At 71.2% G+C, this 57,671-nt stretch carries 48 protein-coding genes (1 of these 48 running past the window's edge); 27 read left to right on the plus strand and 21 right to left on the minus strand.

Annotated features, from left to right (window positions below; translation table 11 throughout):
* The 3 genes from kdpB to kdpF all read right to left on the minus strand — a co-directional run.
* On the minus strand, window positions 1-1,473 hold a 1,473-nt coding region (gene kdpB / locus Pph01_RS05650), incomplete at its 3' end, for a potassium-transporting ATPase subunit KdpB (protein WP_204071889.1).
* Window positions 1,474-3,135, minus strand: coding sequence for a potassium-transporting ATPase subunit KdpA (gene kdpA, locus Pph01_RS05655; RefSeq protein ID WP_204071890.1), 1,662 nt, complete (start codon window positions 3,133-3,135; stop codon window positions 1,474-1,476).
* Window positions 3,135-3,224 carry a K(+)-transporting ATPase subunit F gene (kdpF, locus tag Pph01_RS05660; protein ID WP_204071891.1) on the minus strand — a complete coding sequence of 30 codons (90 nt, stop codon included), beginning with the start codon at window positions 3,222-3,224 and terminating at the stop codon, window positions 3,135-3,137. The genes kdpA and kdpF overlap by 1 nt, the downstream gene beginning before the upstream one ends.
* Window positions 3,225-3,595: 371 nt before the next feature.
* Here kdpF and Pph01_RS05665 point away from each other — a divergent pair, with 371 nt between their 5' ends.
* Complete coding sequence (locus tag Pph01_RS05665) at window positions 3,596-5,527, plus strand: DUF2264 domain-containing protein (RefSeq protein ID WP_239116461.1); 1,932 nt, start codon at window positions 3,596-3,598, stop codon at window positions 5,525-5,527.
* A gap of 60 nt (window positions 5,528-5,587) precedes the next feature.
* Here the strand turns inward: Pph01_RS05665 and Pph01_RS05670 are convergent, their stop codons facing one another.
* Complete coding sequence (locus Pph01_RS05670; protein ID WP_239116462.1) at window positions 5,588-7,759, minus strand: discoidin domain-containing protein; 2,172 nt, start codon at window positions 7,757-7,759, stop codon at window positions 5,588-5,590.
* A 344-nt stretch (window positions 7,760-8,103) separates the two neighbouring features.
* Window positions 8,104-9,291, minus strand: coding sequence for an ROK family protein (locus tag Pph01_RS05675; protein WP_204071893.1), 1,188 nt, complete (start codon window positions 9,289-9,291; stop codon window positions 8,104-8,106).
* 231 nt (window positions 9,292-9,522) lie between these two features.
* Here Pph01_RS05675 and Pph01_RS05680 point away from each other — a divergent pair, with 231 nt between their 5' ends.
* From Pph01_RS05680 to Pph01_RS05695, 4 genes are read left to right on the plus strand one after another with little or no spacing between them, the layout of a single operon-like run.
* Window positions 9,523-10,737, plus strand: a complete 1,215-nt coding sequence (locus tag Pph01_RS05680; RefSeq protein ID WP_204071894.1) for an ABC transporter substrate-binding protein — start codon at window positions 9,523-9,525, stop codon at window positions 10,735-10,737.
* A gap of 21 nt (window positions 10,738-10,758) precedes the next feature.
* Window positions 10,759-11,724, plus strand: coding sequence for a carbohydrate ABC transporter permease (locus tag Pph01_RS05685; RefSeq protein WP_204071895.1), 966 nt, complete (start codon window positions 10,759-10,761; stop codon window positions 11,722-11,724).
* The gene (locus Pph01_RS05690; protein ID WP_204071896.1) at window positions 11,721-12,560 is read left to right on the plus strand and encodes a carbohydrate ABC transporter permease; all 840 of its coding nucleotides are present in this window, start codon (window positions 11,721-11,723) and stop codon (window positions 12,558-12,560) included. Before Pph01_RS05685 ends, Pph01_RS05690 begins: the two co-directional genes overlap by 4 nt.
* 42 nt (window positions 12,561-12,602) lie before the next feature.
* Window positions 12,603-14,675, plus strand: coding sequence for a beta-galactosidase (locus Pph01_RS05695; protein WP_204071897.1), 2,073 nt, complete (start codon window positions 12,603-12,605; stop codon window positions 14,673-14,675).
* Window positions 14,676-14,857: 182 nt separating this feature from the next.
* On the opposite strand, the gene Pph01_RS05700 is transcribed toward Pph01_RS05695, so the two are convergent.
* Window positions 14,858-15,271: a RidA family protein gene (locus Pph01_RS05700; RefSeq protein WP_204071898.1), complete on the minus strand. Its 414-nt coding sequence runs from the start codon at window positions 15,269-15,271 to the stop codon at window positions 14,858-14,860.
* Between the two features lie 72 nt (window positions 15,272-15,343).
* Between Pph01_RS05700 and Pph01_RS05705 the strand changes: the two genes are divergently transcribed.
* From Pph01_RS05705 to Pph01_RS05735, 7 genes are all read left to right on the plus strand, one after another.
* Complete coding sequence (locus tag Pph01_RS05705) at window positions 15,344-16,237, plus strand: LysR family transcriptional regulator (RefSeq protein ID WP_204071899.1); 894 nt, start codon at window positions 15,344-15,346, stop codon at window positions 16,235-16,237.
* A gap of 291 nt (window positions 16,238-16,528) precedes the next feature.
* The gene (locus Pph01_RS05710; RefSeq protein WP_204071900.1) at window positions 16,529-17,311 is read left to right on the plus strand and encodes a hypothetical protein; all 783 of its coding nucleotides are present in this window, start codon (window positions 16,529-16,531) and stop codon (window positions 17,309-17,311) included.
* Window positions 17,312-17,319: 8 nt separating this feature from the next.
* Complete coding sequence (locus Pph01_RS05715) at window positions 17,320-18,075, plus strand: hypothetical protein (RefSeq protein ID WP_204071901.1); 756 nt, start codon at window positions 17,320-17,322, stop codon at window positions 18,073-18,075.
* Between the two features lie 37 nt (window positions 18,076-18,112).
* Window positions 18,113-19,399 carry a hypothetical protein gene (locus Pph01_RS05720; RefSeq protein ID WP_204071902.1) on the plus strand — a complete coding sequence of 429 codons (1,287 nt, stop codon included), beginning with the start codon at window positions 18,113-18,115 and terminating at the stop codon, window positions 19,397-19,399.
* An 11-nt stretch (window positions 19,400-19,410) separates the two neighbouring features.
* Complete coding sequence (locus Pph01_RS05725; RefSeq protein WP_204071903.1) at window positions 19,411-19,986, plus strand: TerD family protein; 576 nt, start codon at window positions 19,411-19,413, stop codon at window positions 19,984-19,986.
* Window positions 19,983-21,167: a DUF475 domain-containing protein gene (locus Pph01_RS05730; RefSeq protein ID WP_204071904.1), complete on the plus strand. Its 1,185-nt coding sequence runs from the start codon at window positions 19,983-19,985 to the stop codon at window positions 21,165-21,167. The genes Pph01_RS05725 and Pph01_RS05730 overlap by 4 nt, the downstream gene beginning before the upstream one ends.
* Window positions 21,168-21,217: 50 nt before the next feature.
* A complete protein-coding gene (locus Pph01_RS05735; protein WP_204071905.1) occupies window positions 21,218-21,790 on the plus strand; it encodes a hypothetical protein in 573 nt (190 codons plus the stop codon).
* 86 nt (window positions 21,791-21,876) lie between these two features.
* Here the strand turns inward: Pph01_RS05735 and Pph01_RS05740 are convergent, their stop codons facing one another.
* From Pph01_RS05740 to Pph01_RS05755, 4 genes are read right to left on the minus strand one after another with little or no spacing between them, the layout of a single operon-like run.
* Window positions 21,877-23,289 (minus strand): hypothetical protein, encoded by a 1,413-nt coding sequence (locus tag Pph01_RS05740; protein ID WP_204071906.1) that lies wholly within the window; start codon window positions 23,287-23,289, stop codon window positions 21,877-21,879.
* On the minus strand, window positions 23,286-26,276 hold the full coding sequence (locus Pph01_RS05745) for a CHAT domain-containing protein (protein WP_204071907.1): 2,991 nt from the start codon (window positions 26,274-26,276) through the stop codon (window positions 23,286-23,288). The genes Pph01_RS05740 and Pph01_RS05745 overlap by 4 nt, the downstream gene beginning before the upstream one ends.
* 1 nt (window position 26,277) lies before the next feature.
* On the minus strand, window positions 26,278-26,874 hold the full coding sequence (locus tag Pph01_RS05750) for a hypothetical protein (RefSeq protein WP_204071908.1): 597 nt from the start codon (window positions 26,872-26,874) through the stop codon (window positions 26,278-26,280).
* 36 nt (window positions 26,875-26,910) lie between these two features.
* Window positions 26,911-27,687, minus strand: a complete 777-nt coding sequence (locus Pph01_RS05755) for a Crp/Fnr family transcriptional regulator (protein ID WP_204071909.1) — start codon at window positions 27,685-27,687, stop codon at window positions 26,911-26,913.
* 147 nt (window positions 27,688-27,834) lie between these two features.
* Between Pph01_RS05755 and Pph01_RS05760 the strand changes: the two genes are divergently transcribed.
* Both Pph01_RS05760 and cobF read left to right on the plus strand, forming a co-directional pair.
* Window positions 27,835-30,183 (plus strand): M48 family metalloprotease, encoded by a 2,349-nt coding sequence (locus tag Pph01_RS05760; RefSeq protein ID WP_204071910.1) that lies wholly within the window; start codon window positions 27,835-27,837, stop codon window positions 30,181-30,183.
* A gap of 114 nt (window positions 30,184-30,297) precedes the next feature.
* Complete coding sequence (gene cobF / locus Pph01_RS05765) at window positions 30,298-31,155, plus strand: precorrin-6A synthase (deacetylating) (RefSeq protein WP_204071911.1); 858 nt, start codon at window positions 30,298-30,300, stop codon at window positions 31,153-31,155.
* 55 nt (window positions 31,156-31,210) lie between these two features.
* On the opposite strand, the gene Pph01_RS05770 is transcribed toward cobF, so the two are convergent.
* The 7 genes from Pph01_RS05770 to Pph01_RS05800 form a co-directional block, all read right to left on the minus strand.
* Window positions 31,211-32,200, minus strand: a complete 990-nt coding sequence (locus tag Pph01_RS05770; RefSeq protein WP_204071912.1) for a helix-turn-helix domain-containing protein — start codon at window positions 32,198-32,200, stop codon at window positions 31,211-31,213.
* A gap of 197 nt (window positions 32,201-32,397) precedes the next feature.
* A complete protein-coding gene (locus tag Pph01_RS05775) occupies window positions 32,398-33,642 on the minus strand; it encodes an ABC transporter permease (RefSeq protein ID WP_204071913.1) in 1,245 nt (414 codons plus the stop codon).
* Window positions 33,636-34,367, minus strand: coding sequence for an ABC transporter ATP-binding protein (locus tag Pph01_RS05780; RefSeq protein WP_239116463.1), 732 nt, complete (start codon window positions 34,365-34,367; stop codon window positions 33,636-33,638). The genes Pph01_RS05775 and Pph01_RS05780 overlap by 7 nt, the downstream gene beginning before the upstream one ends.
* Window positions 34,364-35,497, minus strand: coding sequence for a peptidoglycan-binding protein (locus tag Pph01_RS05785; protein ID WP_204071914.1), 1,134 nt, complete (start codon window positions 35,495-35,497; stop codon window positions 34,364-34,366). The genes Pph01_RS05780 and Pph01_RS05785 overlap by 4 nt, the downstream gene beginning before the upstream one ends.
* A complete protein-coding gene (locus Pph01_RS05790; RefSeq protein ID WP_204071915.1) occupies window positions 35,494-36,027 on the minus strand; it encodes a hypothetical protein in 534 nt (177 codons plus the stop codon). The genes Pph01_RS05785 and Pph01_RS05790 overlap by 4 nt, the downstream gene beginning before the upstream one ends.
* Before the next feature lie 41 nt (window positions 36,028-36,068).
* Window positions 36,069-37,688 carry a sensor histidine kinase gene (locus tag Pph01_RS05795; RefSeq protein WP_204071916.1) on the minus strand — a complete coding sequence of 540 codons (1,620 nt, stop codon included), beginning with the start codon at window positions 37,686-37,688 and terminating at the stop codon, window positions 36,069-36,071.
* Window positions 37,685-38,377, minus strand: a complete 693-nt coding sequence (locus Pph01_RS05800) for a response regulator transcription factor (RefSeq protein WP_204071917.1) — start codon at window positions 38,375-38,377, stop codon at window positions 37,685-37,687. The genes Pph01_RS05795 and Pph01_RS05800 overlap by 4 nt, the downstream gene beginning before the upstream one ends.
* A 154-nt stretch (window positions 38,378-38,531) precedes the next feature.
* Between Pph01_RS05800 and Pph01_RS05805 the strand changes: the two genes are divergently transcribed.
* The 3 genes from Pph01_RS05805 to Pph01_RS05815 are packed head-to-tail and all read left to right on the plus strand — an operon-like array spanning window position 38,532 to window position 43,241.
* A complete protein-coding gene (locus tag Pph01_RS05805) occupies window positions 38,532-40,226 on the plus strand; it encodes an ABC transporter ATP-binding protein (RefSeq protein WP_204071918.1) in 1,695 nt (564 codons plus the stop codon).
* Window positions 40,227-40,270: 44 nt separating this feature from the next.
* A complete protein-coding gene (locus Pph01_RS05810; RefSeq protein ID WP_204072281.1) occupies window positions 40,271-42,163 on the plus strand; it encodes an ABC transporter ATP-binding protein in 1,893 nt (630 codons plus the stop codon).
* A 10-nt stretch (window positions 42,164-42,173) separates the two neighbouring features.
* Window positions 42,174-43,241, plus strand: a complete 1,068-nt coding sequence (locus tag Pph01_RS05815) for an iron-siderophore ABC transporter substrate-binding protein (protein ID WP_204071919.1) — start codon at window positions 42,174-42,176, stop codon at window positions 43,239-43,241.
* A 112-nt stretch (window positions 43,242-43,353) separates the two neighbouring features.
* Here the strand turns inward: Pph01_RS05815 and Pph01_RS05820 are convergent, their stop codons facing one another.
* Together Pph01_RS05820 and Pph01_RS05825 are read right to left on the minus strand one after the other, a co-directional pair.
* On the minus strand, window positions 43,354-43,518 hold the full coding sequence (locus tag Pph01_RS05820) for an MbtH family protein (RefSeq protein ID WP_373315635.1): 165 nt from the start codon (window positions 43,516-43,518) through the stop codon (window positions 43,354-43,356).
* Window positions 43,519-43,767: 249 nt separating this feature from the next.
* Complete coding sequence (locus Pph01_RS05825; protein WP_204071921.1) at window positions 43,768-43,995, minus strand: hypothetical protein; 228 nt, start codon at window positions 43,993-43,995, stop codon at window positions 43,768-43,770.
* Window positions 43,996-44,136: 141 nt separating this feature from the next.
* Here Pph01_RS05825 and Pph01_RS05830 point away from each other — a divergent pair, with 141 nt between their 5' ends.
* Genes Pph01_RS05830 through Pph01_RS05840 form a run of 3 tightly spaced genes read left to right on the plus strand, consistent with a single transcriptional unit; the run spans window position 44,137 to window position 47,115 of the window.
* On the plus strand, window positions 44,137-45,174 hold the full coding sequence (locus Pph01_RS05830) for a FecCD family ABC transporter permease (protein ID WP_239116464.1): 1,038 nt from the start codon (window positions 44,137-44,139) through the stop codon (window positions 45,172-45,174).
* Window positions 45,175-45,176: 2 nt separating this feature from the next.
* Window positions 45,177-46,259 (plus strand): FecCD family ABC transporter permease, encoded by a 1,083-nt coding sequence (locus tag Pph01_RS05835; RefSeq protein ID WP_239116465.1) that lies wholly within the window; start codon window positions 45,177-45,179, stop codon window positions 46,257-46,259.
* 4 nt (window positions 46,260-46,263) lie between these two features.
* Window positions 46,264-47,115: an ABC transporter ATP-binding protein gene (locus Pph01_RS05840; protein WP_204071923.1), complete on the plus strand. Its 852-nt coding sequence runs from the start codon at window positions 46,264-46,266 to the stop codon at window positions 47,113-47,115.
* Here the strand turns inward: Pph01_RS05840 and Pph01_RS05845 are convergent.
* Window positions 47,099-47,344, minus strand: coding sequence for a hypothetical protein (locus Pph01_RS05845; RefSeq protein WP_308441883.1), 246 nt, complete (start codon window positions 47,342-47,344; stop codon window positions 47,099-47,101). The genes Pph01_RS05840 and Pph01_RS05845 overlap by 17 nt on opposite strands.
* Window positions 47,345-47,412: 68 nt before the next feature.
* Between Pph01_RS05845 and Pph01_RS05850 the strand changes: the two genes are divergently transcribed.
* Entirely contained in the window at window positions 47,413-48,222 is an 810-nt protein-coding gene (locus Pph01_RS05850) for a SidA/IucD/PvdA family monooxygenase (RefSeq protein WP_239116466.1), read from the plus strand.
* Between the two features lie 275 nt (window positions 48,223-48,497).
* Here the strand turns inward: Pph01_RS05850 and Pph01_RS05855 are convergent, their stop codons facing one another.
* Window positions 48,498-49,160: a DUF4190 domain-containing protein gene (locus Pph01_RS05855; RefSeq protein WP_204071924.1), complete on the minus strand. Its 663-nt coding sequence runs from the start codon at window positions 49,158-49,160 to the stop codon at window positions 48,498-48,500.
* A 541-nt stretch (window positions 49,161-49,701) separates the two neighbouring features.
* Here Pph01_RS05855 and Pph01_RS05860 point away from each other — a divergent pair.
* The 6 genes from Pph01_RS05860 to pgi form a co-directional block, all read left to right on the plus strand.
* A complete protein-coding gene (locus tag Pph01_RS05860; RefSeq protein ID WP_204071925.1) occupies window positions 49,702-51,432 on the plus strand; it encodes an MFS transporter in 1,731 nt (576 codons plus the stop codon).
* Between the two features lie 179 nt (window positions 51,433-51,611).
* A complete protein-coding gene (locus Pph01_RS05865; protein ID WP_204071926.1) occupies window positions 51,612-52,091 on the plus strand; it encodes a MarR family winged helix-turn-helix transcriptional regulator in 480 nt (159 codons plus the stop codon).
* 52 nt (window positions 52,092-52,143) lie between these two features.
* Window positions 52,144-52,950, plus strand: coding sequence for a maleylpyruvate isomerase family mycothiol-dependent enzyme (locus tag Pph01_RS05870; RefSeq protein ID WP_204071927.1), 807 nt, complete (start codon window positions 52,144-52,146; stop codon window positions 52,948-52,950).
* Window positions 52,951-53,132: 182 nt separating this feature from the next.
* Window positions 53,133-54,524 (plus strand): glucose-6-phosphate dehydrogenase, encoded by a 1,392-nt coding sequence (gene zwf / locus Pph01_RS05875; protein ID WP_204071928.1) that lies wholly within the window; start codon window positions 53,133-53,135, stop codon window positions 54,522-54,524.
* Between the two features lie 103 nt (window positions 54,525-54,627).
* Window positions 54,628-56,700 carry a transketolase gene (gene tkt / locus Pph01_RS05880; RefSeq protein WP_204071929.1) on the plus strand — a complete coding sequence of 691 codons (2,073 nt, stop codon included), beginning with the start codon at window positions 54,628-54,630 and terminating at the stop codon, window positions 56,698-56,700.
* Between the two features lie 99 nt (window positions 56,701-56,799).
* A protein-coding gene (gene pgi / locus Pph01_RS05885) for a glucose-6-phosphate isomerase (protein ID WP_204071930.1) crosses the window boundary here: on the plus strand, window positions 56,800-57,671 show its 5' portion. The gene runs 754 nt beyond the window's last position; 872 of the gene's 1,626 nt are visible here — the first part of the coding sequence; it begins with the start codon at window positions 56,800-56,802; its stop codon lies beyond the right edge, outside the window.

The following is a 57,671-nucleotide window of genomic DNA, read 5'->3' on the forward strand; positions in this document are numbered from 1 at the left end:
GCGCATGCCCTGCTTGACGACGTCCTTGAGGTGGATGACGCCGAGCACGCGGGCCCTGCCGTTGGCCACCTCGCCCACGACCAGCGGAGTGCCGCCGGAGGCCGAGATGCCGTCGACCAGTGGGCCGACTTCTTCGGTCGGGTGACCGCCGTTGTCGCGGACCCACTTCATGACCGATGTGGCGGCGCCCTTGCGGACCTGCCGCCCGTCGACGTTCACGCCCGACATGCGGGTCTGCGCGGTGAACGCGACCCACTCGGCGTGGGCCAGCTCGCCGGGCTGCCGCTCCCGCAGGTTGTGGGCCTGCTTGGCGTGCACCACGACGGACCGGCCTTCGGGCGTCTCGTCGGCGAGGCTGGCGAGCTGCGCCGCCTCCGCGAGCTCCTGCACGCCGACGCCCGCGACCGGGACGAACTCCGACGCCTGCCGGTTGCCCAGCGTGATGGTGCCGGTCTTGTCCAGCAGGAGCGTGTTGACGTCTCCCGCCGCCTCGACCGCGCGGCCGCTCATCGCGAGCACGTTGCGCTGCACGAGCCGGTCCATCCCGGCGATGCCGATCGCGCTCAGGAGCGCGCCGATCGTCGTCGGGATGAGGCACACCAGCAGCGAGACGAGCACAACGCCCGTCACGCCGTCGGCGTTCAGCGCGAGAGAGTCGGCGATGCCGGGGTTCTCCAGCTTGGAGTAGATCGCGAGCGGCTGCATGGTGATGGTCGCGATCAGGAAGATGATCGTGAGCGCGGCCAGCAGGATGTTGAGGGCGATCTCGTTCGGCGTCTTCTGCCGATTCGCGCCCTCGACCAGGGCGATCATCCGGTCGATGAAGCTCTCACCGGGCTTCTGGGTGATCTTGACGATGATCTGGTCCGAGAGGACCTTGGTGCCGCCGGTGACGGCGGACCGGTCGCCTCCGGACTCCCGGATCACCGGCGCGGACTCGCCGGTGATGGCCGACTCGTCCACCGAGGCGATTCCCTCGACGACGTCGCCGTCACCGGGGATGATCTCTCCCGCCTCGACCACCACGTGGTCGCCCTGCTGGAGTTCGGGAGCGCCGACCACGTCCCACTGGGATACGGGCGCGCCGGGCTTCCAGCCCTTGAGACGCCGGGCGGTCGTGTCGCGCTTGGCCGCGCGCAGCGTCGCGGCCTGGGCCTTGCCCCGGCCCTCCGCCACCGCCTCCGCCAGGTTGGCGAACACGACGGTGAGCCAGAGCCACACCACGATCGCCCAGGCGAAGAACGACGGATCGGTGATCGCGAGGACGGTCGTGAAGACGGCGCCGACCTCGACGATGAACATGACCGGGTTACGCCAGAGCGTGACCGGGTTGAGCTTCTTGACGGCGTCGGGCAGCGAGGCGACGAGCTGCTTGGGGTCGAGCAGCCCGCCTCCGACCTTGTCGTCCTTCTTGTGCGGTGCGGGAGCGCGGCCCGGGCTTTCGAGCACGGGCGATGACACCTGGGTTGACATTTACGAAAGTCCTTCTGCGAGCGGACCCAGCGCCAGAGCGGGGAGGAAGGTGAGGGCGACCACGATGATCGTGACGCCGACCACCATGCCGACGAACTGCGGCCGGTAGGTGGGCAGCGTTCCCGCCGACACCGGTACGGGGGCCTGCTTGGCCAGCGAACCCGCCAGGCCGAGCACGAAGACGATGGGCAGGAACCGGCCGAACACCATGCACAGGCCGAGCGCCACGTCGTACCAGGGGGTGTTGACGGTGACGCCGCCGAACGCCGAGCCGTTGTTGTTCGACGCCGAGGTGAAGGCGTAGAGGATCTCCGAGAAGCCGTGGGGGCCGCTGTTCAGCATGGCGGCGAGCCCGGCCTCGTTGCCCATGGCCACGGCCGTGCCGATGAGCACGAGCGTGGGGGTGGTGAGGAAGTAGAGCGAGGCGAGCTTGATCTCGCGCGAACCGATCTTCTTGCCCAGGTATTCGGGCGTCCGGCCGACCATGAGCCCGGCCACGAAGACGGTGATCACGGCGAGGACGAGCATGCCGTACATACCGGCGCCGGCGCCTCCGGGCGCGACCTCGCCCAGCATCATGTTGAACATCGTCATCATGCCGCCGAGCGGGGTGAACGAGTCGTGGAACGAGTTCACGGCCCCGGTGGAGGTCAGCGTGGTGGCGGCCCCGAACGTCGCGGAGTTCGAGACCCCGAAACGGACGTCCTTACCCTCCATCGCCGCGCCGAGCGCCTGGGTGACGGTGGCGTGCCCGCCGATCTCGAAGATGTTGGTCAGGGCCACGCTGCCCAGGGCGAGGATGCCCATGACCGCGAGGATCGCGTACCCCTGCCGGTTCTGGCCGACGATCCGGCCGAAGGTGCGCGGCAGCGCGAACGGGATCAACAGGATGAAGAAGATCTCGAACCAGTTGGTCCAGCTCGTGGCGTTCTCGAAGGGGTGCGCCGAGTTGGTGTTGTAGAAGCCGCCGCCGTTGTTGCCGAGCTCCTTGATGACCTCCTGGCTGGCCACGGGGCCGCCGGTGATCGACTGGGTGCCGCCGGCGAGCGTCGTCACGTCGTGGGGCGACGCGAAGTTCTGGATGACGCCGCCCGCCACGAGGATCAGGGCGCCGACGATGGCGATGGGCAGCAGGATCCGCAGGGAGCCGCGGACCAGGTCGACCCAGAAGTTGCCGATCTTCTCGGTCCGGTTGCGGGCGAACCCGCGGACCAGGGCGATCGCCACCGCCATGCCGACGGCGGCGGAGACGAAGTTCTGCACCGCGAGGGCGGCCATCTGGACGAGGTGCCCCATGGTGGACTCGCCCGAGTACGCCTGCCAGTTCGTGTTGGTCACGAAGCTGATCGCGGTGTTCCACGCGACGTGGTCGGTCACGCCGGGGAAGCCGAGGCTCAGGAACAGCTTGTCCTGCAGCCGCTGCATGCCGTAGACGAAGAGGATCGAGATCACCGAGAAGGCCAGCAGGCTGCGCGCGTACGCGCCCCAGCGCTGGTCCTGGTCGGGACGCACTCCCATCAGACGGTAGATGCCGCGCTCGACCGCGTTGTGCCTGGCACTGCTGTACACGCGGTACATGTAGTCACCGAGCGGCTTGTAGGTGACGGCCAGCGCGACGACGAGGGAGACGATGAAAAGTATTCCGGCCGCGGTAGGGCTCATCAGAACCGCTCCGGGAACAGCAGGGCCGCGATCATGAAGATCACAAGTGCGGCCGACACCGCCAGGCCGATGGCATTGATGGCGCTCACAGGCGCTCCACCGCCTTGACGACCAGCCCGAAGATCACGAAAATCGCGATCGTCAGGGCGACGAAGATGACGTCCGCCATCCCCACTCCTCAGATCCGTAAGGATTGATCCGCACCACCAGGACAGGTGGCGCAGACAAAGCAAAGCCCTCCAAAAGGTGCCTTCCGCGATCCTTGACGGGTTCCATACGGGCGTTGCTCGCGTATTGACACGATCTCTACGGCGGTGATCCGACACACACCCCGGCGGACGGATCACTTCGGGCGGTGATACCGAGACGTTATGATTCCCGGGCATCAGCGGCCGAAATCAGCTGATTCGTGGCACTTGTTCATGCAGCCGCCGCCGTCTAGATCCCCGGAGAGAAGGCCGTGATCCCGTCACCGTCGGGCCTCCAGAATCCGACCGACCCCATACGCGACCGGGACGACCTGCGGCGGCTCGTACGCGAGCTCACGGAGCCGCTGGTCCCCCGCTTCAGCGACGGCCGGGCCCGCCTCAGGCTCGGGCCCAACACCGCGCACCACGACGACGCCGCCGCCGAGCTCGAGGCCTTCGCCCGTCCGCTGTGGGGCCTCGCCCCGCTCGCAGCGGGCGGCGGCGAGTTCGCCCACTGGGACCTGTGGCGCCGCGGGCTCGCCTCGGGCACCGACCCCGGGGACCCCGAATTCTGGGGTCCGGTGGGCGACACCGACCAGCGGCTGGTGGAGACCGCCGCTCTCGGCCTCGCCCTCGCACTCGCCCCCGAGGAGGTCTGGGATCCGCTGACCGGCCGTGAGCGGGACGCCCTCGCCGCCTGGCTGCTGGCCGCCCTCGACGCCCGGCCGGTGGACAACAACTGGCAGTTCTTCCCCGTGATGGTGGGGCTGGGCCTGGATCGGGTCGGCGTCGCCTTCGACCACGGGCCGAACGCCGTCCGCCTCGACCGGCTGGAGTCGTTCGATCTCGGCGGCGGCTGGTACAGCGACGGCCCGAACGACCAGCGGGACTACTACGTCCCGTTCGCGATGCACTACTACGGGCTGATCTACGCGCGGCTCGCCGGGGAGCGCGACCCCGGCCGCGCACGGCGCTTCCGGGAGCGGGCCGCCGCCTTCGCGCAGGACTTCCAGCACTGGTTCGCCTCGGACGGCTCCGCCGTGCCGTACGGCAGGAGCCTGACGTACCGGTTCGCGCAGGGCGCGTTCTGGGGAGCGCTCGCCTTCGCCGACGTGGAGGCGCTGCCCTGGCCGGTGGTCAAGGGCCATCTGCTGCGGCATCTGCGCTGGTGGCTCGACCGGCCGATCCGCGACGCGGACGGGCTGCTGACGGTCGGGTACGGCTACGCCCAGCCCATGCTGGCCGAGCAGTACAACGCGCCCGGCTCCCCCTACTGGTCGATGAAGGCCTTCCTGCCTCTCGCGCTGCCCGGCGGGCATCCCTTCTGGACGGCACCGGAGCACGACGCCCCCGCCCTCCCCGCGGTCAGCACCCAGCCGCAGGCCGGCGCGGCGCTGATGCGCGGCGGGGACGGGCGGCACGTGGTGCTGCTCAGCGCCAGGCAACACCACAACTGGGTACGGCACGGCGCCGCCAAGTACGCCAAGTTCGCCTACTCGACGCTCTTCGGCTTCAGCGTCCCGGCCGGATCGTGGGGACTCGAACAGGGTGCCTTCGACAGCACCCTGGCGCTCAGCGAGGACGGGGCGCACTGGCGGCCGTGCGAGGTCCCGACGAGCCCTTCGGCTTCGGACGGCGTGCTCCACGCCCGGTGGACGCCCTGGCCGGACGTCGAGGTCGAGACCTGGCTGCTCGCGCTCGCCCCCTGGCACGTCCGCGTGCACCGGGTGCGGACCGGCCGGGCCCTGACGACGGCCGAGGGGGCGTTCGCGGTGGACCGCGATCCCGCACCGCGCCGGACCGGAACGGGCCCGGGTCACGCGAGGATCGACTCCCCCGCCGGGCTGTGCGTGATCGAGGACCTGCTCGGCGGCCGGGCGGGCGATCTCGTCCGGGCGCTGCCCGGCACCAACGTCCTCGCCCGCCGCACGGTGATCCCCACGCTCACCGGCGACCTCGCGCCCGGTGAACACCTGCTGGCCTGCGCCGTCCTGGGCGCGGCCGGCGCTCCGGAGCCCGTCGGCGCCGGATCACGTCTCGGCGATCCCGGCTCGCCGGAGCCCTCGGGAACCGGCGCGTGGCATGAGCCCTCGGGTGCCGGCGCGTGGCCGGAGCCCCCGGCCTGGGAGACCGTCGCCGCCCTCCTGCGCGCCTTCGGCGATCGTGGGCACCCCGGTCTCCCCGAGGACGGCACGGCACGATGACGGTACGGCGGGCCCGCCGAGTGGGCCCGCCGTACCGGGTCGGTCACCGATGGGAGTGCGTCACGGGAAGTTCACCAGGTAGCTGGGAACCGTCGCCGTGCCCTGCGCCGGGCCTCCGGTGTTGTTGATGACGTGGGCGATCACGCCGTTGCCGCCCAGGGACACGGTGAGCAGGTTGTGGAACTTCACGCCCGAGGCGGTCGGCGCCTCGAAGCCGCGCGCGGCCACGATCGAGGGATCGACGTTGAAGTAGCAGTAGCTGCCGAGTCCCCAGGCCTCATGGGTGGTGACGTTGTTGGCCACCTTGTAGGCCGCGTAGCCGACGGTCGACCCGTTCATCCAGGAGCCCGCGTTCGGCGGATCGTAGGGCATCTCGTTCTGGAAGAAGATCGTCCGGCCGCCCTGGCCGTTCCAGATCACCTCGTATTTCTGGTAGTGCTCGACGAACAGGCCGTAGGCCGTGACGTTGTTGCCGTTGACGATCAGGCCGGTGTCGGCCGGGTTGGTGGTCCAGCCGACGCCCGCGCCGTGGTCGGCCCGCCACGCCCAGATGTGGTCGATGATCGCGTTGCTGCTGTTCACCACCAGGCTGGTCGTCGCCTTGCCGGGGCCGGCGCCGCCGATCCGGAAGAAGACGTCCTGGATGGAGCTGGGGTTGGCGGCGTGTGCGGCCGACGACCCGTCCTGCCCGAGGCGGAGCAGCACCGGCGAGTTGACCGTGCCCGCGTCGAAGAGCAGACCGGCGATCTTCACGCCGTCGACGTCGGCGACGCTCATCGGGACGACGCCGTTGTCGGGAATGATCGTGGCGTAGCCGAGCCCGAGGACCACGGTGTCGGCCCTGGTCACGTTGATCGTCTGGTTGACGTGGTAGATGCCGGGGGTGAACAGCAGGTTCAGTCCCTGGGCGAGGGCCGCGTTGATGGTCGCCGCGCTGTCGGACGGCTTGGCGACGAAGAACTGGGTGAGCGGGATGGACGTGCCGGGAGTGGCCCCGTTGGCCCAGCTGGCACCGCTCGAGTTCTGCCGCAGCGACGGGACGAACACCCGGTAGGCGCCACCCGCGTCGAGGTAGAGGTACGGCTTCTCCCGGGTCACCGGGCTCTGGGCGAGCGTCGTGTACGGCGGGTTCGGGAAGCTCTGCGCGGGAGCGCCGACCACGCCCGAGAACACCATGTTCCACACCGCGTTGGTCCATCCGCCGATGTTGCTGTTGCGGGTGAACCACTGCTGCTGGGAGTACGGTCCGACCGTGCCGTCGATCTTGCTGTCGGCGATGTAGCCGCCGCTGGCCCAGCCGTAGCCCGCCGGCGCCAGGTTGAGCCCGCCGCGGACGTGGACCCGCCGGAACGGCGCGGCCTGCGACACGGCCCACCGATCGGTTCCGTTCGACGGGACGATGGCCAGATTCTCGACGGAGCGCCAGAAGTTCTGGGTGGCGTTGCCGCCGAACCAGCCCGCGTCGACGGTGACGTCACCGTTGATCGTGACGTCGTCGGGCGACTGGCCGAGGCCTGCGATCGAGGTGTAGAAGCCGATCTGGGCGTTGAGGTTGCTGTAGGTGCCCGGCTTGAACATCAGCGCGTACCGCTGGGCGCCGAACTGGTTGGACTCCTGGGTGGCGAACACGCTGTTGAGCTGACTCTGGATGGTGGCCGCCGACTGGGACGGGTCGAAGACGATCACGTTGGGGCCGAGGGAGCCGCCGCCCTGGATGGGACCGCCGCCGCCCCCGCCGTTGATCGTGCCGTAGACCTGGAACTCCCACAGGGAGTAGCCGTAGCCCGTGTTTCGGACGGTTCCGTACATCCGCACGTAGCGGCCGGTCCCCGACACGGCCAGCGTCTGCGTGCCGCCGGCGCCGGTCGTCGTCGAGTAGACGTCCGTCCAGGCCGACCCGTCGTTCGAGACCTGAATCTTGAACGCCTTGCCGGACGCGGTCTCCCAGTTGAGCACGACGCTGCCGATGGTGGCGGCAGCGCCCAGGTCGACCTGGAGCCACTGCGGGTCGCTGAAGGCACTCGACCAGCGGGTGCCCGTGTTTCCGTCGACCGCCGCGGACGCCGGCGTCCCGCCGTTCTCGGTCGACGAGGCGGTGGCCGTCTTGCCCTGCGACAGCAGCGTGTCCGCGGCCGCGGCCGGACTGATCGTGAGGGACGACGCGACCAGGGCGAGGGCCGCGACGAGTGTGGCGAGAAGACCTAATCGGCCTGACCTGCGGGATCGATGCACTGCTTCTCCTCGGGGCGGGGGTGCCGTCGCATGCGCGGCGACGGGGCTGGGAGAGCGCTCTCTACGGAAGGAGCGTGCACTTGTGCGGTCAAGGCTGTCAATACTTAATTTAACCCTTCGGCAATAGGTTCGACGTATCCGCGAAACGTGCCGGAAGACCGGCGTGGCCAGGCAAGATCGCAGACTGCGGCGAACGGACAGGCGGCGTCCAGCGACGTCCGGGGACATCCGGGGACGTCAGCGCGCTTGACCAAGGGCAGTCGGGACTCTCATGATCGCGCTCTCACCGGCCGGCGGCGTGGATTCCGGTCGGCCGTGAGGGGGTTCGCGCCCCGTCGAGCGCCTCAGACGACCGCGGGGGTGCGCGCGGCTCCGCTGTCGCGCAGGAAGTCCTCGACCACCAGGGCCGCCGCTCCGAGCGCCACGGCGTCGGGGCCGAGGCTGCCGAGCACGATGGCGCCGGGCGGCAGCGGGTGGACGTGGCAGTTGTCCGCCACGACCGCCCTGATGTCGTCGAGCCGGTCCCGGCCGAGGATGAGCCCGGCCCAGCCGCCGATGACGACGCGCTCGGGATCGAACAGATGGATCAAGTTGGCCAGCCCGATGCCGAGGTAGGCGATGGTCTCGTCCACCACGGGCGAACCCTGCTCGACAAGGGCGGCCAGGGCCTTCTCCTCGTCGGCCGCGTCGACGCGGATCCCGGCGCGGTCGAGGATGCCCTCCGCGCCGGCGTACGCCTCCAGGCACCCGCTCCCGCCGCACCGGCAGGCCCGCCCGCCGATGGTGACCTTGACATGGCCCAGCTCGCCCGCGGCGCTGGCGGCGCCCCGGTAGGTGGTGCCGTCGGTGACGAGCGTGGCGCCGATGCCCGAGCCCATGAAGACGATCACCGCGTTGCCCGCGCCCCTGCCGGACCCGAACCACAGCTCGGCCTGGCCCATCGTCTTGGCCCCGTTGTCCACGAACAGCGGCAGCGAGGTGCCCTCGCGCAGCAGCGCCTTCAGCGGCACGCCCTCCCAGCCGAAGGTCTTGGCCTGGACGAGCCCCTCGGGACCGCTCTCCACGATGCCGGGCACGCCGACGCCGACCCCGAGCACCTGCCGGGCGGTCACGCCGCCCTCCGCGAGGACGACGTCGACGCCGGCGAGGATGTGCCGCACCACAAGTTCGACCTCGTGCCTGGCCGTGCGCAGGGCGTACTCGACCTTGGCGCGTTCCTTCATGTCGAGGTCGAACAGCTCGACGCGGACGTGGGTCTCCCCCACGTCGACTCCGACGGCGTAGCCGTACTCCGGGTTGACGCGCAGCAGCACACGGGGCCGCCCGCCGTCGGACTCCACCTGACCGGCCTCGACGATGACGTTCTCACCCAGGAGATCGCCCGTCATGTTGCTGACGGTCGCGGCGCTCAGGCCGGTGATGGCGCTCAGCTCGTTGCGGCTCGCCGGGCCGCCGAAGTACAACGCCCTCAGCAGCACCGCCCGGTTGCCCCGGCGAAGATCGCGGACGGTCCTGCGCACGGGCCTCGTCATGCTGTTCCCCTGCCTCCCCTATCTGCCCGGACATGTTAGTTCAGGGTCCGAAACCAGTCATCAGCGGACCATCCAGCTCTGGCCGAATTCGACCGGATTAAGCCGAATTTGCCGTAAAACAACGAGTGACAGCACGTCTCGCCCGCGTTACCGAAGCGTTTCCAAGTGAGGTCATGACTTTTTTTTACACTTACATTATCTTCTGATCACCCCCCAAATAGGAGAAGTGAGATGAGCCGAAGAGTCGCAGGAGCCGCTGCCGCCATAGCTCTGATCGCCGGGCTCACCGCATGCGGCGGTGGTTCCGACGCGGGTGACACCCCCACGCTGACCTTCTGGATGTACCAGCCGCGCACGCCGCAGGCCGGCCAGATATACGAGGACCTGCGCAAGGGCTTCGAAAAGGCGAACAACGTCAAGGTCAAATACGTCCAGATCGCCAAGGACGACTACAACACCAAGCTGAGCAGCGCCATCGCGAGCGGCACCGCTCCCGACGCGGGTGTCCTCGACCAGCCGCTGGTGTCCCGCTTCGCGTTGGACAAGACGATCGTGGCGGTCCCCGACGGGACCATCGAAGAAAGCGCCTACTACAAGGGCGCGCTCGACACCAACCTCTCCGAGGGCAAGCTGTTCGGCCTCCCTCTCGACCAGACGACGGTCGGCCTGTTCTACAACAAGAAGCTCGTGCCCACCCCGCCCAAGACCTGGGACGAGCTGAAGGCGACGGTCAACCAGATCCACCAGGCCGACTCCAAGATCGCCGGCATCGTGGTGCCGAAGGGCGACGGCTACGGCGCGTGGATGTGGCCCGGCTTCGTGGCCGGCGCGGGCGGCGCGCTGACCGACGACGCGAACAAGAAGGTCCTGTTCGACCAGCAGCCCGCGGTCGACACGCTGCAGATGTGGGTGGACCTGCTTCCCTCGTCGCCGCGGCAGATCACCGACTCCGACAACGCCTTCGCCAACGGCCTGGCCGCGATGATGATCTCCGGGCCGTGGGACGTCTCCACCATCAAGGACCAGTTCCCCGACCTCGACTTCAACGTCGCGCCCCTGCCGTACAAGACCGAGCCCGCCGGCAACATCGGCGGTGAGAACGGCGTGGTGTTCAGCACCAGCAAGAACGCCGCCCTGGCGTGGAAGTTCCTGCAGTACATCACCAGCGACGCGAACAACGCGAAGTTCGCCGACGCCTTCGGCGGCTACCCGACCAACGTCAAGGCCGCGGAGCAGACCGCCGCGACCATCGAGCCCCAGCAGGCGGCGTTCCTCGAGCAGCTCAAGGTCGCGCACGCCCGCCCCGCGGTCCCGCAGTGGATCCAGGTCAACGACGAGATCATCGCTCCCGCCCTGGAGAAGGCGCTCAGCGGCAAGGCCACCGCGCAGCAGGCGCTGACCGAGGCGGCCGACAAGACCCGCAGCCTGCTCGGCTGGAACAGCTGACCGAGAGCGCGAGGAATCTCCGTGGCAAATCCGGTGCTGGCCGACAGGTCCACCGCGACGCCTGACAAGCCCGGGCGGCGACCCCGCCCGGGCTTCGGGCGTCGCGACCACGTCGTCGGGTGGCTGCTGATCGCCCCCGCATTGGTCTACTTCGTCGGCTTCCTGCTCTATCCCGCCATCGCGGCCCTCTATTACAGCTTCACGGACTGGAACCTGCGCTCCAGCCCGAGCTGGGTGGGCCTGTCCAACTACACCGATCTGCTGTTCGACGACGTGAAGTACCCGCACTTCTGGAAGTCGGTACAGGTCTCGCTGCTGTACACCGTGGTGGCCGTGCCGCTCACTCTGGTGGCCGCGCTCGGCCAGGCGCTGCTCGTCAACGCGATCCGCAGGGGTTCCAACTTCTTCCGGCTGCTGCTGTTCCTGCCCGTCGTCACCGCCGAGGCGGCCGTCGGCGCCATCTGGCGCTGGCTGTACGACCCGCAGTACGGGCTGATCAACGTCATCCTCGGGTGGTTCGGCGTCCCCCCGCAGAACTGGCTCAACAACCCCGACCTGGTGATTCCGGCGCTGGCCTTCATCTCGGCCTGGCAGTGCGGCATCTCGATGATCATCTACCTCGCGGGCCTGAAGGGCATCCCCGTCTCGCTCAGGGAGGCGGCCATCATCGACGGCGCCGGGCCCGTGCAGCGGTTCCGCAGGGTCGTCATGCCGATGCTCCGGCCCACCACGTTCTACCTGCTGGTGACGGGCGTGATCGCGGCGCTGCAGGTGTTCGGCCTGGTGTACGTGATCTTCTCTGCCGCCAACAAGAGTGTGACGGGCGGACCCGAGCAGGCGGGCCTGACCTACGTCCTGCACCTGTACCTGTTCGCGTTCCGCTACGACGCGATGGGCGCCGCCTGCGCGATGTCGTTCATCCTGCTCGTCTTCATCATGATCATCACGGCGCTGCAGTTCAAGTTCGTCAAGCAGGAGGCGGCGTGAAGAAGGTCAGGCTCGCGCCCATCTACGTCGCCCTGATCGTCCTCGCGGCGATCTCGGTCGTGCCGTTCATCTGGATGCTCGCGACCTCGTTCAAGCACGGCCACGACGTCTACACGAAGGTGCCGAGCCTGCTGCCGCTCGACCGGAAGACCGGCGAGTGGGCGCCCACACTGGAGAACTACGAGTACGTCTTCGACCTGAGAGGGCTCGGCACGGCGTTCGTCAACAGCGTGTGGGTCTGCCTGATCCTGATCCCGGCCAAGCTGCTCATCGACGCACTCGCGGCCTACGCGTTCGCCCGCGTCCCGTTCCCGGGGCGCGACAAGCTGTTCGTGCTGATGCTCGGCGGCATGATGGTGCCGACGATCACGCTGCTGGTGCCGCGCGTGTTCGTGACCCAGGAGCTCGGGCTGTTCGACTCACAGTGGGGCCTGATCGTGCCCAACATCGCCTCGGTGCTGGACATCTTCCTGCTGCGGCAGTTCTTCATGTCGCTGCCGGGCGAGCTCGAGGAGGCGGCGCGGATCGACGGGGCCGGGCGGATGCAGATCTTCTGGCAGATCATCGTGCCGCTGTCCAAGCCGGTGTTGTCCGTCGTCACGATCACGAGCTTCATCTTCCACTGGAACGACCTCGTCTGGCCCCTGGTCGTCCTCAACGACCCGGAGAAATACACTCTGCCCCTGGCGTTGCAACAACTCGCCACCGCGGAGGCCGGGCGTTCCTACTACATCATGGCCGGTGCGGCGGTGGCGGTCGTCCCCGTGATCGCCATTCTGCTGATCTTCCAACGCCGCATCCTGCAGGGCATCGCGTTCAGCGGCCTCAAGAGCTGAACCTCGGCCGGGACACCAGAGAAAACGAATGGGAGTGTGAGCGTGACCATCGAGGTCCGCGACGGAGTCACCGTCATCGACGGGCGGCCCCGGGTGCTCGTCACCGCCGATTATCCGTACTACCGGGACGACCCCGCCGTGTGGGACGACCGTCTCCGGGCGATGCGCGACGAGCTGGGCATCGAGGTGATCACCAGCTACATCCCGTGGCGGCACCACCAGCCCGAGGCCGACTCGGCTCCGGACTTCACCGGCCGCACCCACCCGAGCCGGAACGTGGTGGGCTTCATCGAGTCGTGCCACCGGCTCGGGCTGAAGCTGATCGCCAAGCCGGGGCCGTTCATCCACGCCGAGGTCACCTACGGCGGGCTGCCCGACTGGGTCTGCCCGTCGTCGGACCCGTCGATCGAGCCGGTGCTCGACGCGGACGGCGCGCCCTCGTTGTGGTCCGACGGCGCGGGCCGGGCCGGCCGGCCGCTGCCCGCCCCCTTCGGCCCGGTGTTCTCGGCCAAGGTGACCGAATGGCTGTCCGCGGTGGGCAAGCTGGTGCTCGACGGCGCCACCCACCCGGACGGCCCGGTCATCCTGATGCAGATCGCCAACGAGGGCATCTACACCAACGGCGCCCGCGCCCTGTCGGCGTACGACTACAGCCCGTCGGGCCTTGCCTTCTTCCGCGACCGGCTCCGCGCCTGGTACGGCACGCTCGACGAGTACGACCGGGTGCACGCGACGACCACCGCGAGCTGGGACGAGATCGAGCCGCCGCGCTCGTGGACCGGCGCGGACGGCCCGGAGCAGATGCGGGCCTACGCCGACTGGGGCCGGTTCCACGCCGAGTACACGGCGGAGGTCTACCGCCGCTGGGCCGACGCGGTGGGCTGCCCCGTCCCCACGGTCGTCAACCTCAACCCGCCGACCGTCGAGGAGCTCGACGACTGGCTCGCCCGCGTGCGGCCGGAGATCTGGCAGGACGTCGCGTACGGGTTCACGAACTGGATGGGCGTGGTCTCGACCGACCCCGACTCCCAGGCGCGCTACGTCATCGCCGCCAAGCGGGCGCCCGGTCCCAACATGGAGGAGAACTGGGGCTTCTCCGTTCTCTACGACGAGGCGTACTCCGACGCGACGACCAGCTACCACCAGACGCTGCTCGCCCTCGCCGCCGGAGCCACCGGGTTCAACGTCTACACGGGAGCCGGAACCTCGGGCTGGCTGCCCGACCTGGACACCGCGCACACTCCGCCGTACCCGGACTGCTCCCCGATCTCGGCCGACGGGTCCGCGACGGAGAAGGCGCCGGTCGTGCGGGTCCTGGCGGACTTCCTCGCGCTCCACGGCGAGGAGTTCCTGGAGTGCCGCCCGGTCATCGCGGGGGCCTTCGGGATCTACGCGCCCTACGCGGGGATCGCCGCCTGGGCGGGCCCCGGCCGGGACGGGATCCCGCGGTGCGGCGGCGCGCTGCGGGACTTCCACGACCGCATGCGCGAGGCGGGTCTCGACTACGCCCTCCTCGACCTGGAGACGGTGACCGCGGAGCGGCTGGCCGCGCACACGTCGGTGACGGTCCCCGGCGGGCCGTTCCTCCACCGCCACGTGCAGGACCTGCTGGCGGGATACGCCGCGAGCGGCGGCCGGGTGGTGCTCGACGGCCCCGCGCCGCACCTGGACGAGGACCTGCGCCCGTACACCGTGCTCGCCGACGCCCTGGCAGCCGACGACGTCAGCGGTTCGCGTCCGGTGCCGGGTGACGTGCTGGAGGACGCCGGATCCGGCGCCCAGGCGGCACACGTGGTGTCGGGTCACGCGGACGCGTTCCTCCGGGTTCATCCGTCGCGCGACGTTCAGTACCTCACGGTCCTCGTGCAGAGCGACAACGAGGGGCCGGTGCAGGTACGGACGCCCCACGGCGTGCTGGAAGTGGTCGGCGCGCGGGGCGGGGCCACGGTGGTGCGGCTGGCCGGAGGCCTCCTGGACGACTTCGTCGTCAAGGGGCTCAACGGCTTCCTGGACTCGGCCGTTCCGGCCCGCATCTCGATGAACGACGTGGAGTCGCAGGCAGACCGTCCCGCCGACCTCGGGCGCGTCGGCGGGACCGTCCGCCTGCTGTACTGACCACGCGACGAGTGAGGCCGGCCTGCTCGTGCACGACGCACGAGCAGGCCGGCCCCGCTTTGCTCGCGGCTCATGCCGTCCGTGCCCGGTGCACGGGCGGCATGAACCGGCCGTCCGCACTGGACGGATGAGGGCCGGCAGATCGGCGCGGGACGCGACTCGCGGGGCGCTCGTGCCGTCGGTCAGTCGGCGGCGGGCACGGGCCTGCGCTCCGCGCGCCGTCGTGCATACACCTCGATCTCGAACTTCATGCGGGGGTCGGACAGCCCGCAGACGAGCATGGTCGCGGCTGGGCGGACGTCGCCGAAGCGACGGCGCAGAGTGGGCCAGCACGGCGGGAAGTCCGCACGGTCGGGGAGCAGGTACCTGACCCGGACGACGTCGGCGAACGAGCAGCCGGCTTCTGCCAGTGCCGATTCGACGTTGCGCAGGCTCTGCTCGACCTGCTCGATCACATCGGCGGAGATGGTCATGGTCGCGTAGTCGAACCCGGTCGTCCCGGACACGTGCACCCACTCGCCGTCGACCACCGCCCTCGCGTACCCGATCTCTTCCTCGAAGGTGGAACCGCTCACGATCGAGCGTCGCTCTGTCATGCGGTGAAACGTAGGCAGCCCCTAGCGATATGTCCAATACTTCGAGAATCATGGCGTGATATCTCTTTAGATATGGATCGTCCTGAACTCGGGCTCCAGCAGTTGCATGCTTTCGCGGTGCTCGCCGAGGAACTCCACTTCGGACGCGCAGCGGAGCGGCTGGGTATCGCGCAACCGCCGTTCAGCCAGCAGATCCGCCGCCTGGAGGGGAAGGTCGGACACCCGCTGTTCACCCGAGGGCCCGGCCGGGTCACGCTCACCCCGGCAGGACACGAACTCCTGCCCGCCGCTCGGCGCGCTCTCGACGAGGTCGCCACCGGCCTCGACGCGGCGCGGCGCATCGGCGACGGTCAGGCCGGTCGCATCCGGATCGGCTTCTCCGCGTCGCTCGCGCTGACGCTCCTGCCGACCCTGTTGGGCGGCTACCGCGACCGATATCCGGGGGTGGACGTGGAAATCCGCGAGATGACCACAGCCCCGCAGGTGGCCGCTCTGCACGAACACCTGATCGACATCGGGCTTCTGCGGGAACCGCCGAACGAACCGGGGCTGGCGACCGAGACGATCCTGTCCGAGGAGTTCGTGGCGGTCCTGCCCGCCGCCCATCCACTCGCCGGCCGACGTGTCGTCTCCGTCACGGCACTGGCGGACGAGCCGTTCGTGCTGCTGCCCCGCGATGCCGGGCCGGCGCTCCATGACCAGATCCTCGGCCTGTGCCGGGACGCCGGGTTCGAGCCCCGCCTCGGACAGCACGCGGTGGAATGGCAAACGGTCTCCGCGCTCGTCGAGGCGGGGTTCGGAGTGTCGCTCGCCCCGGCGAGCATCCGCCGGATCCGTCTCAAGGGCGTCGCCTACCGCCGGATCGAGCCGGACGCCGCGCGCACCGCCGTCGCGATGGCCTGGCGCCGCGACGACCCGAACCCCCTGGTCGCACGATTCCTGGCGACCGCCCGCAACGAACCCTGACGCCTTCGCCCATCCCCAGATGACGCACGCGCCTGCGGCGAGGGCGTCGGCAGTGGCCGATCGAGTGCTTGATCAATCACCACAAGTCACACAGCGCATCACGTCGGAGGCCGAGCACGTCCCCAATCCGGGCGCGCTGCGCGCGCATCCGCGTGTACGCGGACCTCGACCGCACGGATCCCGACGACCTGTCGTTGAAACCCGTATTTATCGGGTGTCTCGCCTTCTCCGCTCCCCCACGCTGAGCGTGTCCGACCCAACCGGAAGCGTGAAGGAGAGGGAGCGCGGCCCATGGCGTACGACATCGACCCCGAAGGGCCTGCGGAGGAGGTCATCACCTGCGAGTCGGCTCGCGCGGCCGGCGCCGCCGATGGTCGCAACCAGGCCCTCCATCAGGTGTTCATCACCGACCCCACATTCCAGCCGCCCTTCGTCATCCGGATCTCGGCGTACTTCGACTCACGGCAGGGCCGGCTGCTCATCAAGCGGGCGGAGGCCCTCGGCCGGATCGAGCGGGAGGCGCAGACGTCGTCGGTGGCCCTCACCAAGCGGGTCAATGAGGTGCAGGCGATCAGCGGGGCGGTCAACCCCGACATCCTCGCGCTGGGGAAGGCCGGCGGCGACTCGGCCGGGCCCTGGGGCGAGGTGCGCCCCCTCACCGTCGAGGAGGCCGACCAGGAGCGGCTGGAGAAGAGACTCCGCGAGTACAACGCGGAGATCGAGACCCGGGTCGGCTCCCTCTACACGGCGAGCAACAACTGGCTGCAGTGCTGGGCCTCCTTCCAGGAGAAGGCGCGCCTGACGCTGGCCGAGGCCAACGCCCTGGTCGCCTGTTACAAGGACGGCCTGCTGAACACCCACCAGCACGCGGAGGAGATCGCCCGGCGCTGGCGCCCCCAGGAGTTCACCCTGCGCGACGACTGGTTCGCCGACCCCGCCGCGCAACTCCAGATCGCGATCCCCCGCGGCGTCCGGGACAGCACGAACCAGGCCTGGGACAAGTGGCTCGACCTGTGGCACGACGACCAGCACCCCCACTCGCTCGAGAGTGGCGACTCCTACCACGGCAGGTGAGACCCCCCATGCGCACCCCGTTCCTCTCGGCACGCCCTACCGTCGCGATCCTCGCGGTCGCCCTCGTCACCGCGCTTTCGTCGGCCGCCGGCTGCACCGCGGCGGCGGAGCCGACGAAGGCGGCCTGCGGCGCCGTCATCGACATCACCGGCTTCCGCCAGTACGCGCAGGCGGAGGAGTTCCTCAACCAGCACGTGCGCAACTTCCTGAAGGGCTGCGACTGGCTCGCGTACGCCGCGATCACCGGGAACTCCGAGGGCTCTCCCTGCCAGACCTCGCCCGTCCCCCTGTACGTCCTGCCGGAGGAGAACCCCAACGACAACCCGAAGATCGCCGACACGGTGCGCAGGGCGCATCTCGCCGAGGCCGTCGCCAAGGCGAAGGAGTTGCTGGCCTGCGACCAGGACGACGCACAGGGTTCGGACGTACTCGGGGGACTCCGGGTCATCGCCGGGCAACTGGAGCACGCGCCCGACGACGACATGGAACGGAGCGTCGTCGTCTTCAGCGACATGATGAGCAACGTCGGCGCCCTCGACCTGTCGTCGGGCGACTACGGCGCCGAGGCCGCGCGCACGGCCAAGGTGAAGGAGCTTCAGGACAAGAGCCTCCTCCCCGAGCTCACCGGCGCCACCGTCGACGTCTACGGCTTCAACCTGCTGTCCGAACGGGAGCCGGACCGCGTCCCCCCGCTGAAACTCCTCTGGAAGGCGATCTTCGTCGCCTCGGGGGTCGACGAGTCCGACGTGAGCCTCCACCAGTGATCCCCCCAGCCCTCCCTCGTGACAGATCGGAACGACCATGGCCATGAAGCAGACCGTCTCCCCGGGGCCCGTCCCCGGCGAATCCCCGGCACCTCTGCCGAGCTGGCGGCCCGGTGCGCTACGCCAGCCGGACTGGGAGAGCCTCAAGCGCACGGCGGAGGCCAAGGGCGCCGAGGACGCGGCGAGCCCCGGCTTCGACTCGATCACCCTGAAGACACAGGGGTACGAGCCGCCGCACCTCCTCGTGCTCGACGCCCAGCGGCAGCTGGCCGTCGACGACCTCACCGCGCAGCTCGCCCAGGAGGAGCTCGCCGTCCGGACCGCCCAGGCCGCGCACGTCAAGCGGGCGGAGGCCGTGGGCCACGACTACGCCCGGGCCAGGGCCGTGCACGAGACGGTGCGCGGGCGGGTCGAGCGCCTGGAGATCGGGCCCTCGCAGTGGCCCGGAGACGGCAAGCCCAGCTCGATCGCGCTGGACGGGGGCTGGCGCGAGGTGCTCAAGCAATGGGGCGTGCCGTTGCTTCTCCTGCTCGTGCTCCTCACCGTCGAGGTGCCCATCTACTACCAGACCTTCCTCAACTGGGGCGAGTCCACGGTCATGACGTACGCGTTCGCCCTCGGCGCGATCTTCGTGTTCGTCTTCGGCCCGCATTTCTACGGCCGGAAGTTCAGGGAATGGGAGGAGTTCCGCGGGTGGCGCAGGCACGCGGCGGACGCCGGCGGAAGCGGCCACCCCAACGAGCGGGATGACGGGCGGCCGCGGCGCAGGGGCCTCGCCGGGCGGCCCGTCATCCTCTTCCTCATCCCGGTGATCTGGCTGGCCGCGATCGCGGCGGTCGCGTCGCTGCGGCTGCTCGTGATCGACGACGTGACCTACGTCGACTCGGAGGGGGTCGTGCGCGAGGCCCCCTCGCTCATCGAGGGATGGGGGCTGATTCCGACCGTGATCCTCGTCTTCGCGCTGATGATCTTCACGGCCCTCATCGCCACCGAGCTCGGCCGCCGCATGGGCAACCCCAACGACCGCGACCTCAAGGAGCAGCGCGCGGGCCTGCGCCGGGCGGCGCAGGCCCTGAAGGCCGCCGAGGCGCGGCAGTCCGAGTCCGACGCGTACGCCGCCGAGCTCGCCCAGTACCTGTCCACCGCCCGGCAGAACCGGGAGACGCACACGATGCGGATCGAGGGCGGCTTCGACCACCTCGAGACGATCTACATGGACGCGTTGATCCGACGGATCGACGACCCCAAGGCCTCGCTCTACGGGCCCTCCGTCCTCGACAGGCACCAGCGGCGCCGGCACGACTACAACCAGTCCGACACCTGAGGAGACCCCCGATGGGTGTGAACCTTTCCAAGGGCGGCGACGCCCCCCTGCACGGAACCGACCTGACCAGGGTCCTGATCGGCCTCGGCTGGCAGGCCGCGGACACGACCGGCCGTGACGTCGACCTGGACGCGTCGGCGCTGATGGTCGGCCGCAACGGGCGGGTGCTCTCCGACGAGCACTTCGTCTTCTACGGCAAGCTGACCAGCCCGGACGGCTCCGTCGAGCACACCGGCGACGACAGGACCGGGTCGGGCCACGGCGACTGCGAGGTCATCCGGGTGGACCTGGCGGCGGTGCCTCCCCGGTGCGTACGCGTCGTCTTCACCGTGTCGATCTACGAGGGCGACCGGCACGGTCAGACGTTCGGCCAGGTGCGCGACGCCTACATCCGGGTCGTCGACGAGGTGTCCTCCGCCGAGCTGGTGCGTTACGACCTCAGCGAGGACGCCTCGAAGGAGACCGCGGTGATCTTCGGTGAGCTGTACCGCCACAACGCCGAATGGCGCTTCCGCGCCGTCGGCGAGGGGTACACCACCGGCCTGCGCGGCATCGCCGTCAGCTACGGGGTGGATGTGACCTCATGATCATCCGTACTTTCGGCTGGTCCTTCGGGGTGTCCGCGATCGGGCTCGTCGCGGCGCTCGCGATGGGCGGCCCGGGCGCCCTGGCGCTGGTGGCGATCCTCGCCGTCCTGGAGATCTCACTGTCGTTCGACAACGCGGTCGTCAACGCCCGGGTGATCGAGCGGATGAGCCGCTTCTGGCAGCGGATGTTCCTCACCGTGGGCATCGTGATCGCCGTCTTCGGCATGCGGCTGGCGTTCCCGCTGCTCATCGTGGGCGTCACCGCGCGGTTGAGCCCGGGCGAGGCGATCGGCCTCGCGCTGGACGACGCCGCCGAGTACGGCAGGCGCCTGCACGAGGCGCATCCGCTGATCGCGGCCTTCGGCGGCATGTTCCTCCTCCTGATCTTCCTGGACTTCGTCTTCGAGGAGCGCGAGTTCGCGTGGCTCGCCTGGCTGGAACGTCCGCTGGCGAAGATCGGCAAGCTCGACCAGTTGTCGGTGGTGGTCGCCCTGGCCGTCCTGCTCACCGCCACGTCGGTGACCGCGAGCGAACCCGGCCCGGTGCTGGCCGCCGGCGTGCTGGGCATCGTGACCTATCTGCTCGTCAACAGCCTGGGCAGGCTGTTCGAGGCGGGCGGCGAGGAGGGGGACGACGACTCCGGCGCGACCACGGCCGGGGCGGGCTCGTCCGTGGGCAAGGCGGTGGGCGGCGAAGTGGGCGGCAAAGTGGGCGGCGCGGTGGGCAGGGCCGGGTTCTTCCTGTTCCTCTACCTCGAGGTGCTGGACGCGTCGTTCTCGTTCGACGGCGTGGTCGGGGCCTTCGCCATCAGCGACGACCTCCTCGTCATCGCCCTCGGCCTCGGGATCGGGGCCATGTACATTCGCTCCCTCACGATCTTCCTGGTCCGCCGGGGAACGCTGAACGAGTACGTCTACCTCGAGCACGGCGCCCACTGGGCGATCGGCGCGCTCGCCGCGATCATGCTGATCGGCCTCGGCCACGACGTCCCCGAGATCGTGACGGGGCTCATCGGCCTGGCCTTCATCGGCACCGCGATGATCTCCTCCACCGTGCGCAACAGGAGGGTGGCCGGCGCCTCCGGCCTTCCGGACGGCGCGCACGCCGTGCTCGCGGGCACCCCGTCGACTTCCGCCGACGCGGTCGGCACGCTCGGCACCGGCACTCCCGGCCGGCACTGACCGGCCGGACGAACAGCCGCGGGACGACCGCGGCGGGAAGGCGGACGGCGATGGAGAACTACCGCGTCGTGCTCACCAAGGAAGCCCCGAGGATGTCGCTGCCCGCCGACGCCGGCCGGATGCGCGTCACGCTCAACTGGAACGCCGGCGGCCCCGCCCCGATCGACCTGGACCTGTGCTGCCTGTGGGAGTTCGCGGACGGCTCGCGCGGCTGCGTCCAGGCCTTCGGCGGGAAGTTCAGCGCGCCCAGGAACGCCGCGGCCCCGGTGATCGCCCACGACGGCGACGAGCGGGCAGGCGGCCCAGAGGGCGAGAGCATGACCATCGACATGTCCCAGGTGGACGTGATCCGCCGGATCCTGGTGTTCGCCTACATCTACGACGGCGTGCCGAACTGGGCGGCGGCGGACGGCGTCGTCACGGTCCATCCGGTCAGCGGCCCGCCGATCGAGGTCATGCTGGACGGGTCCGACCCCCGGGCGCGGGTGTGCGCCATGTTCCTGCTGCGCAACGTGGGCGGGGAACTGCGCATCCGCAGGGAGGTCCGCTACTTCACGCGCGGCCACCGGGCGATGGACGCGGCCTACGACTGGGGTCTCACCTGGGGCCGCGGGCGCAAGTGACGCGGACCGGTTCTCCGGTCGGTCCGGGTGGCGGGGTCCCTCTCGGCCCACGGTCAACGCGGGAGGCCGCGTCCCTCGGCCTGGGGTCAGCTCCCGAGATCGGGGTCCCTCTGCTTGCGGAGCGGCGGCGGCACGAGGATCCACGCGATCTCCTCAAAGCCCTTCTCCGGCAGCTTCGCGGTGACCCGCCGGAAGTCCGCGGGATCCAGATCGCCGTTCCCCTGTGCGATGACGTCCATGTAGACCGAGTCGGACACCGCCAGCACCAGCACGGCCGTCGTCTCGTCCCGCAGGGCCGCGCGGACGGTCGGCGCGTCGAGCATGCGGTGCACGGTGACGGCGGTGGCGCCCACGTACCCGTTGGCCCCACGCCGGATGTTGCCCCGGCACATGGCGACCCGCAGCCGCAGGACGGCGTCGTCGTTGAGGTCGGCGTTGACGTCGTGCAGTTCCATCCGCAGCGCCCGGACCAGGTCGGGGATGACCTTCGCCTCCTCGATCCCCGGCGGAAGCACGGCGAACTGCCCGTCGCCCTGTTCCTGCAGGTCCACGCCGGCCTCGTCGATGCCCGCCCGGCGACGGGCGGCCGTCAGCACGGCGACCAGCCGCTCCTGCGCGCGCAGCGCAGCAAGGTCGGTGAAGCGGCTGTACTTCTCGATGTCGGTCGCGACGCACAATCGCACGACGGCCGCGGTCGCGGTGGTGGGACGGACCACCGGTCCGCCAGCGGCGGGAAGAGCCTCGCTGAACGTCTGCGCCGTCGCCAGGGCCGCGTCGAAGACGTCCGACCAGGTCCGCCGGACCCGGCTGATGGTCGTGCTGACGAACAGGCTTCCGGCCAGATCCGGGATGTCTCCGGGCAACTCCAGCAGGACGCGAAGGCCGTACGAACGGCGTGCCAGCGGACGCCCCGGATCCGCCTTGAGCGTGAACCCGAACGCCGGCCGCTGCGCGCCGAAGACCCGCGGCTCCGGGTCGCCGGGGACGTTGCGCAGCCGGTTGACGAGTCTGCGCACCCTGCCCTCCACCGGTGCGCCCTCGCCGCTCGCCGACGAGTTCGCGGTCGAGCCCGGCGTCGTGCCGGGCATCGTGACCGAGACCGTACCGGGCGTCGTGGCCGGGGTCGTGCCGGGCCAGGGGCCGACGACGTCCTCCAGCGCGTCCGCCCCCGCGCCGAGCCGCAGCGCGAGTGCGTCGTCGTCGGCGAGGCGCACCTCGAACTTCACTCCGGTGTAGTGCCGGTCGGGCGGAAGCTCGTCGAGGTCGAACGCGAACAGCGCCTCGTAGTGCCGCACGCCAGAACCAGCGGCCCGGCTGCGCAGTGCGGGAGGGAGCATCTCGTCGGGCACCGGGTAGACGTAGGGCCGGGCGACGTCGACTCCGGACTCGCGGGGCCGCTGGGTGGCGCCCGGGCCGAGGAGCTGTTCGGCTCCGTAGAGGTCCGAACGGGTCAGGAGCTCGCCGTCGGGCAGAGGGGGTTCGGCTGTGTGGTCGGTCATGCCTGGGCTGCCTTCCGGGTTCGGGGTTCGGATCGGGACGGCGGCCGGGTGCGTGAACCCAGGCCGAAGAAGGTGAACGCCGCCCACAGATGGGGTTCCTGGGCGGAGGGCCGCTGGGCCGACGCGGCCCGGGCCTGGGCGTGCCGGAGCGCGCTCACCGGCTCCCTGCCGTCGAGCAGCCAGGCCTCGTGGAAGTCGGCCATCAGCTCGAGGCTCGCCCTCTCTCCGACGGGGTGGAGCGTGGTGATCAGGCCCGTCGGGCCCGCGGTGAGGAAGGCGCGGCTGAGCCCGATGATGCCGTCAGCGGACACCGCGCCCGCGCCGGTCTCGCAGGCCGCCAGGATGACCAGATCGGCGGCGATGCCCAGGTCCGGCACCTCCCTGGCGCGCAGGATGCCGTCGTGGTCCGCGGACGGCGCCAGCACCAGATAGGACGCCAGCGGATCGCCGTGGAGGTCGGGCACGGCACGGGCGTGCGTGCCGAAGTACAGCACCGTCCCCTGCCCCGCGACCTCACGCAACGTCGCCATGCCGGCCGCGGGACCGGTGTGCAGGACGTGCTCGCCGTACAGGCTCGTTATGGCGTCGAATCGCCGCTCGGTCCAGTCGAGCGGCGCCCCCTCCGCCATCGGCGACGGATTGACGAGCGCCACGAGCGTGGGCCGTCCGCCCGCGGCCTGCGGCGACGCGGCGGCCGGCCCCGGAGTGAGGCCGGGCGTCAGGGCCAGCGCGGGAAGCACCCGGATCGCGTGCCGCTCGACGAGGTAGGCGCCGGAGGCGTCCCTGAGCGCCGCGAACGGCACGCGGAACAGCTCGGCGTGCGGAACGACCGTGACCGGCTCGTCAGGATCGTCCGGCAGCAGGCCGTCCGGGATGACGTCCCACAACACCGCGCCCAGGCGGCTGAGGACCTCCGCCATGGCGGCACGCGAGCGGGCGTCGTGCCTGGGCGTGCGGGCGAGCCGACCGTACTCCGCGACGTCCTCGGACAGCCGGGCGCGGTCGATCCTGCGGGTGACCGAGGTGACGGGTCCGCCGCGAGGGCGGACCCAGAGGGCGAGGAGGTCGCCGGTCAGGAAGTACTCCACGACGGCGGCCTCATGCAGGGTGAGCAGGTCGAGCAGCGCGGCCCGGCTCACCGGTCCGGCTCCGCCCAGGCCGAGCGCCGGGTCTTCGGCGGGCTCGCCGGCCGCGTGAAGGGCGTCGGCGAACGCACGCGCCCTCGACATCTCGGATACTGCCAGGGCGTCCTCCGGAAGCTCCAGGTCGAGGAGAAGCGTCACCATGCGCTCGTAGAACGGCAGCGCCAGGTCGGTGGAGAGGATCTTCTCCCAGGCGTCGTCGAGCATGGCACGCCATGTCTCGACATATCCGGCGGTGACGTGCGCCGCCTGCCGCGCCTGCTCACGGACGAACCGGGCCGCGGACGCGGGATCGGCGCGCCGCAGGTGGGTGCGGAGCAACGCGAGCGTCTCCACTCCGTCGCCGATCGCGAGTGCCACCGTCTCGTGGGCCCTGCTGGCCTCGGTTCCCCCGTCCCGCGGCCCGCTGGAGGCGAGGCGGCGGGCGGCCGCGCCCAGCGTTTCCCCGCATCCGGAGAGAAGGCCGTCGACGTGCTCCGACAACGCCTCCACCGTCACGGGATCGTCGAGATGGGAGCCGATCTCGCGAAGGGCGGCGCACAGGGACCCGGTCGCCTCGGCGGACTCCCTCGCGGCCGCGTGCAGCGCGTCGGATCCTGGAGACCCGTCCGGCCCCCGTCGTTGTCTTCGCCGGTACGCGCCCGTCAGGCCGGCCAGTTGGGCGAGCGTCTCGTTCAGGGCTTCGGCCGACGATCCGATGAAGCGGAGCGCGTCCAGCCAGGGATTGAACGCGTACGGACCGAGGGTGAGGTCGCGGCGCGACTCGGCGGCCGCCACGAGCAGCCCGGGCAGGCGCGCGTAGGCGGACCCCGCGAAGGCGCAGCGGATCCGCGCGTCGCACAGCCCGAGCCGGTCGATCAGGTCCGAGGCCCCCCGCGGCGGGTCATGGCCGTACAACTCGGCCGCGAGATCCAGGACGGGCGCCGCCTGCGCGTGCCGACCCGCGGCCAGCAGATCGGCGCCGAGACGCCGCAGCGCGGGACGGTCCTCGGCCGTGAATCCGGTCGGCGGTGCTTCGTCGTCGCGTACCAGGAGCACGAACGCCCAGCCTCCGGGGCGAAGCGCCAGTCCGGCGGCGACGTCAGGACCACGTGCCAGCCGCAGGAACCCCCCGCCGAGCGCCTCCACGCCCACGAGCGAGCCATCCAGCTCGGTGACGACCAGACCCTCGACCAGACCTTCGACCAGGTCGTCGACCGGTCCCAGCGCTCTCCGCCACCGGCCGCGCAGCGATGAGCGGGACAACCGCGTCGTGAGCTCCCGTACCGCGGCGGACTCGTCCACACCCGCGACGGACTCGTCCACACCCGCGGCGCCCGGCGACCCGGGCGGCGGCACGTGACCGGACGGCACGCTGCCGGACGACGGCCCGGGCGGTGGCACGTGACTGGTCGACGTGTTGCCGGGCGGCCCGTCGTGAGCGGCGAGCCGCTGCCTGACGTGGGCGACGACGCCGCCCACACGCCCCCGTCCGGTGTAGACGGCGTCGAACTCCCCGCCCGCGCCCGCGCTCTCCGCGCCTGCTCGGGGCACCGCGGCGCCGGCATCGGTCGTGAGGCAGCCGTCGAGCGTGCTCCCGTCACCGGCCTGCGTGGTCACCAGCACGTGTCCTGCGTGGGGCCGCCAGGTTCCGGCCAGCGGCGTGCCCGTGCCCAGCCGCCCCTCGGCGGAGCCGTCCGGGCGGAGACGCAGTTCGAGACCGGTGAACAGACGCGTCAGAAAGGCGTCCCTCGGGCGGGGGGCCGTCTCCCGCCAGCCGGCGCGGCCGCCGTCCGCCGAGTACACGGGCTCGGCGATCACGATCGCAGGGACGTGCCCGATCAGGTTCCATCCGCCGCCGGCCATGTCACCCGCCGAGGGCGTACACGTAGGCCGGCATCGACCTCGCGGCCGTGAGAGTGACGGTGACCGGGCGGAACTGCCTCCGGTGCAGGTCGGCTGACTCGGGGTAGGCGAGCTCGTCGAGGAGCTGCCCCGAGATGATCATCGCGAGGTCGCTGCGGGGGCTGGCGCCGAGTTCGGCCCGCAGGTGCTCACTCGCGCACAGGTCGCCGACCACGGTCACCGCCTGGCCCTCGAACCCCTCGTCGGTGAGCCGCACCAGACCCTGATGGAACGCGACCCGGCAGCGCAGCCGCGTTCCGGCCTGCCGCCGGTTGCGGCGCCACAGGCCGTTGTGCAGCTCACGGGTGAGATCGACGACGACACGCGGCTCGTTGACCCCCGAATTGAGCACGAGCAGGACGCCGGCGGGCTGCACCTGGAAGGCGACCTGGTCGAGTCCCGCGGCCATGCTCGCGCGCTCGGCGAGATCGACGAGCGGTCCGGACGGGTGGGCGTCGCCGGTCCGTGACGTCGCGGCGTCTTCCCCCTCGGGTTCCCCCTCGGACGAGTCGGCCTCCACTGCCACGCACAGCCGCCGAACCGGGTCCAGGTCGTCCATGTGTCCTCCGATGCGGGGCGAGCGCGCGTGATCGGGTCAGTTCCCCTCACTCTGCGGGTCCGGCGGCTGCCAGACCCCGTATTCAGGCGGGATTTCGCTGATTCCGGCATCCGCGTACAGCGCGGCGCTGTCCAGGATGAGGATCCGCCCGTACCGCGTCGCGATCACCCGGCGTTCGCGCATGGAACGAAGGATCTTGTGCACGCTGTGCTCCCGCGCGCCGATCATGGCGGCGAGCTCGGGCTGCGTCAGCGAGCCGATCAGAACGCCCTCGGCGGTCGTCTCGCCGTACCGCTGGGCGAGATAGATCAGCACCCGCGCCACGCGGACCGGCATCGGCGACGTGCCGAACTCGATGCGGTGCCAGGTGGCGTGCCGCAACTTGCCCACGACGTTGGCGTTGACGGCGAGGGCCGCGTCCGGATGATCCGCGAGGAAGCCGAGGAAGTCCCGCCTGCTGATCTTGCGGACGAAGCAGGGGCCGACCGTGACCACGGACGCCACCCGCGGGCTTCCGTCGAGACTGGCGAGCTCGCCGACGAGGTCGCCGTCGGAGCGGATGGCGAGCAGGACCACCTTGCCGTCCGCGCTGTTGCTGACGACCTTCATGTAGCCCTGGACGATGAGGAAGACGTCCTTGGCCCGCGGGTCGCCTTCCATGATCAGAGTCTCGCCGCTGACGACCTGTGAGAACGTCCCGAGCGACAACAACGCCTCGCGTACGCGGGGCTCCAGCGAGCCGAGCAGCGTGGCGGGCGGCCACGGTCCCAGCCTCCGCGGGCCGTTGGGGCGCCTCGGCGTCGGTGTGGCCATCTCCTGCCTCCGCCTTCCGGCCGCCGGGGGGGCGACGATCCCGTTTATAGCGCAATAAGTGGCCCATGTGGCAGAAATACTGGACCGTTCCCGCGGATCGATGCCACGATCTCTCCGGGCGATCCCCGCTGCCCTGTTGGAGGACCCGTGGACGCCGTCGCAGCCTGGTCCCGGCATCTCGCCGAGCAGCTCGTCCCCGACGAGGTCGCGTCCGCCGAGCGCGTCGGGGCGGCGTACGTGGCGGGGGGACGCCGCCGCCGCGACCTCATGCGGTCCACCGCGCCGGAGCCCGGTGGCTTCGGCGGCGTGAGCCCGGGAGAGTTGCCGATCATCCTCGACGCCCTCCGCGCCGTGGCGGGCGACCTGCTCGGCCTGCTTGGGAGCCACCCGCTGGCCGACCTGCTCGCCCTCGTCGTGATGCGCGCGGCCGCACACCCGGCGCGGGGCCCCTCCCAGGCGGCTCCGCACGGGTACGGCACGGCGCCGTCCTCCGGGGACGTCTCCCCGTCGCTCGGCCAGACGATCGACGCGCTGCGGAACCGGCTGGCCGCGCAGGGCCTCGCCGACGGCCGGGCGGACGAGCTCACCTACGACACCCTCAAACTCGTCTTCCAGCACGACCGCGGCCCCGCTGAGATCGAGGCGTTCCTGCGGGCCCTCGCGGGCAGCCCGCCCCCGGGTTCCCCCACCGGAGGCACGCTGCCGGCCCCGCCGGGACAGGGCTCCGGATGGATGTTGCCGCCCTGGCTCTGGCTGTACTTCCTCGGCGTTCTCGCCCCGTCGGTCCCCCAGGCGGTGGAGGGTCTCCAGGACGACGTCGACGGCATGGCCACACTCGTCGGCTATCTGGCGGCCAACGTCCAGCGGGCGGGAGTCGCGATCCTGACCACGGCGGGCATCCTGGAGTTCCTCCCCGCGCTCCTCCTGCTCGCCGGGATCCTGGGAGTGCTCCTCCCAGGTCCGCGCGGACGCTGGGCGGAACGCCGCCACCGGCTCCTGCCGAGCGACGACCCGGTCATCGGCGAGATGACGGCGTACGTGCGGCGCCACGCGCCCGCCGCCGGACTCCGGCTCGGCGAGCGCGACGATCGCCTGGCCCGCGTCTACCCGATGGGATGGAGGCGGGCGCGCGTCGCCGTCTACCCGCCGCTGGTGCGCCTGTGGAGCCGGGACAGGGAGGCGGCGCAGGCCGTGCTGCTGCACGAGGTCGCCCATCTGCGCCAGGGAGACCATCTGATCGTCGGGCTCGCGAGCCCGTTCGCGTGGTTCGTCCGGACCTGGGGTGCCGGCCTCGCGGTGCTCGCCCTGGTGCCGGCGGCGATCTATCTCGTGGCGGGCGGTACGGGGGCGTCCCCGATCCTCAACTCCGTGCTGTACGTCACGGTCGCCGTGCCGATCAGCCTGATCCTGCCCGTCGCCGGCCTGTGGGTCGCCGAGCTCAGCGCCGACCGGTACGCGATGAGCGTGGCCGGGCCCGCCGCGCTCGCCCGCGCGCTCGGCCCCTCCCGCCCGCGCGAATCGGCGATCCGCGGGGCGATCGGCCTGCTCAGCCATCCGCCGCTGCGGCTGCGGCTGTGGGCCGCGCGTTCGTGGCCGGAAGGCACCGCGGCGCTGGCGGCGCTGTGGCCGCTCGCCTATGTCGTACGGCTCATCGCCATCACGATCTTCGAGCTGTTCGCCCGGATGCTGAACGGATCCTCCTTCGCCGAGGCCGCGCAGGTGGTGGCCACCGGCCTTCCCGCCGAGTTGTCGTCCGTGCGGACGCTCCTGGCGGAGATGGCCGTACTGCTCCTCAACTGGCCGCTGATCGCACCACTGTGGCTGCGCGTCTGGGCACCGCTGCGAGCCTCGCGGCAGCGCTTCGCGCCCTACCTGCTGTCGGCGCTGGTTCCCGGCCTGCTCGTCGCCGGAGGGTTCGCCCCCGGCTCGGCGGGCGAGGCGGCCGTCGCGCTGGACGGCCCGCCCCGCTCCGCGGCGTCGCCGACTCCGGCCGACACCCGGCCACCCTCGGCACCTGCCACCGAGCCCCCGGCCACCGCGCCCGCGGCCGAGCGGACCGGTCTGGTCGACGACCGTCCGTGGACCGGGCAGGCCCTGCCCGTCGACCTCCGGATCACCGCCTTCGTCCGGCTCGACCAGCCCACCGGAGATCCGGGCTGGAAGGCGCGGGCGGCGGGCAGGCTCGGCGCGGGCGTCTGGCAGGCGCACGCGGACGGCCGGTTCACCTTCACCGACCTGACGGGACGGACCGACCTGCGCCCCGGCGAGGGCGGCTGGCTGCGCATCGGCGACGAGGTCACCTTCTGGCTGCCGATCGAGCAGGTCACCGAGAGCGGATCGGCGACGACGGAGATCAACGGCACGATCGAGCTCCGCGGGAGCCCGGTGGTCATGAACGCGTTGTGGGCCCGCAAGCCGGACGGCTCCGCGGCCGATCTGCTCGCCTCCCCCGCGCTGGACTTCACCGCGAGACTGGACGTGCGGACGACCCCGTGACATCCGGCGGCTGAACGCGTGAACCGGTCCGACGACACGGACCCGGCCCGGCTGAACCCGCCGTGACACGGACCCGGCCCGGCCCCCTCCTGTGGGGCGGCGCAGACTCTGCCTATGAAGAGAGTCCTCATCATCGGCATCGGCGCGGGCGATCCCGACCACCTCACGCTGCAGGCGGTCAAGGCCATCGCGGCGGCCGACGTGTTCTTCGTCCTCGGCAAGGGATCCGGCGAAACATCCGGCGAGGTGCCCGGCGAGGGATCGGCGCACGACCTGGTCCGGCTGCGAAGGAACGTCATCGGCGCGCACGCGCGAGAGCCGTACCGCGTCGTCGAGGCCCGCGACCCCGAACGCGACCGCACCGGCGACGCCTACAGCGAGGCCGTGGAGGACTGGAGGGCGCGGCGTGCGGACGTCTACGAGCGGCTCATCCTCGACGAACTCGGTCAGGGCCAGACCGGGGCAATCCTCGTCTGGGGAGACCCCTCCCTGTACGACAGCACGCTCGCCGTCGTCGACGAGGTGCTCGCCAGGGGCTCGGCACGGTTCGACCACACGGTCATCCCCGGCGTCAGCAGCGTGTCCGCCCTGGCGGCGCGGCACCGCGTCAGCCTGACCCGCGTCGCCCGTCCCCTGCAAGTCACCACCGGACGCCGCCTCGCCCGGGCGATCGGCGCCGGAACCGGCCCGGCGGGCGGATCGGACGAATTCGGCGACGTCGTCGTGATGCTGGACGCGCACTGCGCCTTCACGGACCTCCCCGACGGGGACGACGTCGACATCTACTGGGGCGCCTACCTCGGCACGCCCGACGAGATCCTCATATCGGGCCGCGTCCGTGACGTGGCAGAGCGAATCCGCGAGACCCGGGCGCAGGCACGGGCGCGCAAGGGCTGGATCATGGACACCTACCTGCTGAGGCGGGCCCCGGAGGCAGGCGAGCGCCCGCCGAGCGGCACCGGCGTCTCATGATCAGCAGGGGCGACGACGCGGGCCGGCCCGTCATCCGGCCTGCGACGAAGGTCTGTCACCAGGCGTTCTGCCACATCGCGCGCCGGGCGCTGATCTCCCTCGCCTCGGATTCGACCAGATCACGCCCGCCGGACCTCCGCGCCGTCGCGGACGCCTTCGCGGGCGTCATGGCGGGTGCGGGCGTCAGCGTCGGCGCCGGCACGAGCGAGTCGTTCACAAGAGCGTTGATGGAGCTGAGGCCGCCCAGCATCGCCAGCGCCTTCTCCGTCTCGCTTCCCGGCTCCGCCTGGAAGATCATGAGCTGCTGGCCGGGCGCGCTGTTGACGGTGAAGGACTCGTAGACGAGGTTCAGCTCCCCGACGTCGCGGTGGCGGAACTGCTTGGCGTCGTGCGTCTTGAAATGCACGTCGTGCCGCGCCCACAGACGCCGGAACTCGTCGCTCTCCTCCGACAACTCCTCCACGAGCCCCGGCAGGAACGGATCGTCCGGGTCCGTGCCCGCCACCGCGCGCAGATGCGCCGCCTTGTAATACGCGATCTTCTCCCAGTCCGCGTAAAACTCGCGTGACTCGGGATTCAGGAAGACCATCCGGATCAGGTTGTCGTTGTGCTTCAGGCCGTCATAGAGCGCCTCGGCTATCGGGTTCATGGCCAGGACGTCCATCCAACGGCCGAGCACCATCGCCGGTGTGTGATTCCAGCCCCGGAGCAACCGCAGCAACATCGGGCTCACGGGTTCCATCCGGCTGACCGGGGTGTCACGGCGGGCCCGGGGGTGCGCGAGCGCGTAAAGGTGCTGCGCGGCCTCGGAGTCGAGGTCGAGGGCCCGGGCGAGCGCCGCGAGGACCTGGTCCGACGGATTGCGCTCGCGGCCCTGTTCCAGACGGCTGTAGTAGTCGGTGCTGACACCGGCCAGAAACGCCATCTCTTCCCGGCGTAAACCGGGGGTCCTGCGGCGGCCGGAATGCTTCAACCCGATCTCATCGGGCGTCACCAGCTTGCGCCGCGCCTGTAGGAACTCACCAAGAAGTTTTCCACTGTCCACCACACCACGTTAAATCCGGAAGGCGAATTAAGGGTGGGTGTATCTCACCCATTATAAAATTTGGAGCAAAGTAGATTTTTATTTATAGAAAAGCAAAGCGAAGGGAATTCGGCGTAATTCACGGGGAGATCGCCGGGCCCGGGACCGGGCACGCCGGCCGGGAGAGGGCCGGCGTACCAGGCGTCGAGCCCCGGCTCTCAGGGGGCCGCGAGCGCCTCCGTCGGCGACATCCGGGCCGCGCGGACCGCGGGATAGAACCCGGCGACGCCTCCGATCGCCAGCGTGGCCACCACGCCGCCGGCCATCGCCCAGACGGGCACGATGGTCGGCCAGCCCTGGGAGGTGGCGTAGGCCGCGGTCACACCGATGCCGAGCAGCACTCCCCCGGCCCCGCCGATCAGCGACAGCAGTAGTGATTCGACGAGGAACTGGGACCGGATCTGTCCCCGGGTGGCGCCCAGGGAACGGCGCAGGCCGATCTCGGCGCGGCGCTCCAGCACGGAGATGACCATGGTGTTGGCCACGCCGACCCCGCCGACGATCAGAGCGACCCCGCCCAGGCCGAGCAGCAGCGCGTTGAGCGTCGCGTCGGTCGCCTGCTTGGCGGCCAGCGCGTCGGAGGGCCGGGACACCTCGACCTCGTTGGGATTCTCCGGGTTGGCGGTGGCCGCCAGCACGTCCCGGACCGCGACCACGTGCTCTTCCTGGGCCCGGGTGTAGACCGTCGTGGGGTAGCCGTCGAAACCGAGCCGCTCCTCGGCGACCGGCCAGCCGACGAGGGCGGCGGCGTCCAGCTCGGGAGCGAGCGGCACGGGCGCCAGAACGCCGACGACGGTGAACCACTGGCCGCCCAGCCAGACCCTCTGGTCGGGACCCGCCTCGACCACCCCGAGCCGGTCGGCCGTCCTGCTGCCGAGGACCACGGCCGGATGGCCCTGGGTGGCCCCGTTGAGCCAGGTGCCGCTGACGACCGTCGCGCCGACGTCGGCGAGCAGGTCGAGCCGGGCCGCCTGGACCGAGATGCCGCCGGTCTGCCCCTCCTGGATGTGGTCGTTGCGGTAGACCTTGGCGCTCGTCGTGCCGGTCGCGGTCACCGAGGTGACCGGGGCGATCTGGCCGATCATCGCCTCCGCCTCGGCCGGCAGGTGGGAGTCCTCCCCGAAGAAGGTCTGACCGGGCGAGACCGTGAGCAGGTTGGTGCCGAGAGCGGCGAGTTGCCGGTTCAGCTTCTCCTGGCTGGAGGCCGAGATGCCGACCACGCCGATCATCGCGGCGATACCGATCGCGATGCCGAGCGCCGACAGGAAGACCCGCAACGGCCGGGCCCGCAGTCCGGCGCCGCCGACCCTGATCACGTCGCGTGGGCGAAGCCGCGCCGGAGTGGGCCGGCCCGGCGGCCCCCCGGGATTCGGCCGCGTGGTGCCCGGTGTCGTGGTCAGCATGCCGGCACCCGCCTCGCCTGCGAGTCCTCTACCACGCGGCCGTCGAGCATCTCGACGCGCCGGGGCAGCCCGGTGGCGATGTCCCGGTCATGCGTGATGATCACCACGGTGGTGCCGCCTCGATGAAGCTCCTGGAGCAGTTCCATCACGCCCGCCCCCGACGAGGAGTCGAGGTTGCCGGTGGGCTCGTCGGCGAGGAGCAGCAGGGGGTCGCCGACGACGGCGCGGGCGATCGCCACCCGTTGCCGCTCTCCGCCGGAGAGCTCGTGCGGCCGGTGGTCGAGCCGGTGCCCGAGGCCGACCCTGTGCAGCGCCGCCGCGGCACGCCCGCGCCGCTCGCGGAGCGCGACCCCCGAGTAGAGCAGGCCGTCGGCGACGTTGTCGAGGGAGGGGATTCCCGCCGCGAGATGGAAGTGCTGGAAGACGAAGCCGATCACCCCGGCGCGCAGGGCGGACAGCTCCCGGTCGGACAGGTCCGCGATGTCGTGGCCGGCGATCCTGACCGTGCCCTCCGTGGGCCGGTCGAGGGTGCCGATCATGTTCAGCATCGTGGACTTCCCGGATCCGGACGGCCCGATGATGCCGACGAGCTCTCCGTACCGGATGCTCATCCCGGCCCCCCGCAGCGCGGCGACCCCGCCGGCGTAGACCTTGCTCACGCCCGCCAGCTCCACGATGTACGGCCCGCCGGCCGTCCCGTCCGCGGTGGTCTCGGATCCGCTCACGACGGCACCACCACGGTCGCGCCCTCGTCCACCCCGGTCACCTCGACCTTTCCGTCGGCGAACATCCCGGTCTCGACCGCCACGTAGCGGGTGGCGGGGCCCTCGACGACCTGCACGCCGTACCCGCCCTCGGCCAGGGCGACCAGGGCGCCGACCGGGACGACGAGCACGTCCTCGCGCTCCTTGGAGACGATGGTGACGTCCACGGGCGCGGTGTCGTAGGTCCTGAGCGCGCCGTCATCGCGCACCGAGACGACCACGTCGACCGTGGTGGTCGTCTCGTCCTGGCTCGTCGTCTCCGTCGCCACCTTGCCGATGCTCGTCACGGTGCCCTGCACGGTGGCTCCGTCCGGCAACTCGACGGTCGCCTTGATCCCCTTGCGGACCAGATGCCGGTCGGCCACGTCGAGCGGCACGGTGACCTCGCGCGTGGTGCCGGTGTAGGTGAGGACCGGCCCGGCCGCCTGGCCGCCGAGCGCGGCCTTGAGCTCGGCGATCCGGAGCGGGCCGTCGTGGACGACGACGTCGCCGGGCGCGACCTGTCCCGTGACCTCCAGGCCCAGGTCGTCCTGCCACTCCTCGACCGCCTCGCGGGTGGCCCAGGTGAACTCGTCGTCAACGGTGAAGCCGTCGTATCCGAGCTTGGCCAGGTTCTGCTCGAGCATCCTGACGTCCCGGCCCTCGACCCCGTTCTGGAGGACCCGGTAGAGGGGCGTGACGCCGTAGAGAAGCGGGACCCGGTCGGCGTCGGCGCTGTAGACCGCGCGCCCCCTGGTGATCGTCGCGCCGGGAGCCGGAAGCCAGGTGATCGTGCCCTGCCCGCGGCCGTCGACCGTGGCCGTGTCGCCGTACCCGAGCGTGCCGTCGACCTCCTTGGTCTCGGTCAGCGTCGTCCGCTCGACCGTGGCGGTGGCGGGAGGCGTCCGCTCGGCGACGGCCGTGCCGCCCTCGCCTCCCACGCCGATCGCGGTGGCGGCCACGGCCGCCGCGAGCAGGGCGGCTCCGCCGGTCGCCGCCGCGGTCCTGACCGCTCTGCGCCGTCGCGGGCGGACCTGGCGGCCCTGAGGTCCGGTCTCGTCGTGCGGCGTGTCCGCCGCGTGCCGGGCGGCGTCCTCCTGTGTTTCGGTCACTTCTGGCCTCCGATCGGACCCAGCTTGTCCCGGCACGCCTCCGAGGCCTCCTGGAACTTCGGGTCGTCGGGACTGAACCCGGGACCTCTTCCGGTGATCTTCACGCCGCCGCCGCTGAAGTCCGGATCGGGCATGTCCACGCCGTGGTCCCGCATGCACTTGGTGAACGCGAGAGCCTGTTCCTGCTGTTCGGGAGAGATCTCGCGGCCCTTCTCACCCATCGGGTTAAGGCTCCGGCACGCCTCCATCGCCTTTTCGACCTTCGCCTCGCCGCCCTTGCCCGCGTTCACGCGTATACGCATGCCGCCCTTGCCGTCGGTCTCCGGATCGGGCATGTCCACGCCGTGGTCCCGCATGCACTGGGCGAACTTCCTGCCCTGCTCAGCGGGATCGACCGAGGCCGTCGGGGTGGCGCTCGCCTGCGCCGCCGGTTCGGTGCCCTTGACCGAGGCGACGCCCGGCGAGGCGCCGTTCTGTCCGCATCCGACGGCGAACGCGAGGAGCGCCGCCGCCACAAGTGTTCTTCGCATGCGCCCGATGTTGCGCGGCGCCCATCGGAGCCGGCCCGGAGCTACCTCGGAGGACCCTCAAAATCCGGATCTTCCTGCTCCCCCGGCGAGGCGTGGAGCGGCAGCAGGACACGGAACACCGCTCCCTGCCCCGCCGGCGCGCCCGTCGTCGCGCCCGACTCCGCGACCGTTCCCCCGCCTGCCGCCACTCCCGTCTCAGCGCCCGTCTTCGCGCCCGAGGGCGCCGCCAGTTCGACGCGGCCGCCGTGCGCCCGGACGATCGCGGCCACGATGGCGAGCCCGAGCCCGGCCCCGCCTTCCGCGCGGGAACGGCTCTGGCTGACGCGGTAGAGGCGCTCGAAGATGTGCGGCACATGGGCCGGCGGGATTCCCGGACCGGTGTCCGACACCTCGATGACCCCCATCAGCCCGGGACGCGCCGCGCCCACGGCGGCGGCCGGCGCCGGTGCGGCCTCGGCGACGCCCACCCGAACCGTGATCTTCGCGTCCGGCGGGGTGTGGGCGAGGGCGTTGGCCACGAGGTTGGCCGGCACCTGCCTGAGGCGCGCCTCGTCTCCGACGACCACGACCGGGGACAGCGAGGGGCCCAGCCCGGCCAGCCGTACCTGCCGGTCGGGCACCCGGGCACGGGCGTCGCGGATCGTGTCGGCGGCGATCTCCAGCAGGTCGACGGGATGGTTGTCCATGGGACGCTCCTCGTCCAGGCGGGCCAGGGTGAGCAGGTCGTCGACCAGGATGCCCATCCGGCCGGCCTCGTCCTCGATCCTGCGCATGGCCTCGTCGAGCGGCGGACCCGGCGGGGCGCCGCCCCTGCGGTACAGCTCGGCGAAGCCCCGCACGGAGGTCAGCGGCGTGCGCAGCTCGTGGGAGGCGTCGGCGAGGAACCGGCGCATGCGGGTCTCCGACTGCGCCCGCGCGGCGATCTCCCTCTCGACGCGGTCCAGCATCACGTTCATCGCGATGCCGAGGCGGCCCGGCTCCGTGTGCGGGTCGTCCGCCGGGACCCGCCGGCCGAAGTCGCCCGCGGCGATCTGCCCCGCCGTCTCCTCCATCCTGGTCAGCGGGCGCAGGCCGAGCCGTACCAGCGCGGCCGCCGCCAGGCCGAGCAGGAGCAGCACCACCGCCATGACCACGGCGTCGATGGCCAGCAGCCACTTCTGGATGGCCTCGATCTCGGCCATCGACGAGGCCGTCACCATGGTCCCCCCGCCGGGGACGTCCACCGCCATCACGCGCCAGGACGGCCCGTCGGTGCCGGGCACCGTGTACGGCTCACCCTTACGGATCTCCTCGAAGGAGCCGAGATCCGGCCCGCTGACCGGCTGGGAGGGGAACCCGCCGGTCAGCTTTCCGTCCGGGGAGAAGAAGTAGACCGCCCGGTCGCCGACGATCCGCGCGACGATCTTCTTCTCCACCGGGATGCCGGCCTCCCCCGGGCCCACCGGAGCGGTGAGCCCGGCGGGCGGGCGATCGGCCAGGGCGATCAGGCCCGAGGAGGCGACGTTCGTGGTGGCGCTCAGCTGGTCGTCCAGCCGGTCCATGAGATAACCGCGCAGCAGGGCCAGCCCCGCCGTGTTCGCCAGCACGAGCGCGATGCCGGTCAGCGCCACGGCGGCCACCACGAGCCGGGTGCGCACCGTCCAGCGGGCCGGGCCCCTCACGAGTCGGCCCTCCGCGGCAGCTTGAGCGTGTAGCCGACCCCGCGCACGGTCTGGATCAACGGCGGATCCCATTTGTCGATCTTCTTGCGCAGGTAGTAGACGTACGACTCGACGATGCTGGAGTCGCCGTCGAAGTCGTAGCGCCAGACCCGGTCGAGGATCTGCGTCTTGCTCACCACCCGGCCCGCGTTCGCGAGCAGGTAGGCCAGCAGGTTGAACTCGGTGGGCGACAGGTCGACGAGGGTCCCGGCACGCCGCACCTCGTGGGCGTCCGGATCGAGCTCCAGGTCGGCGTAGGACAGGACGTTGCCTGGGGCGGGCTCCGCGACGCGGCTCCTGCGCAGGATCGCCCGGATGCGCAGGACGACCTCCTCCAGGCTGAACGGCTTGGCGACGTAGTCGTCCGCGCCGATGCTCAGTCCCTGGACCCGGTCCTCCACCGCGTCCCGCGCGGTCAGGAACAACACGGGAACCTCGCCCAGCCGCCGCGCCACCTCGAACCCGTCGAAGTCGGGCAGCATCACGTCGAGGACCACGATGTCGGGCTCGAACTCCCTGACCGCGGTCAGCGCCTGCGAACCGCTCTCGGCCGTTCTCACCTCGAAGGACACCAGTCGGAGCGTCTGCGACAGCAGGGTGCGGATGTTCGGCTCGTCGTCCACGACGAGAACCTTGGCGGCCCTATCCATGTCTCAGGGTCTACCTGACAATCCTCAATTTCCGCTCAAAGTCCCTGCCACGCGCGGGATCCACGCCTTGGGAACCGCAGCTGCGCCCGGCTGGTCAGGTAACCCTTACTTAGAATAGCCTTACCTAAATTTTGCCGGACCTGGAGGAGAGCGGGTGGGTGGTTCAGGTCCCTCGGGACGTGACGTCCTGAGGCAGGCGATCAAGGGGCAGCGGCGCGACGTCGCCCTGGGCTCGCTGCTGGGAGCCGGGCACCAGGCCGGCGAGGCGCTCGTCCCCGTCCTCATCGGCGTGGTGATCGACCAGGCGGTCGCCGGCGGCGACGCGACCTCGCTTCTGGTCTGGCTGGCCGTGCTCGCCGTCGTCTACGTAGGACTGTCGTTCAGCTTCCGGTTCGGCGCCCGCGCCGGGGAACGCGCCGCGGAACAGGCGGCGCACATCCTCCGCGTGCGCCTCGTGACCCGCGTCGTCGACCCGCGCGGCGGCGCGGAGGACGGACGGCTCCCCGGCGCCCTGACGAGCATCGCGACCGAGGACGCCAAGCGGGTCGGCACGGTCGCCATGGCCGTGATGTTCGGATTCTCCGCGCTCATGGGCCTCCTCGTGGGAGCCGTGGTCCTGCTGCGGATCTCGATCCCGCTGGGCCTGGTCGTGCTCGTCGGCACCCCCGTCCTCCTGCTGGCCGGGCACCTGCTGAGCAAGCCCCTCGAACGCCGCAGCGAGGCCGAGCAGGAGCGCACGGCGCACGCGTCGGGCGTCGCCGCCGACCTGGTGACCGGCCTGCGCGTGCTCAAGGGGATCGGCGCGGAGTCCGCCGCTGTCGCCCGCTACCGGCGCACCAGCCGCGACTCTCTGGTCGCGACGTTGCGGGCCGCCCGCGCCGAGGCCGTGCAGAACGGCTTGGTCCTCACCCTGACCGGCGTGTTCATCGCCGTCGTCGCGCTGGTGGGCGGCCGGCTCGCCGTCGAAGGCGACATCAGCCTGGGCCAGCTCGTGTCGGCGGTGGGGCTCGCGCTCTTCCTGCTCGGCCCGCTGGAGGTGTTCTCCTGGGTCAACACCGACTTCGCGCAGGCCAGGGCGTCCGCCACGCGCATCGCCGGGGTTCTCGCCGCACCGCCCGGCGTCGAGCCCGGAGGCGCACGGCTGCCCGAGCGGCTGCGCGGTGCCCTGCGGCTGCGCGGCGTCGGCCACGGCTCGCTGCGAGGCATCGACCTCGACGTCGCGCCCGGCGAGGTCCTCGGCGTGGCGGCGACCGACCCGGCGGACGCCACCGCCCTGCTTCGCTGCCTGAGCAGGCAGGCCGACCCCGACACGGGGGTGATCGAGCTCGACGGCGTGCCGCTGCGCGACCTCGACCCGGCTGATGTCCGTACGGCGATGCTGGTGGCCGAGCACGACGCCGACCTCTTCGAGGGCACCCTGCGCGGAAACGTCGCCGCCGCCGCGTCCGATCCCGAGGCCGTCCTGGCGGCAATGGCCGCCGCCGGAGCCGACGAGGTCGCGCTGGCCGTGCCGCGAGGCGGCGACACGGCGGTCAGCGAGCGGGGACGCTCCCTGTCCGGCGGCCAGCGCCAGCGCGTCGCCCTCGCCCGGGCCCTGGCCGCCGACCGCCCGGTGCTCGTCGTGCACGATCCGACCACCGCGGTCGACGCGGTCACCGAGGCCCGCATCGCGGCCGGGGTCCGCGACCTCCGGCGCGGGAGGACCACGATCCTCGTCACCACCAGCCCCGCTCTGCTCGCGGTCGCCGACCGGGTGGCACTGCTCGACGGCGGGCGGATCGCCGACACCGGGCCGCACGCCGACCTCGTCGAACGGCATGCCGCCTACCGGACGGCGGTGCTCTCATGACGGACCAGCCGGCCGACCACACAACCGACCGCGCGACCGATCAAATGGCCGACCACACGGGCGGCTCCGGGCGCTCTTCCGAGCCGGGCGGGCCGGCCCGCGAGCTGCTGCCGACCGCGACCCCCGCAGAGACGCGCGCCGCCGTACGAGACCTGCTGCGCCCGCACCGGGGGCTGGCCGCCGCCGGGTTCGCCGTGATGGTCGGGGCGACCGCCGTCGGGCTGGCCACACAGCCGCTACTCGGGCGCATCGTGGACCTCGTCGCCGAGCGGCATCCCGCTGGAGCGCTGACGCTTCCCGTGGCGCTCCTGGGAATCGTCGCGGTCGCGCAGGGCGTCACCACCGCGCTGGGGCTGTCGCTGGTCTCGAGACTCGGCGAGACCGTGCTCGCGCGCCTGCGTGAGCGTTTCGTCGACCGGGCTCTGCGGCTGCCGCTGGAACGGGTCGAGAAGGCCGGCTCCGGCGACCTCACCGCACGCGTGACCGCCGACGTCTCACAGGTCGCGGAGGCGGTGCGGACCGCACTGCCCGAGCTGGCGCGTTCGCTGCTGTCCATCGTCCTGACACTCGTGGCCCTGGCCGTGCTCGACTGGCGCTTCCTCGTGGCGGCGCTGCTCGCGGTCCCGGTCCAGGCGCACACGGCCCGCTGGTACGTGCGCAACGCCGTCCCCCTCTACGCGCGGCAGCGCGTGGCCGCCGGCGCCCAGCAGCAGCAGTTGCTGGACACCATCGGCGGCGCCGCCACGGTGAGGGCGTTCCGCCTGGAGGCCGAGCACATCGACCGGGTCACCCTGCGCTCCTGGTCGGCAGTCGAGCTGACGATGCGAGGCGTTCGGCTGGTGCTCCGGTTCTACAGCCGACTGCACGTGGCCGAGTACACCGGCCTGGCGGCCGTGCTGATCGCCGGTTTCGTGCTGGTGCGCGACGGGTTCGCGTCCATCGGGACGGCGACGGCGGCCGCGCTGTACTTCCACGGTCTCTTCGGCCCGATCAACTCCGCGCTCGTCCTGATCGACGACGCCCAGTCGGCGGGTGCGAGCCTCGCGCGGCTGGTCGGCGTGACCGCCGCTCCTGCCGAAGGGCACGGGCCCGGCCGCGCGACCGATCACCTGGACGAGCACGGGCAAGAGGACACGGGTGCGCGCTCGGCCGGCGACGCGGCCGTGACGGTGTCGGGACTCGGGCACGCCTACGAACCGGACCGGCCCGTGCTGCACGACGTGGACCTCGTCCTGCGGACCGGCGAACGCGTGGCCCTCGTCGGGGCGAGCGGCGCGGGCAAGACCACGCTCGCCAAGCTCGTCGCGGGGGTGCACCGCCCCGCCACCGGCTCGGTACGGCTGGCCGTCGCCTCGGACGACGGACGCCCGGTCGCCCTGGTCACCCAGGAGGTGCACGTCTTCGCCGGCCCCCTCGCCGACGACCTGCGGCTCGCCCGGCCCGACGCCACCGACGACGACCTGCGCGAGGCGCTGGCCCGGGTGAACGCGCTCGACTGGGCCGAGGCGCTCCCCGACGGCATCCGGACCGTGGTGGGCGAAGGCGGTCGCCGTCTCACTCCCACGCAGGTCCAGCGGATCGCGCTCGCCCGCCTCATCCTGGCCGACCCGCCGGTCGCGGTCCTCGACGAGGCGACGGCCGAGGCGGGCAGCACGGGGGCACGCGCCCTGGAATCGGCCGCGGGGCGGGCGATCGAGGGCCGCACCGCCCTGGTCGTCGCGCACCGCCTGACCCAGGCGGCGACCGCCGACCGCGTCGTCGTCATGGACGCCGGCCGGATCGTCGAGATCGGCGCACACGACGAACTGCGGGCCGCGGGCGGACGTTACGCCGCGCTCTGGGAGGCGTGGTCGGACACCCGCGCCCGCCACCTGCCCGGTCCCTCCCGCCCCGCGAACCACGACCCCCAGCACACGACGAATCCGCAATCGACATGAAGGGTTTCTGATGTTCCGCTCCCTGAGAGGCACCCGGCTCGCGGTGGCACTCGCCTCCGGCCTGCTCCTGTTCGGCGCCGCCGCGTGCGGCTCGGACTCCGGCACCACCGGCTCCGCCTCCGGGCAGCCCTCGGCGTCCACGCCGCAGACCGGCGCCTTCCCGGTGACCATCCAGCACAAGTTCGGGTCCACCACGATCCCGGCCGAGCCCCAGCGGATCGTCACCGTTGGCCTGACCGACCAGGACGCCGTGCTGGCCCTCGGCAAGGTCCCGGTCGGGACGACCGAGTGGATCGGCGGCTACAAGGGCGCCGTCGGGCCGTGGGCGGCGGACAAGCTGGGCACGTCCCCCGCGCCGACCGTGCTGAAGGACACCGGCACCGGCCCCCAGGTCGAGAAGATCGCCGCACTGCGGCCCGACCTGATCCTCGCCCTCTACTCCGGGCTGACGAAGGACCAGTACGACCTGCTCACGAAGATCGCCCCGGTGGTGGCGCAGCCCGCGCAGTTCGCCGACTACGGCATCCCGTGGCAGCAGCAGACCGAGACCATCGGCACCGCGCTCGGCAAGCAGGCCGAGGCGAACAAGCTCGTCGCGAACGTCGAGGCCCGCTTCGGCGCCGTGCAGCAGGAGCACCCCGACTTCGCGAAGGCCACGGCGGTGATGGCCACCCCGTACGAGGGGATCTTCGTCTACGGCAGCCAGGACAACCGTTCGCGGGTGCTCACCTCGCTCGGCTTCACGCTGCCCTCCGGGCTGGACACGGTCGTCGGGGACGAGTTCGGCGCCAACATCAGCAAGGAGCGCACCGACCTCCTCGACACCGGCGCGATCGTGTGGATCGTCTCCGACCCCGCCAAGGACTCCGACGCCCTCCACGCGGACAAGCTGTACGGCGACCTGAACGTGGTCAAGCAGGGCCGTGAGGTCTACATCCAGGAAACCGGTGACTACGGCAACGCCATCTCGTTCGTGTCGGTGCTGAGCCTGCCGTACACGCTCGACAAGCTGGTGCCGCAACTCGCGGCGGCCGTGGACGGCGACCCCGCGACGCTGGTGGAGCAGGCCGCCTCCTGACCCACCCATGAGCCGGTCTCCCTGAGCCTCGCCTCCGGCGCAGGGAGCCGAGAGGGGCCGGGCCGCGATCGCGGCCCGGCCCCTTTGCCGTCTCCCGGACGGCTCGGCGCGGTCAGCCGCGCTGCTCCTCCACCAGGCTCTTGGGACGCATGTCGGTCCAGTCGGCCTCGATGTGGTCCAGGCACTCCTGCCGTGTGGCGGGCCCGTGGGCGACCGTCCAGCCTGCGGGCACCTCGACGAAGTAAGGCCAGAGGCTGTGTTGTCCCTCGTCGTTCACCAGCACCGAGTAGACGCCGTCGGGTTCTCGAAGGGGTTGCTGCTCACGGGATCGGTTCTCCTTGTTCTCTTCGTTCTCTTCACGGTCGTTGGGGTCGGGCTCATGAGCACGGGCTCTGTCATCGGCGACGGCCGGCCTCCAGTTCCGCGGCGCGGTCCACGATCGCCGCCAGGGCCCGCAGCCAGGTCTCCGCCAGGTCGGCGACGGCCTCCTCCGTGAGGATCCCCGACGCGTACGACCAGTGGGCGGTCAGCTCGGGACCGCCGGGGCGTCCTCGGTCAGCGCGTTGACGGTCAGGGCGTGGGACAGCGGCATGCCGGGGTCGGCGTCGAGCGCCAGCTCGCGCGTCTCGCGTTCCCCCGTGTCCTCCAGCCGGTACGGAAAGTCGGCCGGAAGAGTCGTTTCCTGCGGAAGCGGCGAGAGCCGCCTGTGCCAATACGCCGTCGCTTCCTCAGTGACTTCTGCCTTACCGGACACAGGTGACCAAGCCTCCCAATCTCTACGAGACGGGACACGGCAAGCCGCGACCGCCCGACATACTAAGGTAAGGATTACCTAACTACACAAGACCGTGCCGGGCTAGAGTTAAGGCCTGCCTAACCTAAGGAAGCTGAGTCGTTGGAGAGCCCGGTGCCGCGGGGCGGGGGCCTTCGCCCCGTCCTTCTCGTGGTGGTGCTCACCGCCCTCCTCGTGCTGCTCTGCCTGTTGTCGATAGCGCTCGGCGCGCTGAGCATCCCGATCGACGAGGTCGTGCGCGCGCTGTTCGGCCATCCGGAAAGCACACGCGTGGAGAACGTCATCTGGTCGGTGCGGATCCCGCGCACGGCCCTCGGCCTCGCGGCCGGTGCGGCGCTCGGTCTGGCCGGTGCGCTCATGCAGGCCCTGACCCGCAACCCGCTCGCCGACCCCGGGGTGCTCGGGGTCAGCGCGGGCGCCGCCTTCGCGATCGTCGTGTCGATCGCGTTCCTGGGAGTCGGGTCGCTGTTCGGGTACATCTGGTTCGCCTTCGCGGGCGCGCTCGTGGCGAGCGTGGCCGTCTACCTTCTCGGCGGCCTGGGCCGGTCGGGACAGACGCCGGTGAAGCTGGCGCTGGCCGGAGTCGCCGTCACCTCGTTGCTGACCTCGCTCACCGGCGCCGTCGCGCTGACGGAGCCCGACGCGCTCAACCGCTACCGGTTCTGGAACGCGGGATCGCTCGCCGACAGGGACGCCGGGGTGGTGCTCCAGGTGTTGCCGTTCCTCGTCGTGGGCGCCCTGCTGGCGTTGTCGAGCGCGCCCGCACTCAACAGCCTCGCCTTCGGCGACGACGTGGCCGCCTCCCTCGGCCGGCGGCTCGGCCTGGTGCGGCTGCGCGGGGTGGCAGCGGTCACCCTGCTGACGGGAGCCGCGGTGGTGGCCATCGGGCCCGTCGTGTTCGTCGGGCTGGTGGTCCCGCACGTCGCGCGGGTCCTCGCCCAGCAGGCCGGCATCGGCCCCGACCATCGATGGCTGCTGCCGCTGTCGGCGGTGCTCGCGCCCTGCCTGGTCCTCGCGGCGGACATCATCGGCCGGCTGGTCGTGCGGCCGAGCGAGATCCAGGCGGGGATCCTGGTCGCGTTCATCGGCGCGCCCTTCTTCATCGCCCTGGTCCGCCGACGCCGGCTCGCGGAGGTGTGAGCGTGACCCCGTCAGCCTCCGCATCCTCCGCCGCCGTCACGGGCTCCTCCCGCCGCACGTTCCGGCTGGCCGTGCCGCCCGTCTCCGGCGTCCTGCGGCCCCGGCTCGCCGCGGTCTGCGCGGCGCTCGCCGCGGGCGTCTTCCTGGTCTTCTGCTGGGGCGTCACGATCGGCGACTACCCGATCGGCCTGGGCGAGGTGATGAAGGCGCTCGCCGGCTCGGGTGACCCCGGGACGCTGCTGGTCGTCAGGGAGTTGCGGCTGCCGCGCGCCGTGGTCGGGCTGCTGGCCGGCGTCGCCTTCGCCGTCTCGGGCGCGTTGTTCCAGACGATGACCCGCAACCCGCTGGCCAGCCCGGACATGATCGGCATCATTGAGGGCGCCGGGACCGCCGTGGTCGCCGGCATCGTCCTCGGCTGGGACGGCGGTCTCGGCACCCAGTCGCTGGGCCTGCTCGGCGCGGTCGTCACCGCACTGGTCGTCTACGTGCTGGCCTGGCGCCGGGGGACCACCGGCTACCGGATCATCCTGGTGGGCATCGGGGTCGCGTGGATGTGCACGAGCGCGACCGACTTCCTGATAGCGCGCGGCGGGCGGTTCCAGGCGCAGGCCGCGATGGGCTGGCTCGTGGGCAACCTCAACGGCCGCGACTGGCCGCAGGTGGGCCCGCTGGCCGTCGCCGTGGCCGTCCTGGTGCCGGCCGCCCTGCTGCTGGGCCGCTGGATGCGGACGCTCCAGCTCGGCGACGACCTGGCCACGAGTCTCGGCACGCCTGTTCAGCGCGTCCGGCTCGCGCTGCTGCTCGTCGGCGTCGGGCTGATCGCCTTCGCCACCGCCGCGGCCGGCCCGGTCGCGTTCGTCGCGCTGGCCGCGCCGCAGATCGCGCAGCGCCTGGCCGGCACGGCGTGGCCACCGCTGGTCGCGTCGGGACTGACCGGTGCGCTCGCCGTCCTGTCCGCCGACCTCATCGCGCGCACGCTCATCCCCGGCACGGAACTGCCCGTCGGAATCGTCACCGGCGTCCTCGGGGCGCCGGTCCTGCTCTGGCTACTCATCCGCGCCAACCGCGCGGGCTCAGGAGGCTGAACGGATGTCGACCACAAGCCCGGACCTGCGGGCGAGCGGGCTGCGCCTGGCGTACGACGACCGGCTGATCGTCGACGAGCTCGACCTGGCCGTTCCGCCCGGCCGCGTGACCGCCATCGTCGGCGCCAACGCCTGCGGCAAGTCGACGCTGCTGCGAGCCCTGGCCCGCCTGCTGGCGCCCCGCGGCGGCGCCGTACGGCTCGACGGACGGGCCCTGCAGTCGGTGCCGACGAGGGAGCTGGCCCAGCGCCTCGGCATCCTGCCGCAGTCTCCGGTGGCCCCCGAGGGGCTGACCGTCATCGACCTGGTCAGCCGGGGCCGGTCTCCCCACCAGACGTGGTGGCGGCAGTGGTCGGAGGCCGACGAGCGCGCCGTCGCCGGCGCGCTGGCCGCGACGGGCCTCACCGGTCTCGCCGACCGTCCCGTCGACGAACTGTCCGGCGGGCAGCGTCAGCGCGCCTGGATCGCGATGGCCGTCGCCCAGGGCACAGAGGTGCTGCTGCTGGACGAGCCGACCACCTACCTGGACCTGGCACACCAGATCGACGTCCTGGACCTCGTGGCCGACCTCAACAGGCGGGAGAACCGCACGGTCGTGATGGTCCTGCACGACCTCAACCAGGCCTGCCGGTACGCCGATCACGTCGTCGCCATGAAGGCGGGACGGATCGTCGCCGAGGGCGCCCCCGCCGACGTCGTCACCGCCCGGTCGGTCGAGGAGGTCTTCGACCTGCGCTGCCAGGTGATGACGGACCCGGTCAGCGGCACGCCCCTCGTCATCCCGATGGGCCGCCACCACGACGGGGCCGCCGCGGACTCGGCGGACGCCGGCGCCGGGGTCAGGGCCGCCCGGTGAGGTAGCCGCCCATGGCCGTGAAGTAGTCGGTGGCCGCGTGCTCGACGCCGTCGTCGGTGTGCAACCGCCTGACGGCCAGACCGCGCCGCCTGACGGCCAGACCGCGCCGCCTGCCGTTCTTGGCGTCGGCGCCGGCGACGATGACGACGCCGTCCCCCTCGCGGATGAAGACGCGGCCCGGGGTGCCGCCGTAACGCGCCTCGGAGACGGCCGCCGACACGATGCGGATCCGCTCGCCGCGGTGGTAGGTGAACGCGTTGGGGTACGGGTCGGACTGCGCGCGCCCGCAACATCTCCGTGGCCATCGGACTCGAACCCCACCTGCCGCCGGGCACGGTCCTGTCCGAACGCGTCTGGCACAACAGCCAGCTCATCCCGCGCGTCGCGGAACTGGCCGGTACCGGAGCCCCCGTCCGGCGGGCCATCGTCCTCGGCGCCGGGCAGAGCGCCGCCGAGGCGGTCGACTACCTGCACCGCACGTTCCCGGACGCCGAGGTCTGCGCGGTCTTCGCCAAGTACGGCTACACCCCCGCGGACGACAGCCCGTTCGCCAACAGGATCTTCGACCCGGAAGCGGTCGACGTGTACTTCAACTCCCCGCCCGGTGTGAAGCAGTCACTCGTCGACTACCACCGCGGCACCAACTACTCGGTGGTCGACATGGACCTCATCGAGTCGCTGTACGCGGCGATGTACCGCGAGAAGGTTCAGGGGCGGGAACGCCTGCGCATGCTCAACGTCTCCCGCATCAGAGACGTCCGCCCCGTCGACAGCCGCCTCGACGTCACCGTGGAGTTCCTGCCGACCGGCGAGCGCGAGGTGCTCAGCTCCGACGTGCTGGTACATGCCACGGGCTACCGTCCGCACGACGTCGGCACGGTGCTGGGTGAGGCCGCCAAGCTCTGCCTGCGGGACGAGGAGGACGCCGTCCGCGTCGCCCGCGACCACCGCCTGGAGCTGACCCCGGGCGTGACGGCGGGAATCTACCTCCAGGGCGGAACCGAGCACAGCCACGGCCTCAGCTCCACCCTGCTGTCCACGACGGCCATCCGGGCGGGCGAGATCCGCAACTCTCTGCTCACCCGCAGGATGGCCGAGGCGTCCTGACGCCGCCGAGGGCCATCCCCGTGCGCCGCCGAAGGTGCACAGCTCGTTGAGGGCGCCGGTGTCCGCGTCGATCCTGTCCGGCAGCTCCGAGGACGGCGACGCGTCGTCGACGGTCTTCGCGAAGGCGGCGTAGTCGCCGGGAAGTCGTCACCTTGGCGAGTGTTCCCGCCCGTCACGCGGACGCGGCGCACGGCGACGACGTGCTCGAACGGCCTCGCGGACTCTGGTGGTGCCCCCGCGCGTCGCGACCGCGACGCGCGGGGGCGCCCCGGCCCCTACTGCTGGACCTGCGTGCCCAAGGTGCACAGGGAGACGACGGCGTTGACGTCCTTGGTGACCCTGGTCTCGAGGTCGGAGGGAGGCGCCGTCTTGTTGTTGAGCGCCTGGAGGAGGTCGTCGTAGTCGCCCGCCAGCGTGGTCATCGCCTTGCGCACGTCGTCCTTCTTGGAGTTGTCCGCGGCGGTGTTGAGCTTCGAGACGATGGACGTCAGCTCCTTCTTGAGCGCGGCGGGCTCCGACGAGAGCTTGAGGGCGTCGTCGACGATCACCTTCTGCCCGGAGACGCAGCCGGGGTCGAGGACGGTCGCGACGTTCTTGCCCACCGTGTTGGCCACGACGATGACCAGTCCGGTCCAGCCCGCCGTGACGACCAGCGAGATGACGATGCCGGCGATCGCCAGGCCCCTGCCCTTCCCGCCGCGCTTCGGGGCCTGGACCAGGCCGACGATGCTCAGGATGAAACCGATCGGGGCGACCAGGAACGCCAGGACGAATCCGGCGACGGCGAGGCCGTTCGAGGCCTTCACCGGAGGTACGGCGCCGTATCCGTACGGGTCACCACCCGGGTAACCGGGCTGACCCGGCTGGCCGGGCTGACCCGGGAATTCACCGTGAGGCTGACCGGGGAAACCGGCGGGGGGAGGTACGGGGGAGCTCATAGTCTCATCCATTCGAGAATTTTCTTGATTCGCGGCATCGGGCGACCGGTCCGGATCGAGCGACCCGGGCACGCTCCCGTGAGCGCGAACGTGCACTCCGGGCAGCAACGGTGAGGGAAGACCGGCACAGACGTGGTGCAACCGTCCGGCGGTCAGGTCATCCGAACCTCATTCGCGTTCACGCTCCGCATCAGGTGGTGACGCGAATATCTCCTGTCAGCCCGAATTAGGCCGCTCGGGACTTTACTGGTGCTGTTCTCTGAGGACAAGTTCGCCGTTTGCGGATCCAATGAATCGAATCCGAACAGAAACCGAATACTTCCCGAAGATCGCTGATCCGAACCGCCATCCCTGACGCCCCTCCATCCGCCGGCACGTCCCGCCCCCGGACGTCGTCAAGGCCGTCACGCCGGCCAAGGACAGACCACCTCAGCGGAGGACGATCTACACAAGCCATGCCAGATCGGGGCGGCGTCACTCCCGACGACTCCCATATAGTTAGTTGACCTAAATTAACTAAACACCCGGAGGGGGCTGGCCGATGGCGGTCGAGGGAACACTCGAGACCACGTCGAAGCGAAGGTGGGGCGGTACGCCGCGGATCGATTCCGATCATCCCCACTACAAGTGGGTGGCACTGTCCAACACGACCCTGGGCACGCTGATCGCCACGATCAACAGCTCGATCGTGCTGATCTCGCTTCCGGCGATCTTCAACGGGATACGGCTCGACCCTCTGCAGCCCGGCAACGTCAGCTACCTGCTCTGGATGCTGATGGGCTACATGCTGGTCAGCGCCGTTCTCGTGGTCAGCCTGGGCAGGCTCGGCGACATCTTCGGCCGCATCAAGATCTACAACGCGGGCTTCCTGCTGTTCACGCTGACGTCGATCGCGCTGTCCTTCGATCCGTACCAGGGCGGCGCCGGCGCGCTCTGGCTGATCGGCTGGCGGGTCGCGCAGGCCGTCGGCGGCTCCATGCTGATGGCCAACTCGGCGGCGATCATCACCGACGCGTTCCCCTCCCGGCAGCGCGGCATGGCCCTCGGCGTGAACATCGTGGCCGGCATCGCGGGCTCGTTCATCGGCCTCGTGCTGGGCGGCCTGCTCGCCGAGTGGAACTGGCGGTCGATCTTCTGGATCAATGTGCCGATCGGCGTCGTGGGGACCATCTGGGCCTACCGCTCCCTGCACGACACCGGTGTGCGCCGTCCCGCGAAGATCGACTGGTGGGGCAACGTCACCTTCGCCGTCGGGCTCACCGCGCTCCTCGCCGGCATCACGTACGGCATCCAGCCGTACGGGGGGCACACGATGGGCTGGACGAGCCCGTGGGTGCTCACGGGGCTGATCGGCGGCGTGGTCCTGCTCGCGCTCTTCTGCTACATCGAGACCCGGGTCACCGACGCCATGTTCCCGCTGAAGCTGTTCCGCAACGCGGTCTTCGCCGGCGGCAACGCCGCCACCCTGCTGGGGTCGATCGGGCGCGGCGGCCTGCAGTTCATGCTCATCATCTGGCTGCAGGGCATCTGGCTGCCGCTGCACGGTTACGACTACGAGGACACTCCCCTGTGGGCCGGCATCTACCTGCTGCCGCTCACGGTCGGGTTCCTGGCCGCCGGGCCGCTCGCGGGCTACCTGTCCGACAGGTTCGGCGCCCGCCTGTTCGCGGCGAGCGGCCTCGTGCTCATGGCGGTGTCGTTCCTCGGGCTGCTCGCGCTGCCGACGGACTTCGACTACTGGGCGTTCGCGGCGCTGATCTTCCTCAACGGCCTCAGCGGCGGCCTGTACGCCGCGCCCAACACGTCCCTGATCATGTCGGCCGTGCCGGCGGAGGCCCGCGGTGCCGCCTCCGGCATGCGGGCCACCTTCCAGAACGCCGGCATGGTGTTGTCGATCGGCGTGTTCTTCTCGCTGATGGTGGCCGGTCTCGCGAGCTCGCTGCCGCACACGCTCAGCACGGGTCTCACCGCGCAGGGAGTCCCCGCCGCGTCGGCGAACGCCATCGCCGCGCTGCCCCCGGTGGGCACCCTGTTCGCCGCGTTCCTCGGCTACAACCCCATCCAGCAGCTCCTCGGGCCGCAGGTGCTCGGACAGCTCCCGGCGGCCAACGCGCACACCCTCACCGGGCGGGAGTTCTTCCCGAACCTCATCACCGGCCCGTTCCACGACGGACTCGTGGTGGTGTTCTGGCTCGCGATCGTCATCTCGCTCGTCGCGGCGGCCGCGTCCCTCATCCGCGGTCGCGAAGAGGCCGCGGCCTCCACCCGATAGCGTTGGGGCTCCCGCACGTGCGTGAGCACGCCGGGGGCCTGACAGGCCGTCGCGGTCCCCCCCGCACGGCGAGGCGCCCGGCGACCCCGTGCGGGGTGGGACCGCAAGGACCCAGCCCGTACGGTAGGGCCCGTACGGTAGGGATGGTCACGGCAGCCAGCGGAAGAGCCGGAGGAACGATGGGTGACCCGACCGGGCAGCACACCCGGCAGGCCACGGGTGGGGATCTCGACCCGGAGGAGGTGGGCAGGCTCCGGCTGGTGATCGCCAGGCTGCACCGCCAGATGGCGCAGGCCTCCGGCAGTCAGGACCTCACCTTCGCGCAGTTGTCGGCCCTGGCGCGGATCGAGCAGCGCGGCCCCATCCGGCTGGGCGAGCTGGCGACACGGGAGGGCGTCTCCGCGCCGTCCATGACCCGGACCATCACTCCCCTGTCGGCGGCCGGGCTGATCGGCAAGGCGCCCGACCCCGAGGACGGCCGGTCGTTCCTGGTGGCCATCACGGCGACCGGGAAGAGGACCCTCGCGCGGATCCGGAAGGAGCGGTCGGCGCTGCTCGCGCGGCGCATCGACAGGCTCGACGAGCGGCAGCGTGAGGCGCTGGCGGCGGCGATCCCCATCCTCGAGATCCTCGTGGACGAGACCGCCGAGCGATCCTGACGGGTTCGCGGGCGGCCTGGCTCTTTCCGCCGGTCGATCTATGCTCGAGCCCATGAGCTCAGACGAACGCGACCGGTCGCACGAGGACCACTGCTCGCTCCTCAGCGCCGAGATCGGCCGGCTGGTGGACGGCGTGCTGGGCGGCGACCCCACGGCCGAGGTCCCCACCTGTCCGGGGTGGACCCTGGCGAAGCTGCTGAAGCACGTCGGCATCGTGCACCGCTGGGCGCGCCACCTCGTCGCCGAACGGGTCGCCGAGCCGCTGTGGTCCCGCGACTTCCCCGTCACCCTGCCCGGCGACCCCGGCGCGTACCCGGACTGGCTGGCGGAGGGAGGCGCGGAGCTGGTCACCACATTGCGGGCCGCCGATCCCGGCACTCCCGTGTGGTCGTGGGGCGCACGGCACGACGCGGGTTTCTGGGCCCGGCGGATGCTGCACGAGACGACGGTCCACCGCGCCGACGCCGAGTTGGCCCTCGGTCGCGATCCTCACGTCGAGGCAGGCACCGCCGCCGACGGCGTCGACGAGTTTCTCGCCAACATCAGGGTGGCCGCGTGGACGGCCGAATCTCTGCGGGAACTGGGCGGCTCCGGGGAGACCCTCCACTTCCACGCGACCGACGTCCCCGCCGCGGGCGCCCGCCCGGACGGCGGCGGCTCCGGAGAGTGGATGATCACACTGAGCCCCGGCTCGTTCACCTGGACGCACGGCCACGGCAAGGGCGACGTCGCCGTACGCGGGCCGGTGAGCGACCTCCTGCTCCTGCTCTACGGCCGCCGCGAGCCGTTCGGCGGGGCCTTCGAGGTGTTCGGCGACCGCGACCTGCTCGCCCGCTGGCTGGCGAAGACCACCTTCTGACGCGCCCTTCCCTCCGTCGGCGTGCTCGCACCCGCACTGTCACCATTTATTGCCGCTTAACGCCATATAAGCGCTATGCGTGCTTTATATCCATTTGGGCGACCTGCGGGTATAGGTGCGAGGAGAAACGTCCGGGGCAGGCCCCGCCTCTCATCCCGGCGGGACGGCGTGGAGGGGGCACCGTGAACGAGCGACCGGGGCAGGTCCTGGTGTTGTACGGCATCACCGGCGACCTCGCGAGGAAACTGGTGCTCCCCGCGCTGTACCGGCTGACGCTGCGCAGGAGACTCGACGTGCCGATCGTCGGCATCGCCCACGGCCACCTGGATCGCGGCCAGCTCCACAGGCACGTCCACGACAGCGTCGCCGCCGCGTGCGGACAGGTCGACGGGGCAGCGGTCGAGTCGCTGGTCTCCCGGACCGAACTGGTCTCCGGCGAACTCTCCGACCACGCGACCTACGAAGGCATCGGCCATGCGATCGGCGACCGGGGATTCGCCGTGCACTACCTGGCCGTGCCGCCCTCGCTGTTCGCGCAGATCGCCGAGGGGCTGGGCGCGGCGGGTCTCACGGGCGACGCGCGACTGGTGGTGGAGAAGCCGTTCGGGGACGACCTCGAGTCCGCCGAGCGCCTCAACGAGGAACTGCATCGGCACTTCCCCGAGGAGCGGTTGATGCGGGTCGACCACTTCCTCGGCAAGGACGCCGTCGAGAACCTCCTGATGTTCCGCTTCGCCAACAGCATCCTCGAACCGGTCTGGAACCGCTCGCACGTCGCCTCCGTCCAGATCACGATGGCCGAGTCGTTCGACGTCGCCGATCGCGGCCGGTTCTACGACGCGGTCGGCACCGTCAGGGACGTCGTGCAGAACCACCTGTTGCAGGTGCTGGCCTACCTCGCGATGGACCCGCCGTCCGATGAGAGCGCGGAGGCCGAGCGCGACGAGAAGCGGCGGCTGCTGTGCGCGGTCCGGGCGATCGACCCGGGCGAGACGGTGTACGGCCAGTACGACGGCTACCTGGACACGCCGGGCGTCGCCGCGGGGTCGACGACGGAGACGTACGCGGCCATGCGGCTCTGGATCGACAACTGGCGCTGGGCCGACGTCCCCTTCCTCATCAGGGCGGGCAAGGCCCTCGCGGTCACCACGACCGAGATAGCCGTCGAGTTCCACCGCCCGCCGCGCACCCTGTTCCTGTCCCCCGACTGCGACCGTCCCCCGCCCAACATCGTGCGGTTCCGGCTCCAGCCCGGCCCGGGGGTGACGTTCGACCTGCTCGCCAAGGATCCGGCGACGACCGTGGGCACCCGCGAGGTGAAGGTCTCCGTCGACTTCGCGAGTCAGCTGGGCTACACCGAGAGCGCCTACGAGCGGATCTTCGCCGGTGCGTTGTCCGGAGACCCGCGGCACTTCGCCCGTCAGGACACCGTCGAAGAGGCCTGGCGCATCGTCGACCCCGTCCTCGACGCCAAGCAGGCGCCGGAGCCGTACGAACGGGGCAGCTGGGGGCCGGCCTCGGCGGACCGGCTCGCCCCCGGCGGCCACTGGATCCCGACCGAGGTCCACGCGTGACCGCGGCCGCCCGGCCCGCGCTGCCGAGGCCGGGACACGCCGGGCCTCCGCTCCCGAGAGCGGGACACGCCGGGTACCGGCATCGAAGGGAGGCGCGCCGATCATGACCGACCTCGACACGCTGTCGATCAACACCATCCGCGGCCTGTGCGTCGACGCCGTGCAGAAGGCGAACTCCGGGCACCCCGGCACTCCACTGGGCATGGCCCCCGTGGCGTACACGCTGTGGCAGCGGTTCCTGCGGTTCGACCCCGCCGACCCGATCTGGCCGAACCGCGACCGTTTCGTTCTCTCGGAGGGACACGCCTCGGCGCTGCTGTGGTCCCTGCTCCACCTGAGCGGCGTCCGGGCCGTCGACCCGGACTACGAGATCCTCGGCCACCAGGCTGTCACGCTCGACGACCTGAAGACGTTCCGCCAGCTCGGCTCGCATGCTCCGGGGCATCCCGAATACCGCCTGACCAGCGGCGTCGAGTCGACCACCGGCCCGCTCGGCCAGGGCGTGGCGACCTCGGTCGGCATGGCCATAGGCGGCAGGTGGCTCGCCGCCCGGTACAACCGGGAGGGGTTCCGGCTGTTCGACTTCGACGTGTACGCGCTGGCGGGCGACGGCTGCATGATGGAGGGCGTCTCGTCGGAGGCCGCCTCGCTCGCGGGTCACCTGGGGCTGGACAACCTGTGCTGGATCTACGACTCCAACCGGGTGACCATCGAGGGCCACACCGACATCACCTTCACCGAGGACGTCGCCGCCCGGTTCATCGCGTACGGCTGGAACGTCACGACGGTGGCCGACGCCAACGATCTCGACCAGGTGAGCCGCGCGCTGCACACGTTCAGGGCCGAGCACGAGCGGCCCACCCTCGTGGTGGTGCACAGCCACATCGGCTACGGCTCCCCCGTCGAGGGCACGCCGAAGGCGCACGGCGAGCCGCTGGGACCCGACGGCGTCAGGGCGGCGAAACGTTTCTTCGGCCTGCCGGAGGACGTCGACTTCCACGTCCCGCCGGAGGTCTACGACTGCTTCGCCCAGGGCGTCAGGGAGCGCGGAGGCGAGGCGAGAGCCGCGTGGGAGGTGACGCTCGAGGCGTACCGGGACGCCCACCCCGGCCTCGCGGACGAGCTCGACCGGATCCAGCGCAGGCGGCTTCCCGACGGGTGGGAGGACGCGCTGCCCGTCTTCCCCGCCGACCCCAAGGGCCTGGCCACCCGCGACTCCTCTGGCCGCGTGCTCAACGCGCTCGCGCAGGCCGTCCCCTGGTTGGTGGGCGGCTCCGCCGACCTGTCCCCTTCGACGAAGACGCACCTGTCCTTCGAAGGCGCGGGCGACTTCCAGCCGGGCGAGCCCGGCGGGCGCAACCTCCACTTCGGCGTGCGGGAGCACGCGGCCGCCGCCGCCGCGAACGGCCTGGCCCTGACCAAGCTCCGCCCGTTCTGGTCGGGCTTCCTGATCTTCTCCGACTACGCGCGGGGAGCCATCCGGTTGTCGGCGCTCATGGAGATCCCGGTGCTGCACATCTTCACGCACGACTCGATCGGCGTAGGCGAGGATGGGCCGACGCACCAGCCGGTCGAACAGCTCGCCTCGCTGCGGGCGACGCCCGGCCTGCTGGTGTTCCGGCCCGCCGACGCGAACGAGGTGGTGGAGACCTGGCGGGTGGTGGCGCAACTGCGGCACGAGCCGGCGGCGCTGGTGTTGTCCCGGCAGGCGCTGCCCACGCTCGACCGGTCGCGCTACGGCGCGGCCTCGGGGGTGGCGAAGGGCGCGTACGTGCTGGCGGAGGCTCCCTCGGGCGACCCGGACGTCATCCTCCTCGCCACGGGTTCCGAGGTGTCGATCGCGCTCGCCGCCCGCGACGACCTCGCCGGCGAAGGCATCGGCGCGCGCGTGGTGAGCATGCCGTGCTGGGAACTGTTCGACCGCCAGCCCAGGGAATACCGCGACCAGATTCTGCCTCCTTCGGTGAAGGCGAGGGTGGCGGTCGAGCAGGCGTCGACCCTCGGCTGGGACCGCTACGTCGGCGACGGGGGCGCCGTCGTCGGCATGCACACCTTCGGCGCCTCCGCGCCGCTCAAGCAGTTGCTCACGAAGTTCGGATTCACCCCGGAACGCGTGGCGGGCATCGCCCGCGAACTCGTGACCGGCACGCGTTCGCCCGATCCGGGTCCCGGGTGAACAGCGGACGGGGCGCATGGGGAAGGATGCAACCACTGACATTTCGCAGGTCTGACCGCCGCGCGGCGGCCACCTCGCCAGCGACCGGAGGAATCACCGATGCCCACCACCCCGCTCCGCGACCGCGCCTCCTGGAAGGCGCTCGAGCGGCACCACGCCGAGATCAGCGGCCGCCACCTGCGTGAGCTGTTCGCCGAGGACCCGGGGCGTGGCGAGCGCATGTCCGCGGAGGCGGCGGGGCTGTACCTCGACTACTCGAAGAACCGGGTGACCGGCGAGACGCTGAACCTGCTGAACGACCTCGCGCGGGAGTCGGAGCTGGAGCAGCGCAGGGACCTGATGTTCGGCGGCGAGCGGATCAACACATCCGAGAAGAGGTCGGTGCTCCACGTCGCGCTGCGGATGCCGCGGGACGCCGAGCTCGTCGTCGACGGCGCCGACGTCGTCGCGGAGGTCCACGAGGTCCTCGACCGGATGGCCGAGTTCGCCCGCCACGTCCGGTCGGGCCAGTGGAAGGGCCACACGGGCAAGCCCATCAGGAACATCGTCAACATCGGAATCGGCGGCTCCGACCTCGGGCCCGTCATGGCGTACGAGGCGCTGCGCCACTACAGCAAGCGGGACCTGAACTTCCGCTTCGTCTCCAACGTCGACTCGACCGACTTCGCGGAGGCGACCCACGACCTGTTCGCCGACGAGACGCTGTTCATCGTCAGCTCCAAGACGTTCGGCACGCTGGAGACGCTCACCAACGCACACTCCGCGCGCGAGTGGGTCGTCGCCCAACTGGGCACCGACGAGGCGGTGGCGCGGCACTTCGTCGCGGTCTCCACGAACGCCGAGCGCGTCGCGGAGTTCGGCATCGACACCGCCAACATGTTCGGCTTCTGGGACTGGGTCGGCGGCCGCTACTCCATGGACTCGGCCATCGGCCTGTCGACGATGCTCGCCATCGGGCCCGAGCACTTCGG

Source organism: Planotetraspora phitsanulokensis, assembly GCF_016863295.1.
GTDB lineage: Bacteria > Actinomycetota > Actinomycetes > Streptosporangiales > Streptosporangiaceae > Planotetraspora > Planotetraspora phitsanulokensis.

What these genes read in the sequence shown, in the direction of transcription:
- kdpA (WP_204071890.1), bottom strand. Translation starts at nt 3,135, where the DNA reads ATGAGCCCTACCGCGGCCGGAATACTTTTCATCGTCTCCCTCGTCGTC.
- Pph01_RS05675 (WP_204071893.1), bottom strand. Translation starts at nt 9,291, where the DNA reads ATGACGAGGCCCGTGCGCAGGACCGTCCGCGATCTTCGCCGGGGCAAC.
- Pph01_RS05680 (WP_204071894.1), top strand. Translation starts at nt 9,523, where the DNA reads ATGAGCCGAAGAGTCGCAGGAGCCGCTGCCGCCATAGCTCTGATCGCC.
- Pph01_RS05700 (WP_204071898.1), bottom strand. Translation starts at nt 15,271, where the DNA reads ATGACAGAGCGACGCTCGATCGTGAGCGGTTCCACCTTCGAGGAAGAG.
- Pph01_RS05705 (WP_204071899.1), top strand. Translation starts at nt 15,344, where the DNA reads ATGGATCGTCCTGAACTCGGGCTCCAGCAGTTGCATGCTTTCGCGGTG.
- Pph01_RS05710 (WP_204071900.1), top strand. Translation starts at nt 16,529, where the DNA reads ATGGCGTACGACATCGACCCCGAAGGGCCTGCGGAGGAGGTCATCACC.
- Pph01_RS05715 (WP_204071901.1), top strand. Translation starts at nt 17,320, where the DNA reads ATGCGCACCCCGTTCCTCTCGGCACGCCCTACCGTCGCGATCCTCGCG.
- Pph01_RS05720 (WP_204071902.1), top strand. Translation starts at nt 18,113, where the DNA reads ATGGCCATGAAGCAGACCGTCTCCCCGGGGCCCGTCCCCGGCGAATCC.
- Pph01_RS05725 (WP_204071903.1), top strand. Translation starts at nt 19,411, where the DNA reads ATGGGTGTGAACCTTTCCAAGGGCGGCGACGCCCCCCTGCACGGAACC.
- Pph01_RS05730 (WP_204071904.1), top strand. Translation starts at nt 19,983, where the DNA reads ATGATCATCCGTACTTTCGGCTGGTCCTTCGGGGTGTCCGCGATCGGG.
- Pph01_RS05735 (WP_204071905.1), top strand. Translation starts at nt 21,218, where the DNA reads ATGGAGAACTACCGCGTCGTGCTCACCAAGGAAGCCCCGAGGATGTCG.
- Pph01_RS05740 (WP_204071906.1), bottom strand. Translation starts at nt 23,289, where the DNA reads ATGACCGACCACACAGCCGAACCCCCTCTGCCCGACGGCGAGCTCCTG.
- Pph01_RS05745 (WP_204071907.1), bottom strand. Translation starts at nt 26,276, where the DNA reads ATGGCCGGCGGCGGATGGAACCTGATCGGGCACGTCCCTGCGATCGTG.
- Pph01_RS05750 (WP_204071908.1), bottom strand. Translation starts at nt 26,874, where the DNA reads ATGGACGACCTGGACCCGGTTCGGCGGCTGTGCGTGGCAGTGGAGGCC.
- Pph01_RS05755 (WP_204071909.1), bottom strand. Translation starts at nt 27,687, where the DNA reads ATGGCCACACCGACGCCGAGGCGCCCCAACGGCCCGCGGAGGCTGGGA.
- cobF (WP_204071911.1), top strand. Translation starts at nt 30,298, where the DNA reads ATGAAGAGAGTCCTCATCATCGGCATCGGCGCGGGCGATCCCGACCAC.
- Pph01_RS05775 (WP_204071913.1), bottom strand. Translation starts at nt 33,642, where the DNA reads ATGCTGACCACGACACCGGGCACCACGCGGCCGAATCCCGGGGGGCCG.
- Pph01_RS05790 (WP_204071915.1), bottom strand. Translation starts at nt 36,027, where the DNA reads ATGCGAAGAACACTTGTGGCGGCGGCGCTCCTCGCGTTCGCCGTCGGA.
- Pph01_RS05800 (WP_204071917.1), bottom strand. Translation starts at nt 38,377, where the DNA reads ATGGATAGGGCCGCCAAGGTTCTCGTCGTGGACGACGAGCCGAACATC.
- Pph01_RS05810 (WP_204072281.1), top strand. Translation starts at nt 40,271, where the DNA reads ATGGCCGACCACACGGGCGGCTCCGGGCGCTCTTCCGAGCCGGGCGGG.
- Pph01_RS05815 (WP_204071919.1), top strand. Translation starts at nt 42,174, where the DNA reads ATGTTCCGCTCCCTGAGAGGCACCCGGCTCGCGGTGGCACTCGCCTCC.
- Pph01_RS05840 (WP_204071923.1), top strand. Translation starts at nt 46,264, where the DNA reads ATGTCGACCACAAGCCCGGACCTGCGGGCGAGCGGGCTGCGCCTGGCG.
- Pph01_RS05855 (WP_204071924.1), bottom strand. Translation starts at nt 49,160, where the DNA reads ATGAGCTCCCCCGTACCTCCCCCCGCCGGTTTCCCCGGTCAGCCTCAC.
- Pph01_RS05860 (WP_204071925.1), top strand. Translation starts at nt 49,702, where the DNA reads ATGGCGGTCGAGGGAACACTCGAGACCACGTCGAAGCGAAGGTGGGGC.
- Pph01_RS05865 (WP_204071926.1), top strand. Translation starts at nt 51,612, where the DNA reads ATGGGTGACCCGACCGGGCAGCACACCCGGCAGGCCACGGGTGGGGAT.
- Pph01_RS05870 (WP_204071927.1), top strand. Translation starts at nt 52,144, where the DNA reads ATGAGCTCAGACGAACGCGACCGGTCGCACGAGGACCACTGCTCGCTC.
- tkt (WP_204071929.1), top strand. Translation starts at nt 54,628, where the DNA reads ATGACCGACCTCGACACGCTGTCGATCAACACCATCCGCGGCCTGTGC.